Here is a 56,163-nt window from a genome sequence, read left to right as displayed (position 1 = left end):
GGCTGACCGGCGGCGACGCGGCCATGCAGCGGAATCTCCACGAAGGATGCCGTGGTGGCTACAGCCGGGGCCTTCGGCTTGCCGAAGGTGCCACGCACCACGTTGTCGGCGGCAGCGATGGCGGCATCCCGATCGCTGGCCAGCTGCGGCTTGACACCGCGGGAGGGCGCAGCCGCATCAGGCAGGCGCAGCACCTCCAGCGCGCGGGCCCGGTTGGGCAGGCGGCGGATGAAGTTGCGCTCCACCAAAGCGTTGATGAGCCGATGCACGCCGGACTTCGATTTGAGGCCCAGCGCTTCCTTCATTTCCTCGAACGACGGCGAGATGCCGGTCGCCTCGAGGCGCTGATGAATGAAAATCAGCAGATCGTGTTGCTTGCGGGTGAGCATGCCCAAGTCCTTGTGGAACAGACTATGAACGTTCTATGAAAGTTCCACAAAGGCGTCAATCATTGTTGAGGGGCAGAAACGCGATATTCGACCCTTTTTCCGCGGCCGGAGCCTCGGCCGGGCGGATGGCGAGCGCATTGGCCTCCTCAAGGCGGGAGAGCATGGCGCTGTCCTGCACCGGGAAGGGGGTAACCTCCCAGCCGTCCGGCCCGGCGGCGACGTGGGCGCGCTGGTAATTGGCGCGCGGGCCGTTGGCGGGCATGTCCATCGTCAGACGGCCCTGGAGCGGCGCAGGGAATGGATTGGAGGCGCCCATGAGGTGGCGCACCAGCGGCAACAGGAACAGCTGGGCGCACACATAGGCCGAAACCGGATTGCCCGGCAGGCCGATGGCGACCGCATCGCCCAGCGTGCCCAGCATCATCGGCTTGCCGGGGCGCATGGCGATTTTCCAGAAATCGATGGTGGCGCCGGCATCGACGAGCGCCGCCTGCACGTAGTCGTGATCGCCCACCGACGCGCCGCCGACGGTGACGAGAATGTCCACGTCCTTCACGTCCGCGATGGCGTCGCGGATGACATCATGACGATCGGGCAGGATGCCGAGATCGGCGACTTCGGCCCCTGCCGCGCGGGCAAGAGCCGACAGCATGACGCCGTTGGAGTTGATGATCTGGTCCGGGCCGGGCTGCGCGCCGGGCGGCACCAATTCGTCGCCGGTGGCCAGAATGGCGATGCGCGGGCGGGCGTAGACCTCGGCCATGCCATGGCCGCTGGCGGCCATCAGCGCAATGGCGCGGGCGTTCAGCCGGCTACCGGCCTTGAGCAGCAGGGCACCAAGGGCGAAATCCTGCCCCGCCTTGCGGACGTGGCGTCCGGCAAAGCCGGGGCCTTCCTCCATGATGCGGATTGCGCCGTCCTCATAGGCCACGTCTTCCTGAAGGATGACCGTATCCGTGCCTTCCGGCATGGGCGCGCCGGTGAGAATGCGGATGGCGACGCCTTCTTCCCACACGCCATCGAACGCCTTGCCCGCAAGGGCCTCGCCGATGACCGGCATGGTCATGCCAGGGGCGATATCCTCGAAGCGGACGGCGTAGCCATCCATCGCCGAGGCGTTGAACGGCGGCTGGGAGAGCAGGGCAGTGACATCCTCCGCCAGATAGCAGCCGTGAGCCTCGTGAAGAGGCACGGTTTCGCGCCGGCGCGCGCCAGCGGCTGCCAGAACCCGTGCCTGCGCCTCCGCCACGCTCAGCATGTTACGCCTCCGCTTTAAAGGTACCCGATTTGCCGCCCGTCTTTTCCAGCAGGCGGACGCCTTCAATCCGCATCGCCTTATCCACCGCCTTGGCCATGTCGTAGACGGTGAGAAGGGCGATGCTTGCCGCTGTCAGCGCTTCCATCTCAACGCCTGTCTGGCCAGTGGTTTTCACCATGGCCATGACGGAAATGGCGAAGTCCTGCTCTTCCAACGCGAAATCGACCGAAATCTTCTGAATGGGCAGGGGATGACACAGCGGAATGAGGTCTGACGTGCGCTTGGCCGCCATGATGCCGGCGACACGGGCAACCGATAGCACGTCGCCCTTGGCGATGGCGTTGTCCCGAACGGCGGCAAAGGCTTGCGGAGACATGAGAATGCGCCCGGTGGCCAGGGCCCGCCGCTCGGTCGCGGCCTTGGCCGAGACATCGACCATGTGGGCCTCCCCGCCCGCGCCGATATGGCTGAGCCCGCCCGCCATAAGGTTACTCCGCCGCCAGGCCGAGGAGGGAGCGGGTGGCCGCCGTCACGTCCGGCTGGGCCATGAGGGATTCGCCCACGAGAAAGGTGGTGACACTGCGGGCGGCCAGCAGGTCCAGGTCCGCCTTGGTGCGAAGACCGCTTTCGCCGACCACCAGATAGCCCTGGGGCAAAAGGCTCGCCAGCTCGATCGTGGTGTTGATGTCCACGCTCATGGTCTTGAGATTGCGGTTGTTGATGCCGAGCAGGCGGGAGTTGAGACGGGTGGCCCGCTCCAGCTCCTCGGCGCTGTGCACCTCGACGAGCACATCCATGCCGAGGCTTTCGGCGGCGGCCTCCAGCTCGGCGGCCTGGCTGTCCTCAAGCCCGGCGATGATGAGCAGGATGCAATCCGCCCCGATGGCGCGGGCTTCGACCACCTGGTAGGGGTCGATCATGAAGTCCTTCCGCAGAACGGGCAGGGGTACCGTCCGCCGCGCGGCCTTGAGATAGGCGTTGCAGCCCTGGAAATAGGGTTCGTCCGTCAGGATCGAAAGGCAGGTGGCACCGCCCGCGAGATAGGCCTCGGCCAGTGCCGGCGGGTCAAAGTCCTCGCGGATCAACCCCTTGGAGGGGCTGGCCTTCTTGATTTCAGCGATGAGACCGTAACGGCCCTCGCGGCGGGCTCGCTCCAACGCCATCAGGAAACCGCGCGGCCGCTCCTGCGCCCTGGCGTCGGCCTCGACCGCCGACAGAGGCTTGGCCAGCTTGCAGCGGGCGACATGCTCGCGCTTGGTGGAGAGGATCTTCTGCAGCGTATCGGTCATCAGTTCTGCTTCGTCATGTAAATCCAACGGTCGAGAAGCCCGACCGCCTTGCCGCTGTCAATGGCGGCGGTTGCCTGGGCAACGCCTTCCGCCAAGGTAGAAGCCTTGTCGCCAACGACCAGGGCTGCCGCCGCGTTCAGGATCACGGTATCGCGGTAAGCCCCCGGCTCGCCCGTCAGCATCCGGCGCATCGCTGCCGCATTGTGCTCGGCATCGCCGCCGCGAATGGCCTCGATGGGAGCGGTGGTCAGCCCCAGCTCCTCCGGCACGATGGTGAAGCGGGTGACATGGCCGCCCCGGTTCTCCGCCACGACGGACGGGCCGGCGAGGGACAACTCATCCATGCCGCCCGCGCCAAAGATGATCCAGGCGCGCTGGGCGCCCAGTCGGCCAATGGCCTCGGCCATGGGGTCGAGCCACTTTTCAGCATAGACGCCAATGACTTGGCGCGTAACCTTCGCGGGATTGGTGAGCGGGCCAACGAGATTGAAGATGGTTGGCACCTTGAGGGCGCGGCGGATCTCCGCCACTGCCTTCATCGCCGGGTGGTGGGCATTGGCGAGAATGAAGGTGATGCCCAGCTCTGCCAGGCAGCGCTCCACATGGGCGGGTTCGCGACCGATGACGACGCCCAGCGCTTCCAATACCCCGGCCGAGGACGACCGGGACGTGGCCGACCGGTTGCCGTGCTTGGCGACCTTGACCCCGCAAGCGGCGGTAACGATGGCGGCAGCGGTGGAGACGTTGAGAGTGAACAGGCCGTCGCCGCCCGTGCCGCAGGTATCGATGGAGCCGGCCGGCGCAGCCACGGGAATGGCGCGGCGGCGCATGGCCCCGGCGGCGGCCACCAGATCGGCCGCGGTTTCCCCGCGCATCTTGAGCCCCATAAGAAACGCGCCGACCACGGCCGGGGCAACATTGCCCGCCATGATGGCGTCAAAAGCGGCGGCGGACTGGTTGTCCTCCAGCGCCTCTCCAGCAGCCAGGCGGCTCAGGATGGCCTGGAAATCGGCAAGCAGCGCGCTCATGCCGCCACCTGGCGGACAGGCAGGCCGCACAGGGCGAGGAAGTTGCCGAGCAGCTGATGGCCGGCCTCGGTGGCGATGCTTTCAGGGTGGAATTGCACCCCGTGGATGGGCAACTCCCGGTGTTGCAGGCCCATGATGATTCCGTCTTCCGTTTCTGCTGTGATTTCAAGGCATTCCGGCAGGTTTTCACGCTCCACGATAAGCGAATGGTAGCGCGTGGCCTGGAAGGGCTTGGGCAATCCCGCGAATATGCCCTGGCCGGTGTGCCACACGGCCGAGCGCTTGCCGTGCATGACCTGGGGCGCGCGTATGACCCGGCCGCCGAACGCCTGGCCGATGGACTGGTGGCCAAGGCAGACGCCAAGGATAGGAACTGCGCCTGCGGCCTTCTCGATCAGAGCAAGGCAGATGCCCGCCTCGTTCGGGGTGCAGGGGCCGGGCGACAGCAGAATCCCGTGCGGACGAAGCGCCAGGACTTCATCCACGCTGGCCTGATCGTTCCGGATGACGGAGGTTTCAGCGCCAAGCTCGCCCAGGTAATGGACAAGATTGTACGTGAAACTATCATAGTTATCGATAACAACGATCATAGCGCCTCAACCACAAGACTGACGTGGACAAACCCGGGGGCGTCAACAAACCTTGCCTGCCTTATCGGGGATTTCTGCCCGGTTTGCCATAATTTTCATGCTCGGAATCCCAAGGGCCAAGTTACAAAAGATCATGACAGACCACACATCCAGAAGGGCGAGGCTGATAGGGCGGGGCCAAAAGACGCAAGGCCCGGCTGACCAGGGCGCATCCGGTCATGATCCAGCCGGGGGCGACTCTGACAGGAGCAACGCCAGCGCGATCGCCGGCAAGCGGGCCGAGGGGACCTCGACAAGGGCCAATCCCGGCCGTTTGCCCGATGCCGGGGATGTGGCCGATCCGGCCGTCAACGTCGAGGCGGACGGTGGTCTGACGGAAGGCGAGGCGCCGCGCCGCTGGACCCGGCGCGCCATCGCGGGCGGGCTTGCGCTGACGGCGGGAGGCCTGGCGTTTGGTCTCTGGCCGCGCCCCGAGCGGGCCGGCAAGGGCAGCCGGGTGGTGCCGCTGACGCCGCCGCGCCGGCCTGAACCCGCGCCAAGGCCCGCGCCCACGGATTTGCGGCCTGAAGAAATGGCAAGCGTATCGCCGGAAGCAACGGCTCCCCCGCAGACGGAGGCGATTCTGCCGGAAGGGGAAAAAGCGCCGCCACTGAAGCCGCTGAAGACGCCGCCGGGCGGCAGGCCGCAGATTGCGATTGTCATTGATGATCTTGGCCTGCGACATGCGGAGAGCCGCCGGGCTGTCGACCTGCCTGGGCCGCTGACGCTGGCCTTTCTGCCCTATGGCCAGTCGATCGCCGCGCTGAGCGAGCGGGCGCGGGCCAATGGCCACGAGGTAATCGTCCACCTGCCCATGGAGCCGGAAGGGCGATCCGACCCCGGTCCCGAGGCTCTGCGGCTTGGCCTTGGCGCGGGTGAGCTGGAGAAGCGGTTGACCTGGAACCTGGCCCACGTGCCGGGGCATGTGGGCGTCAACAACCACATGGGCAGCGCGATGACCGAGAATGCGGCGGCCATGGAACTGGTGCTGGGGCGGCTGAGGCAGGATGGCGGCTATTTCCTCGATTCTGCGCACCACGGCCAGATCCACCGCCCGCGCCATTGCCGCGCGGATCAGCCTGCCCTACGCGGAGCGGGACGTATTTCTCGATAACGACATCACGGCTGCCGCTATCGAGCGACAGCTGGCGGAGACGGAAAGCCTGGCCCGGCGCTATGGCAGCGCCATCGCCATCGGCCACCCGCACGCCCAGACTCTCAAGGTGCTGGAAGCCTGGTTGCCCAAGGCACGGGAAAAGGGGTTCGATCTGGTGCCGGTCAGCGCCATCATCGCCACGCGCGGCTCACCCCTGTGGCGGCTGGCGCGGGACCGGAAGGGCTCCGCGCGGAGTTAGTGTTTCTTGAAGATTTGGTTTGCAGGAGGGTCGTAACCCTCCTGCACCTCCCGTTTGTTACAGGGTCGTGCGCGGGATGAAGGGCGCGGCCCAATTTCGGCTGGCGGGTAAAACGGGGCGAGACTCTGCGCCCGGATGCCCTGCCAGGCCCCGTAAAGGCACCTTACAGCGCGATTCCGGAGGTGCCCGCTACCACCCTAGCTAAAATAGGGAAAAACCTCTCAAAAAGCGTTTTAACCCCATTAGCGGCGATTTGCCAATATGGATGAAAATTTTAACATATTTTATCCAGATTGGTGTTGGAACCGCGGCCCGATAAACGAGACGGGGGTGCAGGGGGACGTCCAGTGTTTGTGCGCCTCCGCGCACGGGGGCCCCTCTGCAAAAAGAACCGTAAACCCAGCTTACGCCTGATTGCCGCGCGCCTGACGAGCGAGACGCACCGCTTCGCGGGCGGCGGCGAACAGGGCTCCGGCCTTGGCTTCGCATTCGCGCTGCTCATAGGCGGGGGTGCTGTCGGCGACGATGCCCGCGCCGGATTGGACATGCATGGTGCCGTCCTTGACGATGGCGGTGCGAAGGACGATGCAGCTGTCCATCGAACCGTCCGGCGAGAAGTAGCCGACGCCGCCGGCGTAGGGGCCGCGCGCCTCCGGTTCCAGCTCGTTGATGATCTCCATGGCGCGAATCTTGGGCGCGCCGCTGACGGTGCCCGCCGGAAAGCCCGCCATGAGGGCATCAACCGCATCAAACCTGGGGTCCAGCCGCCCACGCACGTTGGAGACGATGTGCATGACATGGCTGTACATCTCAACGAAGAAGCGGTCCGTCACCTTCACGGTGCCGGGCGAGGAGACGCGGCCCACGTCGTTGCGGCCGAGGTCGAGCAGCATCAGGTGCTCGGAGAGTTCCTTGGGGTCGGCCAGCAGGCTGTCCCGGTTGGCCTCATCCTCTTCCGCCGTGCGCCCACGCGGGCGGGTGCCGGCGATGGGCCGGATGGTCACGTCGCCATCGCGCACGCGCACCAGAATCTCGGGGCTGGAGCCGATGACCGAGAAGCCGGGCAGGTTGAGGAAATAGAGGAACGGGGAGGGGTTGATGCGCCGCAGCGCCCGGTAGAGCTCGAACGGCGGCAGCGTGAAGGGTGAGGAGAAGCGCTGGGCCAGCACCACCTGGAAGATGTCGCCCGCCGCAATGTATTCCTTGGCGCGCTGCACCATGTCCTGATAGGCGCCGGGCGCCAGATGAGGCGTGATGGCGATCTCGGGGATCTCGGCGTCCTGCCGGACGCCGCCAGGTAGAGGCTGGGCCAGGCGGCCCGCCACGCTGTTCAGCCGTTCGATGGCCTGCTCATAGGCGGCGCGTGCATCGAGCTTGCCGGGATAAACCGGCGCGATGAGGAACAGGTCGTCCTTCAGCCGGTCGAATACCAGCAGCACGGTAGGGCGCAGAAAGAACAGGTCCGGCAGGCCCAGCGGGCTGTCCTTGGGTTCAGGCAGGCGCTCGACCAGCCGCGTGGTCTCGTAGCTCATGTAGCCGACAACCAGGGCCAGCGCCTTGGGCAGGGCCTCCGGCACATCCATGCGGCAGGAGTCGATGAGTGTGCGAAGTTCCTGCAGGGCATCGCCCGCGCAGGGCTCGAAGCTGTCCGGCGCGTTCAGCGCATCGCGGGCAATTTCCGCGCGACTCCCCGAGCCCGCCAGAGCACATCCGGCTGGAGACCGATGAGCGAGTAGCGGCCGCGAACGGCGCCGCCCTCGACCGATTCCAACAGGAAGGACGCCTGGTCATCCAGCCCGACCTTGAGCATGGCCGAAACCGGCGTTTCGGTATCGGCCACGCGCCGCATCCACACGCATTGAGGTTGACCTGCCTCGTATTTGGACGCGAAGTCGGAAAACTCGGGGGAGATGTCCACTTTAAGCTACTCCGCGCTGCCCGAGAGCAGCTGGCTGCGAACCTGGCCGAACGCGGCCTCGTTGATACGAACACCCACGTCCGAACGGACGGCCTGGGCAAAGGCGGCGGCCAGTTCCGTGCCGGCCGAGCCCTGGATTTCCTGCTGGGTGGCGACCTTCAGCATGACGGCGTCCGCGCCCGGCTTGGTCTCGATGTTGTCCACCTTGACGATGAAGAAGCCCTGGCCGCCCGGAGCCGGGATGGCCTGGATGTCGCCCTTCTGGATGGTGAACATGGCGCGCACCGGCGGCGGCAGCTGCGCGCCCTGCTGCATGGCATCGATCCGACGAACCGTGAGCGGGCGGGGCGCCTGGATCCCCTGTTTCTGCGCGGCGGCGGCCAGCGCCTGGCCACCCTTGACGGCGGCGACGATGGCATCGGCCGCGGCCTTCGCCTTCTTTTCCATCTCGCTGGCGCGCCAGGCGGCGGTCACCTGCGGCTTGATCTCGGCCAGCGGACGCGGGGTCGGCGGGGTGACCGTCTCGACCTTGGACACGTAGTAGGTGTCCTTGTCCAGCTCGTTGACCGTCGGGTCTTCGTCCGGGCGCTGATCGAACACATGGCCCAGCATCTCCTTGGCCTGCGGGGCCATCTGGATTGGCTGGCCATTCTTGTCGAGGCCGACGCGGGTCACGCTCGGCACCGAGACGACGGGCAGGTTGTAGGTCTTGCCGATGGCCTCGAGGTCATCGCCGTTCGCCAGCGCGTCCTCCACCTGGCGGCTTACCTCGTAGATGCGGTCAAGCGCGCGCTCGTGGCGCAGGGTCTGGGCGATTTCATCCTTCACCGTCGTGAACGGACGGCCTTCCACCTTGGTAATCTTGGTGGTGCGGAACAGGTGCCAGCCGAGTTCCGACTGGACCGGGCTGCTCACCGTGCCCTCCGGCAGGCCAAAGGCCGCCGAAGCCGCCGCCTCGGACGTATCCTTGGCCAGCTGCTGGCGGCTCATCTCGCCAAGGTTGAGGTCGCTTTTCGAGAAGCCGCCAACATCGGCCGCCACGGCGACGAAATCCTCGCCCTTGCTGATCCGCTCATAGGCCTTGCGGGCCGTTGCCTCGTCGGCCAGCAGCAATTGCTGGAGCGTGCGCTTCTCGGCTCCAGCGTACTGGTCGGCATGCTCGTCGTAATAGGTCTTCAGGTCGGCATCGGTGAGCTTGATGGTCGGCTCCACAACCTCCGGGCTGAGGAGGATGTACTTGAAGCTCCGCATCTCGGGCACGGTATAGGACTGGATGTTGTCCTGGTAGAAGGCCTCAAGCGCCTTGTCGTCGGGCGCGCCGATGCTGCCGGCGTACTTCTCGGACGGCACCACGGCGATGGAGGCGGTGCGGGCTTCCTGCAACAGCGTGACATAGGCGTTGGTGAGGCGCTCCGGCACGACGGGCGCCAGAGAGACCGTCTTGATGAACTGGTCGCGGGCCAGCTCGGCCGCCAGCATGCGCTGGAAGTCCTTCTTGTGCATGTTGTTCTGGGCAAGCACGCCCTCGTAGGTCGCCTGGTCGAACTGGCCGGCGATCTGGAACGCCTGGTTGGAGCGGATCGCATTGCTCAGGTTGCGCGGGCCGGCGGCAACGCCAGTCTCTTCCGCGAAGTCCTGGAAGGCCGAGGAGGTGATCAGGAGCGACAGCACCTGGCGGTCGGCCCCGGCGCGCACGGCGTCGGCGCGGGTCATCTCGGGGCGATCGCGCTGTTCCATGCGGAAGATCCGCTCGAACTGCTGGACGAATTCATTGGTGGAAATGGTCTGGCCGCCCACCTTCGCAAGCCGCGCGCCCCCGCCGAGGGAGAAGGGATCCTGCACGCTGGTCAGCACGAAGGCCGCCACGAGCAGGGCGAGAAGGCCGACGACGACCCAGGAGGAAAGCGCTTTGCGAATTGTTGCGAGCATGGAGTGCCTGCCACGAATAGAGGATCTAGAACGGGCGCGGATCATAGGTAGGCGGCACCGACACGGCAAGCATCCTTGGGTCGGTCAGGCGGAAGAAATGGTTCCCAAGCCGTTGGCGCGCGATGAGCTTTGCCATTTTGACCCGGCTTCTGCTATCCACCGGCCCAGTTCGAGACCGTGAATTTTTGATACGATACGAGGGAGGGCTGGACGTGGTGATGCGGCGACCGCTGATCGCAGGCAACTGGAAAATGAACGGGCTGGCGGCATCCATCGCCGAGCTGGAGGCGATGATCGCAGGCGTCGCGCAGGCCTCCGAGCGAATCGATACGGCCATCTGTCCGCCCTTTACCCTGGTTGCCGCCTTTGCCGCCAAGGCCACCGGCAGCCGTATCCAGATCGGCGGGCAGGACTGCCACCCCAAGGCCAGCGGCGCGCACACCGGCGACACCTCCGCCGAAATGCTGGCGGATGCGGGCGCAAACCTGGTGATCGTCGGCCACTCCGAGCGGCGCGCCGACCACGGCGAGGCCAACGAAGTCGTCAATGCCAAGGCCCAGGCCGCCTGGCGGGCCGGGCTCACCGCCATCATCTGCGTCGGCGAGACGGAAGCGGAGCGCGACGCAGGCCGCACCCTCGACGTGGTAGGCGGACAGATCGTGGGCTCGGTGCCCGAAGGCGCGACGGCCGCCAGCACCGTGATCGCCTACGAGCCGGTATGGGCCATCGGTACGGGCCGCACCCCGACCGTCGCGGAAGTGGCGGACGTGCATGCCGCCATCCGCCACCAGCTGGTCGAGCGCTTCGGCGCGGAAGGCGAGGGGATGCGGGTGCTCTACGGCGGCTCGGTGAAGCCGTCCAACGCCGCCGAGCTGCTGTCCATCGAAAACGTGGATGGCGCGCTGGTGGGGGGCGCGAGCCTTAAAGCGCAGGATTTCCTTGGCATCGTTGCCGGGGTGAAGGCCTGAGAACAGTGAATACGGTGACGCGCCGGGTTGCAAATCCGGCGCGTACCGGCTAACAGCCGTCCGGCACGATGGAGGCGCCGCTTTCGGGCGCCCGGTGGAGTCTTTTCCCGATGATGACCTTTCTGCTCGTCGTCCACAGTCTGATCGCGGTTGCGCTGGTGACCGTCATTCTGCTTCAGCGTTCCGAGGGCGGCGCCCTTGGTATCGGTGGCGGTGGCGGCGGCTTGATGACCGCGCGTGGCGCGGCCAACCTGCTGACGCGCGCAACGGCGATCCTGGCGGGCCTGTTCATTCTGACCTCGATCGGCCTGGCGTTCCTCGCCAAGATTGAGCGGGGGGCTCCGTCGGAAATCGACCAGTTGTTGCAGCAGGGTACGACGACGACCGCTCCGGCCACCCCCGGCCAGAACGCGCCGACGACCCCGGCAACCCCGGAACAGCAGCCCGCCCAGACGTTGCCCAACCTTCCGTCCGTTCCGGTCGGAGACTAAAACTTACCCACAGAATTCGAGCGCGCCACCTCAAGATTTGGTGGCGCGAATGGTTTTAATTTGTCTATAGTGTAGGCCCATGGCGCGGTTCATATTCATCACCGGCGGCGTGGTATCGTCCCTCGGCAAAGGCCTGATGGCCGCTTCGCTTGCAGCCTTGCTCCAGGCGCGCGGCTACAAGGTCCGTCTGCGTAAGTTCGATCCATACCTCAATGTCGATCCGGGGACGATGAGTCCCTATCAGCACGGCGAGGTCTATGTGACGGACGACGGCGCTGAGACGGACCTCGACCTCGGCCACTATGAGCGGTTCACCGGCGTGCCCTCGCGCCGGTCGGACAACATTACCTCCGGCCGCATCTATTCGGACATTCTGGCCAAGGAACGCCGGGGCGGCTTCCTGGGCGGCACGGTGCAGGTCATCCCGCACGTGACGGACGCGATCAAGGAATTCGCTCTGTCCGATACGGAGGACCTAGACTTCGTGCTGTGCGAGATCGGCGGCACGGTGGGCGACATCGAAAGCCTGCCGTTCATGGAGGCGATCCGCCAGCTCGGCAACGAGCTGGGGCGCGGCCGGGCGATCTTCATTCACCTGACCCTGGTGCCGTTTATCGCGGCGGCGGGTGAGCTGAAGACCAAGCCGACCCAGCACTCCGTGAAGGAGCTGCGCGGCATCGGCATCCAGCCGGACGTGCTGGTGTGCCGCTCCGAACAGCCGCTGCCCGAGAGCGATCGGGCCAAGATCGCGCTGTTCTGCAACGTGCGCCCGTCTGCGGTCATTCCGGCGCTGGATGCCTCCAGCATCTATGAGGTGCCGCTGCAGTATCACGAGGCCGGGCTGGACACGGAAGTGCTGGCGGCATTCGGCATCACGGGCGCGCCCGCACCGGATCTGACCAAGTGGCAGAACATCGTTGAGCGCATCCATCACCCCGAAGGCGAGGTGACGATCGGCATTGTCGGCAAGTACACGGGCTTCAAGGACGCGTACAAGTCGCTGTCCGAAGCGCTGGTGCACGGCGGCATCGCCAACCGGGTGCGCGTGAACATCGAGTGGATCGACGCCGAGCTGTTCGAGAAGGAGGACGCTGTCCTCAGCCTCGAGCCGCTGCACGGCATTCTGGTGCCGGGTGGTTTTGGCCAGCGCGGTTCGGAAGGCAAGATCGCGGCGGCCCGCTTCGCCCGCGAGCGCAAAGTGCCCTATTTCGGCATCTGCTTCGGCATGCAGATGGCGGTGATCGAGGGCGCGCGGAACCTCGCCGGCATCAACGGCGCATCGTCCACCGAGTTTGGCCCGTGCCCCGATCCGATCGTCGGCCTGCTGACCGAGTGGGTGCGCGACGGCAAGGTGGAAACCCGCGAGGAAGGCGGCGACCTGGGCGGCACCATGCGGCTGGGCGCTTACCCGGCCAAGCTGGCCGATGGCTCCAAGATCGCCGAATGCTACGGTTCGACCGAGATCAGCGAGCGACATCGTCACCGCTATGAGGTGAACGTGGCCTACCGCGAGCGGCTTGAGGCCTGCGGCATGAAGTTCGCCGGCATGTCGCCGGATGGCTCCCTGCCGGAGACCATCGAGTACCCGGATCACCCGTGGTTCATCGGCGTGCAGTTCCACCCGGAGCTGAAGTCCAAACCGTTCGATCCGCACCCGCTGTTCTCCAGCTTTATCGCGGCGGCGGTACAGCAGAGCCGCCTGGTCTGAGCGGTTCAGGAACATTGCTGATTATGGAAAAGGGCACCGCTTGGTGCCCTTTTTCGTTGGTGCTTCCGCTTTGGTGCTTTGGGAAATTGTATTTTTCGCAGAGGTCCTTCCTGTTTGTGCGCCTCCGCGCACGGATGCCCCTCTGCACTCCCATTTGTTTTCGGGACGCATCCTGCGTGGGCCATAAAATCCGCTGGATACCCAAGGCTCGCATACCGAGGTGGCCGGGTGCCTCCCGTTTAACCGAACGGGGGATCAAAAGAGGAGGCGAAGCCACTGGCTGAGCGTTCCCCTTTCACCTCCCTTGGCAATGATCCCAGACAGAAAAGAGGGGCGCCCGGTGGGCACCCCTCTTCCTCGCAGCCAGGAGATGGTCTGTGCTGCTTAACGAGCGCGACGGCGACGCCGCAGCCCGAGGCCCGTCGTCAGCAGGCCCGCGCCCAGCAGCGCGATGGAACCCGGTTCCGGGACCTCGCGCGCGGTCACCGTTACGATGGTGCCGATGCGGCTGAGGATGCCCTCGCTGGTCCAGATGGTCGCCAGATCGCCATCGAAGCCGACACCGACGATGCCGTCCAGGGTGGACAGGTCGAACGCGACGGTGAAGTCGTAGACGTAACCGTCGATCGCTTCGGTGGTGAAGCGCAGCGCCGACGTGTCGATGGTGAAGCTGTCGGGGCAGGAAGCAACGTTCACCGCGCTGCCCCAGGTCTCATACCCGGCGCACTCTTCGATCGGAAGAGAATCGCCATTCTGAGAATTGAGGGTTTCGGTGAAGTCGATGTTGAAGGCGCGATTGATCGTGGTCGAGACACCGGTCGGGGTTACGGACGTGATCTCGATTTGCGAGATGAGCCGCGTCTTATCCAGCGTGTTCTCGTAGTTGGCCCCGGTCCGCAGCGAATAGTTGCCATGGTAGAAGTAGGCACCCGCCGCGCCCGCGCCATTGGTGAAGACGCTCGACTGGGTGAGATTGGTGTCCGCCGCGAGGAAGCTGCGGTTGCCGCCGCTATTCTCCGGGCTTCCCCAACGCACGAAGGCGTAGTCGCCCGCCGGATCCGCGCCGTCGGGAAGGGTGCTGCCGCTGCCAAAGGCATCCGCCGGCGTCGAGCCGTTGCCAACCCACGCCGTATTGTTCTGGTCCCACTGGTTGGAGATCGTGAAGGACCATTCCTGAATCGGCTCAGCAAGCGCCATGCTCGGCACGGCTGCTGACGCGAGGACAGCAATGGCGGGGAGAAGGGATTTCATTTTGGTCATGGTACCACCCATACAGTTTTTTCAGCCTGATCTGAGGAAGCCCAGTTCTCTCCGGACCCTGATGTTGTGCAGTCATTGCCATGCATGGGGCGTGCCAATTGTTTAAATCAGAGAGATTTCCAAAGCTTAGAGAAGATGTAATTTTATATGTATTATAATTTGTGTAAAAATATCCGACGTAGTTGCTGATATAAACGAGATATGTTGCGCTTACGTCATATTATTTGTTTCGATTTGTTATCGATACTTCGGGTAATAGTTGAAAATCCGTAACGGACTTTGGGCACTGGTGGTCTGGAACCGGTGGTGAACGGCAAAAAAAGAGCGGCCCGAGAGCCGCTCTTCAGGTGGGCGATGCTCGCCCGGACGATGTACTGGTTACGCGACTTTGCGGCGACGCATGGCCAGCCCCCCGAACAGGAGACCAGCGCCGAGCAGCGCCAGCGGAGCCGGCTCTGGAACGCGCGCCGTGACATAGATGCGGGTGCCGAGGCGGCTCAGCACCTCCTCGTTGGTCCAGAGGGTCACGGTGCCATCCGGATTTTGCGTGACGCCCGCGATGTTCTCAAAGCTCGTTGGGTCGAAGACCACGGTGAAGTCGTAAATGTAGCCATCAATGACCCCGGTGCTGAACGTGAGATCGGAGATGTCGATGGTCAGCTGGTCGGGACAGGTCGGCATGCCGGGCGCCGGACCCATCGGCGGCCACGGATAGCCGGGGCACTGCTCCAGCGGAACCTCGTTGAGCGTCTCCTGGAAGGAAATGGAGTAGGACCGGGTGATCTCGATGTTCTGACCGGCGGGATCGAGCGACTGGAGGGTGATTTCGGTGGTCAGCTTGGTGCTGCTCATCCAGCTCTCGCGGGTATTGGAGGGCGAGTACTGGATGTAATTGCCGTGGTAATAGTAGGAGCCGCTGACGCCAGCGGAATCGTTGGTGAACAGCCCCGATCGGACAACGGGCGAGTCCGCCGCCAGAAAGCTCTTGCTGCCGCCAGGGACCGCCGGTGAACCCCACTGAATATAGGTGTAGGAGCCGGCAGGGTCATTGCCATCCGGCAGGACGTTGCCGCTGCCGAACGGCGCGGCGGGGACAACGCCACCGGGGCTCCACGTGGTGCTGGCCTGGTCCCACTGGTTGGTCAGGCTGAAACCCCATTCGACGATGGGAGCTGCGTTGGCCACGCCTGCGGCCATCGCGACGGACGCCAGAAAAGCAACAGAAGGCACCAGGGTCTTCAATCTCTTCATAACACCACCTATCCAGTAGCATCGAGCGGGCGCCCTTTTAACCGGAGCGGTAAAGAAACAATCCGTCCGTCATAGGCTGTAAATACTAAGCAGAATCCATGCCAACTGGAAAAGAAGCACAAATTGAAAGGGTTGTTTCGGGCCAAGAATATGTTCCAGGACTTTTCGTAAAGCTGGCCGACAGAAGGCGGCTCGGCGGCGGCCCGTTCAAGGCTGCGCGAAGGTTCAATGGGGTTAACAGGGTGGCGTTATGGCGAGGGATGGCAGCCAGACGCCAGACAGCACCGGCCTGCGCGATGGCAGGTCGGCGCTGTCCGGGTGTGTTGGCGCCACAGTCTCCCGGCCTTGACCCTCAGGGGCAGGCGGGGGCGATAATCAGGCGCGTCGTTTCAGGCGGGCAAAGCCGAGGAATGCAAGGCCCGCAGCCGCGATGGCGAGCGAGCCGGGCTCGGGCACAGGCGCAGGGCCCGCGTCCGCAGCGCGGATCAGCAGCCGTGTCGCAAGGCGGCTGCGAACACCCTCGTTGGTCCAGACGGTGGAGGCGCCTTCACCGCTGTCGATCCGCGCCACGTTGAGCGAATTGGCGGGATCGAACACGAACGACAGCACGTAGCTGACGTCGTCAAAGACGAAGGAGAAGTTGGCGGCCTCGTCCAGAACCGTAAGGCTGTCAGGACAGGCTGTGGTGCTGGAACCCCAGGGCGCGCCGGCGCAGTCATCCACGGAGGCGGTGTTCCGCGTCTCCATGAAGTCGATGGGAATGCTGTGGGTGAAGGTCCGGGCGGCGGAGTCCTGCCCCTCCGGGGTCAGGGTGATGGTGAGATCCAATGTCGTATTGTCCAGCCAGCGCTCGGCCGGGTTTTCGGCCGTTGCCGTCGCTTGGCGGTAGTTGCCATGGTAGAAGGACGCACCGGCAACGCCTTGGGTGCTGCCCGTGGTCAGGCCGCCGATGGTGACGGTATCATCAACGGCGAGGAAGCTGCGCCCGGCATCGGTGGTCGGCGTTCCCCAGCTGATGATGTCATAGGTAAGGTTGCGGGGATCAGACCCGTCCGGGAGCGTATCGCCCACGCTGAACGGGTCAGTCGGCTCGACCGCAAACGGGCCGCCGGTGAAGGATGTGTTGGACCAGTCGTTGGAGATCGAAACGACCCAGTTCTGGACTGGCGCGGCTTGGGCCGTTGCGGCGCCGATAAGCACCGTGAGACTGAACGCTGTGCCCAAAAGGGCTGGCCGTAACTGTTTCATGATGGCACCTCCCGAAACACAACCAATATAAAATCTAAGGTCCGTGCCCCTCGGCTGCACAAACTGCCGAGTGATGAAGAGGGTCCAAGAAAAAAGCACTTAGCAACAATTGCTGCCGGCCGAGAACGGCCTGGCGCTCGCTCGGGGCGGGCCATCGCAGTCCGTCAGCGTCGAAGAGGGAGGAAGGCAGTTCGCGGTTTTTCCGGCTTAACCGGCCGCCGGGGCCGGGTCTTCTTCCGCAGGTTTTGCGCCGGTCGGGGGAGCCGCCGCGACGACTCCCCCGCTCTCAGGAGGACGAGCCCTTGCCTTTGAGGCGAGAGTGCCGCGCTTCAGGCGGCGGATGGCTTGCGTGCCCGGCGACGCATCAGGCCGAACGCGGCAAGCGCTGTTCCCAGAAGCGTGAGCGGAGCCGGCTCGGGCACCTGCTGCGCTGTGACGAAAATTCGGGTGGACAGGCGGCTGCGGACATCTTCCGCGGTCCATACGGTTGCGGTGCCATCCCCGTTTGGCGTCAGCCGCGCAATGTTCTCGGAGCCGAGCTGATCCACCAGCAGCAGGCTGAAGGTGTAAAGATAATCCTCAATCTGGATGGTGAAGGAGGCGTTCGACAGATCGACGGTGAAGGAGTCCGGGCAGGGTTCGGTTCCCGCCGGCCAGGGCGCGCCAGGGCAGGTGCCGATGTTGGCGGTGTCCAGCGTCTCCGTGAAGTCGATGAAGAAGGCGCGCTGGAACGGGCCCAGCGGCTCGCCTGACGGGGAGAGGGGGGTCAGGGTGATATTGGCGACGGCGCTGGTGAAGTCGAGCCAGCCTTCGCCCGACGAGAGTTGGCGATAGTTGCCGTGATAGAGCGTCGCGCCGGGGATGCCGTTTGGATCGTTGGTGAACAGACTGTCTGAGCCGTGCGCGTCGTCGATCGCCAGGAAGCTGCGGGACGGGCTGCCCGAGGCCGGGGTGCCCCATTGAATGATATCGTAGGCTCCGCCAAGCCCGTTGGGGTCGCTGCCGTCCGGCAGGACGTTGGAGACGATGAAGTTGTTGGTGGGCGTCTGATTTCCGGGGCTCGTGAAGCCCGTACTCACCCAGTCATTCGTCGCCTGGAACTCCCATTGGGTGATCATGGCGGCGTTTGCGGTTGCGGACAGGCAGATGCCTGCCGCTGCAAGCGCAAGGCCCGACGCGATGGTCCGTAGCTTGATCATCAGAGCACCTCTGCGTTTCTGTGAAGCCCCTGGTTCCGGTTCCGTTGGCTGCCCAGGGGGCGGACAAGAGTGGGACTCAGCGATCAAGCTTACGCAGGTTTCATGCCACGCAATTCTGTGCGGACATATCAACGGGATAGACAAAAGCTCTTTAGATTAACTTGAGTGCCATGTAAGAAAAACCGACGGTAAGCTGCTGATATTAAACTAAAAATATTTGGTTAGTTGGCGAAGGCGGACCTCCTGCCAAGGGCCGGAATTCCAGGCGTTGACGGCGATTGCGTCTCTCTTGGACTTGCCTTGTGGCACGGCCTCGTTTAACGAAACCGTGTCACTGGGGAGTAGCCAGCCGTTCCGAGGAACGGGCTTGCGCGTCAACATACTTGGCCGAGAGGCCATGGCGCGAAAGGAGTGGAGCACCGCTCGGGCGAGACCAATGGCGCCGGACTTCCGTACCAGCCGGGCGGGGGGCTGGTGCTGTTGGCTGAAATTGGCCCGGCTGCGGATGTCTCATGGAAGCTTTACTGACCTCCATGGCGGTCGTGTCCCTCGCGGAAATCGGCGACAAGACCCAGCTTTTGGCGATCGTTCTGGCAACCCGCTTCAAGCGGCCTTGGCTGGTCGTGGCGGGAATCTTCCTTGCCACCATCGCCAATCACTTTCTCGCCGCGCTGGTTGGGACGGAAGCCGCGTTCCTGTTGGACAGCCAGTGGTTTCGCTATCTCATCGCCGCCTCGTTCATCGGCATGGCCATTTGGACCCTGGTGCCGGACAAGCTGGATGATGCCGGGCCGGTGTCCCCGCGCTATGGCGCGTTCCTGACCACGCTGGTGGCCTTCTTCCTGGTGGAGATGGGAGACAAGACCCAGATCGCCACGGTGGCGCTTGGCGCGCGCTTCCATGACTTGCTGCATGTGACCATCGGCACGACGCTGGGCATGATGATCGCCAATGTTCCGGCGGTCTTCCTCGGCAACGGGCTGGTGAAGCGGGTGCCGGTGGACGTGGTTCACAAGATCGCGGCGCTGCTGTTCCTGATTATCGGCGTGTGGCTGATCCTGGAAACGGCGGGGCTGGCGTGATGGCCGGCGGGCTTGCGCCCGCGAGCAAACGATAAGGCCCTGAGGGGAAAAACGATGGTCGGGGAGACAGGATACTTGATCGTTCCCGACTAACTGACGGAAATGTTTGATAAATATTGACTATTTCCCCAGGTGCCCCCAAAAGGTGTCCCAATTTGGTGTCCCAACTTTTGCCGTTGCCATGCCGAATTATATCAAGCTCCGCAAGCGGACCTATTACGCGAATATCCCTATCCCGGCAGAACTAAGGGGCCGATACGGCGGCAGGGTGAAGCTGGAGCATTCGTTAAAGACTTCTGACGTGAAGGTTGCTCGCGCTGCGGCAGCAGCTTTGGCGGAACGCATCAAGCTGGAGAAGCAGGCGGTCAAGGGCAGCCGGGATGCAAAGGACGCTTTGGCAAGGCTCCGTTACATAGACGCACAGCGGGAGGTGTTGAGCGGGGCGCTGAGGCTGGATGGTGTGAGCATTCCACTTCCGGACGGGCGAGAGGCTGAGGTGGACCCCGTAGAGGCGGCGGTTGAGGCTATCGTTGACGAGACATTGGACGCGGCGTGGGGCCGCGCCGACCCCCACGACCCCTACGCCGAGCCTGAACTGACCGCCGAGGAGCGCGCTCGCCTCGATGGGCTGATCGACGGGGTGCGGCTCAGGCAGGGAGCGGAGCCGCTCAGCAGGGGGCTGTACGACCCTCCTTTTAGCGAGACGGCAGGTGAATGGCTGAGGGAGTGGCAACGCCAGCCCGGTCGCCGCCCAGCGAACACAGCGAGGCAGTACGCCGCTACTATCGCCATGTTCTCCGAATGGTGGGGCGACAAGCCGCTGCGGCTCCTGACGTCTGCGGATGCTGCCGCCTACGTCTCTCACCTTTCCAAGTTGACGGCTGGGCAAGCTCGCAGCCGGAAAGCTCGGGTGGTCAGCGGTGGAAACGAGGATGGTCCGGGACTGGCACCGGCGACCATCCGCCGCCACGTTGGCAGGCTCAAGGCCATCTGGAAATGGGCGAAGCCGCGCCTGAGCCTCTCCGGGAATAATCCATGGGAGGATGTCGCGCCGCCGAAACGGAAGCGGGACACAAAGAGCTACCTGCCGTGGACCATCGACGAGTTGCGTAAACTTCTAGTGGAACGCCCGCCAAAGCGGCGAGACCTGTATGAGCTTGCGTGTCTTGCCCTCTACACCGGCCTACGCATATCCGAAGCTGCCAACCTGACATGGGGGCAGGTCCGCAAAGCGGACGGCGTTTGGGTTCTTGCAATCGAGGACACCAAGACAGAGGCAGGCATCCGGGATGTTCCCCTGCATAGTGCCTTGGGATGGTTCCTCCGCAAGCCGCGAGGGGCCGACAATGAGCCGGTATTCCCCGGCTTCAACCCAGAAGGGCCGGGAAAGAGCAGGGGCGATGATGCTTCCCGCCTGTTTGGCGCACACAAACGGGCGCTGGGTTTTAACGAGCGGCGCAAATGCTTCCACTCGTTTCGCAAGAACATCACTGAGCGGATGGAGCATGAGCAGGTGCCAGCCGACACATGGGCGCGGATTATCGGACACGAGCCAGGGTTTACCTATGGGGTCTATTCGCCCCACGGACTAACCGCGAGGAAGAAGCTCCAGATCATCAACAAGGTGAAGTATCCGGGGCTCGGTTTGCCAGACCCGGATGAGCTTTACAGCTCAGAGGCGGTCGCTGGTCGTCAGGCGGCGTAAGAGAGAGATGATAAAGAACGCTAGGGCCTTCATCAGAGGAGGTGCCGGGAGGAGCTACTTCACCTTCCGCCGTAGCTGATACCTTGGGTGACACCGTGGAGAATATCCCTGCGGTGTTACCTTAGGAGGTGTATACCCTTACTTATCTACCCTTACTTACAGAACCTAGGAGGGAATACACTTCAGGGAATGATCTAGGGTACATCCCTAGGTATATTCTTTTCTATTGGGAATTGATCGGTCGATTTTCAAGACCCTTTTCTCCCCATTTCTAGGCGTCTGTGCGCGGTCGATAAGCGGAGCATTCAGCTCCGCGTTGGCTGGTCGCTCAGGACTCTGCCCTCTTTAATGCCAGCAGTGTTCCCAAAGGTATCCCTCTTGCGGGCGCAGGGCGAACATACCCCGGCATCATAAAAGTACCCTTCTTGCGGAGGCCGCGTGCCAGAGGCTCCATAGCTGCGCTGTTTTCAATCATACAGTGCCGCTGAGCGCCCGCAGCTATGCAACCCCCTCGGCAGACCCTTGCTGCCCCTCCAGCACCGAAATTGACGACCCCTGTGCGTCGCGTTGGACCGTCCGGCGCGACTGCCTCGGCGCGTCTCGTCCATCAAGCCAGACGTAGGAGAACCCGAGAATGGCTCACCCCAAATCCAAATACCGAGATGCTGTCGCTGCTAATTGCAAGAGCTGCAACTACGACCCGCTTGCGCCCGGCAACTGGCGCGAGCAGGTGGCCGACTGTGCGAATGCGAACTGCGTGTTCTTCGACCTTCGCCCTGTACCCCGCAAGTGCCTTAAGGGCGGCGTCCATGACCGCGAAGCCATCGCCGCGCTGCGTGCTGATCTGGCGGAGCGTCAAGGTCGCCAGTTGGCGCGTCAGAGGGCAGAGTAATGCTTCTCTCCCTCGTGCCGCCGCTGCTGGACGCCTTGTGGCTGACGACCGTGAGCTTTGCCCTGTGTCGAGCGCTGCGGCTGACTTGAGAAGCGCCATACCGAGGCTGGCGTGGGGCAGTAGGTAGCCATCGCGCTATCCATCTAGCTGGCAACTTTGTGACGACTCTGGGCATGGTCCGTAGCGCCCAGAGCCCTGCTTCTGGGGGAAGCCGGATTATTGGACGCGAAAATCCGAAGGGGTCTCGATGGATCGAGCGTTGCCGATTTCCCCCATAGGGGGCATCCCAGCCTTCCCCTCTTATCCTTCGCTAAGTTGTGTTGTAGCGGTGGTCTTTGGCGGGGGGGTGCTTGAGGCCGTTTAGTCACGTGCTTGCTAACATAGTTTCCGTGAGGTTGCAGCGTGGGGCTCTCGCGCAGGTGTACCAAAAAACCCCATGCAAACTGATGGGCTGAAAAGCCCTGAAAACTGCCACGTACCGAGTGCAGTTGGGTCGTATCAAAAACCATTTGATAAATGGTACATTTGCGCGCTAGTTATTTGGCCCGTAGTTAGGAGCAGGGGCTATGAGCAAGCGAGTCGCCTTTTACCTTCGTGTCTCGACCGGAGAGCAGACGACCGAGAACCAGCGTCGTGAACTGGAGGCCGTGGCGGCCCGTTCTGGGTGGGGCGTGGTTGAAGTGTATGAAGATGCAGGGGTCAGCGGGGCCAAGGGGCGCGATAAGCGTCCTGCCTTTGACCGGCTGCTGAAGGACGCCACGCGCCGCCGTTTCGATATGGTGGCGGCGTGGAGCGTTGACCGGCTGGGGCGCTCCATGCCGGACCTTGTGGCCTTCCTCCATGAACTGCATTCGCTGGGCGTGGACCTGTATCTGCACCAGCAGGCGCTGGACACCTCCACGCCGTCGGGCCGCGCCTTCTTCCAGATGCTGGGCATCTTCGCCGAATTTGAGCGGGCGATGATACAGGAGCGGGTGAAGGCTGGTCTCGCCCGCGCCAAGGCGGAGCCGCCCGAGGTCCGTGCAGCCAAGGGGAAAAAGGCCATCGGTCGCCCGAGGCTCTCCGAGGAGAAACGGCAGGAAATCCTCGCGGCGCGTGCTTCAGGGTTGTCCTTCAGGGCCACCGCGAAGGCGTGCGGTGTTGCTTTGGCAACGGTGCAGTCAGTGGTGAATGGCTAGCTGGGGCTGCCTTGTTGGGCCTTGAAGGCTTTTAGCCACTGCCACGCTTCATCGCTATCTCCGGCTGCAACATCCGCGAGAATTTGCATCATGAGCACCGGGCCGGGGGTTACATCATCCTCATTGATGTTCTGAGTGGCCCAGGCGGGGTCTGTTGGCACTTCGACATTGATAATCCACCATCGCTCCACTTTCTCGATGAGCAGGACAAGCGTGGGATACAGGGATAGGTAGTCCTGAGGCTTCCTCCCAGTTAGCTGCGACAATAGCTCATGCGCGGCGTTATTGCGGGCGTTGGTAATCTGCTCGAATGCGTTGAGGTCGTCACTAGACAAGACTCCCTCCTTCCGTAGCCATGCGAGCGAGCCTCTCAGTGGATCATTCTTACCCTTGGGGTCGAGCGCCCGCACCTCACGGTTGTACTTTTCGCTGGGTTTTGGGCCTTTGGCGGTCCAAGTGGTGGCAAAGAACTCCAGGGGATGGTCAATAATCGAGGACCGCAGCACCTCATAGGCGACGAGGAAAAGCCCAGCGCTGATAAGCGTACCCCGCACAGCTTCAGGGTTGAGGAAGGCTTCCCATTGCCGCTGTGCTGATGTGCCGTTGCTCATTGACCAGATACCAATCGCCGATATTGTAGCGGTCCCGTCATGGTCTGATTTTTTTGTTGCCGGTAGTCAAGACTATGTCCTCAAGGCTGAGTGGGTCTCTGCGCGAAGTGGCAGGCTGCTAGTCCAATAATAATTAAAAATTGTCGAGCCACTATGGGATTGGAAGAAGTATGTTGAAGCGAGCTTGTCTGGTGGTAGGCCTGATGTTCTCTACGGACGCAGTAGCGCAAAACTACATATGTGAGCCGCGTCATTCTGCGGGTATGGCGCAAGACGATGTGACCGGTGAATGGAGTGCAACGGAATTCAAACCCGGAAAATCAATGGTATTGTCTAAAATTGGGGAAGATGATGCTGATAGATACAAAAAATTATTTTGAAGCGGCCAGTCTACGTTGTTAGAGAAGTAGGGGATAGCTTTCCTGTAGCTTTCTGTCCAAGTGAATTTAGTGAAGCCGGGTTTATTAGGTGTGATAGCCCTGGGGGAACAATATTTCGGATGAATAAAGAAACCTTGCGTTTCTCTAGCTTTTATTTGGCAGGGTATACAGTATCAGATCTATCAATGGATAAGGGTGATACTCCCTCGGTCACAATTGGTGTCTGTTCACCATTTTGACGGGAGAAAACGGCTCGTTACCCGGACCTAGTCTCCTCATCAACCCACCTCATACCTCGGCAACTTCTCGATCTCCCGCTGAAGCGCCTTGGGTTCCCATGAGCCGTAGGCTTCGCCCTCCGAGCGGTGGGCATGGCCGGTGATGCGGTCGTGAGCCTCAGGGGCCAGCCCTGCTGTTCGGGCAACCGTCTTGAAGCGGTGACGCCAGCCGTGGTTCGGCTTCACGTTCGGGTCATCTACCCCAAGGCTGCGGACCCACGTGGCAAGGCGTTCCCCAACCTTCTTGTGCTGCGGGTTGCCGTCCGACCCTCTCCGATGCTTGCGAGGGTCGTAGAAGAGGGGGCCGTGTTGCCCTTCCTACAGGGACGGGATGCCGTGTGTCCTTTTGGACATTATCCAGTGTGGGTAGGCTCGTGCCCGAGCAGGGTTCTGAAGCGAACCGGCAGCATTCGATGCGCTAATCGTGGAATGGGAGGATTGCGTGAGCCGCAGAGGCATCTTGAAATTGGTTGCCAAGAGGACCTCGCCAGTGACACCTTGAGGTGTCCCATATAAGTGTCCCAACTTGGGTGTTCAGCTTGGGCTAAGTTATTGAAAAATAATACAAACATGGAAATGGTCGGGGAGACAGGATTCGAACCTGCGACCCTCTGCTCCCAAAGCAGATGCGCTACCAGGCTGCGCTACTCCCCGACGCCGGTCGTGTTGTGCTGGGAAGTTGCGGGCCAGTCAAGCAGAGATGATGGCCCGCCGCACCGCTGCCCACTCACGCGGCCGGGTGGCGGGGCGCGCGCTTGCGGCCCGCGGTCGAGGAGGGGCGGAAGTCATCCAGCGTGTTGCAGCGGCCCAGCTCATTGAGCAGCTGGATGATGCCGCCAACGCTCGGCCCGCCGCGCGCGCCCATGGCGACCCTCAGGAAGCTGGGCGAGTCGGGGACTTCGGGCACAATGGCCTCGAATCGGTGGCCTCGAAAGCCGAAGCTGCCGCCGGGATCGAAAGCCAGGTTGCGGGAGGTTGCCTCCTCCTCGATCAGCCGGGCGAGGCGATGGTAGTTCTCGGGCGCTGGATCATTGAGGGTGAGGGTGCAGAAGGGCGCTTCGGCCCATGGATCACCGTCGCTCCCAAGCGCCGGGTGAGACAGGGCCTTGAACAACCCGCCCGTCGGCGCGAACTGGAGCGCCAGGCGCCTGTTGTTGGCGAACACCGCATCGCAATACCGTGTCGCATAGACAGGGTCGAGGAACCACGGGGCTTCCAGCGCGGCCATGTCCTGCAGGCCGAGGCTGGAGCCGGTCAGTTTGCGGATGCGCCGCAGCGTCTCGGGGAACTCGGCAAGCGCCAGCGCCGCGCCCCTTGGCACGTAGACCGAGCAGATGCCCGCATTGGCCAGCTCCAGCCCGGCTTGGTCCAGCTTTAGGGCGGAGCGCAGGCAGACCACCACCGGCGCGGACGGACCGCTCATCAGGCTGAGCAGCATGTCCAGCGGGAAACGGGTCGCCGACAGGGTGGTGTCGAAGATAACCAGGGAGGGCGTGCGCCGGGCATGGCGCCATGCCCTGGCAAAGGCCGGTAGATCAAGCACCTGCAGGGAGCCGTTGCAGTAGGCAAGTTCGGCCAGCAGAACCTCGCTCTCCTCCAGCTGGGCGAGGGCGGCCCCAAGGCCTTCCTCGTTAAGCCCGGCATGGACGACATGGCTCGCCTCAAACAGCTCGAGGAGAGCCTGGGTTTCGAAGTAACTGCCCAGGTGCAGCAGCCGCAGCGGCTGGCCGGCTTCGGCCAAACTCATCTGGAGGCTGCCCTGCAGTACGGCAGAAAGGGTTGCCTGTCCGCTCGAGAAGATAAGGTGGCTGGCAATCCATCCTGGGGGATGCTCGGTGAATGTAGCGCAGCGCGCCTCGAGCGTGGTGGGCTCCAGCTCCCGCTCGTAGCCGAAGGACAGCGGCGTGCCGGCGCCGGTCACGGTTGATTGCTGGGCGGCCGTGGGGCTCCGCATAAGCACGTCCATCGTGCCTTGGGCATAGCGCAGCCAGAGGGTTCGCAGGTCGCGCGCCAGCCGGTCCAGCGCGCGTTCGCTGCCAAGGGAGCCGAAGGTCACCTTGGTCAGCAGGGAGGCGGCCTGCGCCTTCCACTCCTCCAGGCCCGGCACGGGCCGGATGGCACAGGATTCGATCTGTCCCGCCAGAAACAGCAGGTCGTTCGCCTCGGACAACAGGGCCTGGGTCGCCCGGTTGACAGGCTTGGGCCCTTGCCGGGAGGCCGGGCGGCGCGTCTCGATTGTGGCATCCAACGGGGTCATACCTTCCCTGCTTGCGGCCTTACTTTGACGCCATGATGGCAATGCCTATCAGAGCAGACGCTGCGGCGGGCAGGGCGGTTCCGCCGGGCTTTGCGGATCACCGGCGGGACGGCCGCCACGAAAGATGGAAACAGGCCCAGGCCCCCACCTGGATGCATGAAAGAATGTGGAGGAGATGCTTGACAGAGATGGGCGGAACCCCTAGGAAGCCGCTCACACCACGCGGGTGTAGCTCAGTCGGTTAGAGCGCCGGCCTGTCACGCCGGAGGTCGCGGGTTCGAGCCCCGTCACTCGCGCCACCCTCTTTCTGAGGGACATGAAAAGAAGCCGCCTTCGGGCGGCTTTTTTCGTATGTACCTGAGGCGATTACGGCATTCGCCCGAGCCGGAAAATTTGTTTGGGCAAATCTCAACAAACCGTATCAAGATTGCTTGACAGGGGGAGGCGGAACCCCTAGTTAGCCGCGACACGATGCGCGGGTGTAGCTCAGTCGGTTAGAGTGCCGGCCTGTCACGCCGGAGGTCGCGGGTTCGAGCCCCGTCACTCGCGCCACTCTCCTCAATGGAGAGGATGAAAAAGAAGCCGCCCTTCGGGGCGGCTTTTTCGTTTCTGCACAAGGCCTTATTTGCAACTCTTTAGACGCAAGATCAGTCCTGTGCGGGCGCGCGCAGTTCATCGAAGCGGACGAACTCATGCGCGATGCTGTATTCGATCAGTAGTTCGTAAATCTGTTCGGCAAGATCAGTCGGCAACCCAAGGCGCTGGCTCTCAGCCTTCACCTTGGCGATGACATCCGCCTTGCGGGCCTCGTCGCGCACCGTGTCGCGGCTTTGCTTGATGCGGGCAGCAGCCTCGATGAAGCCCATGCGCTTGCGGAGCAGGCCGACAATGGCCCGATCGAGCGCGTCGATATTGGCGCGCACCTCCGTCATGGTTGTCACAGTTTTGGGATCAGCAATAAGAGAGATCAGCGGTCACGACGCACCCACCAGGAACCAGTTTCCATCCAAACGAGAACGGGCCGCGCCAGAAAGATCCATGCGATGCCGGCAGCGGCGTAGAGTATGCTTTCAAGCGCGATGTTGAGCCGGGGCAGGCGGGAGAGAAGGTCCGCCATGACCAGGCCATAGACGGCAATGCCTCCCACAAGGAGAAACATGCCGAGCAGTTTGCGTTGTCTCTGGGTCATGCGCCTCTCGTACCAGCCGCGCGCGAGAATGCCAGTGCGATGATTTCGCGCGTCTTCTCCCACATGGGCAGAAGGTCCACCTCTGCGCGGGTAAACCAGCGGGCGTCCATGGCATCGTCGCCGGCGCGGGGGTCTCCCTCAGGGGCGATGCCCCAGAAGTCTATGAGCGTATAGTGACGGCAGGTTTTGCCTTCGGGGTCGGTTTCGATCAAATCAATGACATCCAGCAAGTCCTTGATTTCAACGGCAAGACCGGTTTCCTCCAGTGCCTCGCGCGCGGCGGTCTCCCGCACCGTCTCGCCCAGATGCTGCATGCCGCCCGGCAGGCTCCATTGCCCCTGGCGGGGCGGCTTGCCACGCTGGATGAGCAGGACCCGGTCGCCTCGCAGCGCGACAACGCCGACGCCGACGAGCGGGGAGGCGGTATACATGCGGGGGTCGGGAGATACGGTCATGGAAAAGGCTCGCCTTATGAAACGCGTGAGGGCCGGCGTGGTGATGACGCTCAGCCGGACCGGCCGCCCATGAACTCCAGCCATTGGGTGGGCGTGGCCAGGGCATCGAGGCGCTGGTCGTGCGGCTCGGCCGGCAGGTGATCCACCAACTGCACGTCAAAGGCAAGGCCGATGGCGCGAACGGGTTTTTGCGCGCGCAGGGCCTCCAGCGTGCGGTCGTAGTGTCCGCCGCCCTGGCCCATGCGGATGCCGCGCCGGTCCACCGCCACCAGCGGCACCAGAATCACGTCCGGCACCACCACGGGGGCGGACGATGGCGGCTCGTGGATGCCATGGAGGCCGGGGGTAATAACCGTGTCCCGATCGATGGCGTGGAAGATGAGCGGGGCATTGGGCGTGGTGCGGGGCAGGGCGACGGTGACGCCCGCGCCCAGAAGTTGCGCCTCGATCGCGCCGGGGTCGATCTCCCACGGCGTCGGCCGGTAGCCGGCAACGATATGCGCGCCGGCCAGATGGGGCAGCACCTGCGCCGCAAGACGTTCCGCAATATGGCGCTCCGCCTCCGCTCCTGTGGCGCGCAGAGCGCGCACGTAGTCGCGCCGTACCTGCCGTAAGGCGGCGCGCAACTCGGCTTTCGATGGGGGAGAGTGGTTCATGAGCGAGATGTGGCGGGACCGCTCGGGCCGTTGGCTGGAGTATCCTCTGACGCCAGTAACGTCAGGTGGGGACCGTGTAAGTCAGGCCAGGACCTGTTCAGGGACAGCCCCCTAGGATGTTGATATCGCCTCAGGGATAGTCGCTGCGCTCGCACCCAGCAGTGCCCGCCGACACCCAATTTAGGAGGTGTGTGCCGGCTGCTCAAGACTGAAAGCCAAAGATTCCAGCCGTTCGGCGAGGCGGGCGATCTTCTGCTCGGCCTCATGGGTGTGGGCCGCACCGTTGAGGCTGCCGCCGCCCTGTTCGGCAAGCTGGCTTTTCAGCTCCATCAGCTCGTCGGTGATGAGGAGGGAGGCCATCAGCAGCAGCCTTGCCTCGCTCAGGCGGCCAAGGGAGCCGGAGAGCGTCTCGGCCTTCTGGTCCACATACTCGGCGAGCCGCAGAAGCTGCTGTTCTTCCCCATCGCCGCAGACAAGGGAGTAATGGCGGCCGCCAACGGCAATCGTGACCTGACCCACAAACGGCTCCTTATGACTCGGGGGATTCGGTATCCAGCGCGACGATCAGGCGATCGACCCGCGCCAGCGCCTCGTTCGCCGCCTGCTCGAGGACGGCGTGCTGCTGCTGGAGTTCGTTATAGCGTTGCAGAAGGGCATCGTGCGCCGTCGCCATGGCCTCGATCTCGGCCTGGAGAAGAGCGTTCGCCGCCTCCAGGTCGGGCCCGGCCGCAGCCTGCAGCTCCTGAAACTGCGCCAGGAGCGTATCCCGCTCCAGGCGGAGCGCGGCATTCTCGCTTTGCAGCGCGCGCACGCGGTTTTCGACTCTGCTCTCAAGCAACTGGACGGCGGCGTCGAGCCGCTCCGTGGCACTCTGCAACGTCATTCTCGCCCTGATCCGTTGGAAAATTCACCAAAAAGCATAGGGCCGTGCCCCTGAATGCGTCAACTCGCCGTGCGTCGGATGCTTTGGCGCAGTTGACCTTCGCGCGCCCGAGCCTATTGTGCGCCCAATTTTCAGCGTCCAATCGCAGCGAGTGCCATGACTGTTTCGCATAAAGATATGGCTAATGCCATCCGTGCTCTGAGCATGGATGCGGTCGAAAAAGCTAAGTCGGGTCATCCGGGCATGCCCATGGGCATGGCCGATGTCGCCACCGTCCTGTTCACCAAGGTGATGAAGTACGACCCGAGCGACTCCCACTGGGCGGACCGCGACCGGTTCATCCTGTCGGCCGGGCACGGCTCGATGCTGATTTACTCGCTGCTGTATCTGACCGGCTACGAGCGCCCGACGATCGACGATCTCAAGAACTTCCGCCAGCTGCACAGCCCGTGCGCCGGTCACCCGGAATATGGCGAGCTGCCGGGCGTCGAGATGACCACCGGCCCGCTGGGGCAGGGCCTGGCCACCTCCGTCGGCTTCGCGCTGGCTGAGCGCCACCTGAACGCGCAGTATGGCGATGATCTGGTCGATCACTATACCTACGTGATCGCCGGTGACGGCTGCCTCATGGAAGGCGTCTCTCAGGAAGCAATCTCGCTGGCGGGGCACCTTGGCCTTGGTCGCCTGATCGTGCTGTGGGACGACAACAATATCTCCATCGACGGCCCGATCTCGCTGTCGTCGTCCGAGGACATGAACAAGCGCTTCGACGCGGCGGGCTGGCATGTCCAGTCCATCGACGGCCACGATCCGGAAGCCATCGAGAAGGCGATTCGCGCCGCGCAGAACGATCCGCGCCCGTCGCTGATCGGCTGCAAGACCGTGATCGGCTACGGCGCGCCCAACAAGCAGGGCACCTCTGCCACCCACGGCTCGCCGCTGGGCGCGAGCGAAGTGGCCGCCGCCCGCGAGACGCTGGGCTGGGCCCACGCGCCGTTCGAGGTTCCGGCCGACGTGCTGGACGCCTGGCGCACGGCGGGCAAGCGCGGCGCTGCCGACCGCGCCGCCTGGATCGAGCGTCTGAACAAGGCTGATGCCAGCGTTCGGGCCGAGTTCGAGCGCCGGATGCGCGGCGAACTGCCGGGTAACTTCCGCGAGGCGATCAAGGCCTATATCGACGGCCTCATCGCCAACCCGCAGAAGGTGGCGACCCGCAAGGCCTCTGAAATGGCGCTGGAGGCGATCAACGCCGCCCTGCCGGAAACCGTTGGCGGCTCGGCGGACCTCACCGGCTCCAACAACACCAAGACCAAGGGCCTGACGATCCTCAACAAGGATACCTACGGCGGCCGTTACATCCACTACGGCATCCGCGAGTTCGGCATGGCTGCGGCCATGAACGGCCTTGCGCTGCACGGCGGCGTCATTCCCTATGGCGGCACCTTCCTGGTGTTCACCGACTACTGCCGCCCGGCCATCCGTCTGTCGGCCATCCAGCACCAGCGGGTAGTCTACGTGATGACCCACGACTCCATTGGTCTGGGTGAGGACGGCCCGACCCACCAGCCGATCGAGCATCTGGCCTCGTTCCGCGCCATGCCGAACGTGAAGGTGTTCCGCCCGGCCGACGTGGTGGAGACCGCCGAGTGCTGGCAGCTGGCGCTGGAGAACGCCCACGGCCCGTCCATTCTGGCGCTGACCCGCCAGAACGTGCCGCAGGTTCGCGTTGAGGCGGGCGAGAACCGCTCGGCGCGCGGCGCCTACCGCGTGCGTGAGGCGGAGAACGCCCGCGTGACGCTCATCGCCACCGGCTCGGAAGTGCATATCGCCCTTCAGGCGGCCGACCTGCTGGCGGAGAAGGGCGTGGCGGCGGAGGTGGTCTCCATGCCGTCGTGGGAGCTGTTCGATGCCCAGCCGGCGGACTATCGTCGTGATGTCCTGAAGCCGGGCACGCTCAAGGTTGCGGTGGAAGCCGCTTCCCCATTCGGTTGGGAGAAATATGTGGGTGCTGACGGGCTTGTGCTTGGCATTGATCGCTTCGGCGCCAGCGCCCCGGCTGAAGATCTATATGATTTCTTCGGCTTGACGGCCAACAAGATTGCGGAAGCGGTAACGGCTGCGTTATAGGCGCGCACATCCCTGGTTCGCGCAAAAAGTGAGGAGAATGCGGAAATGACCGTGCGGGTTGCAATTAATGGCTTTGGACGTATCGGCCGCAACGTGCTGCGGGCGATCTTCGAGTCGGGTCGCACCGACGTGCAGGTGGTCGCGATCAATGACCTGGCTTCGGCCGACGACAACGCGCACCTGCTGAAGTATGACTCCGTGCACGGCATTTTCCCTGGCACGGTCGAGGTGAAGGGCAATAACCTGGTCGTCAACGGCCAGGAGATCGTCGTCACCGCCGAGCGCGACCCGGCCAAGCTGCCGCACAAGGATCTGGGCGTGGACATCGCCTTCGAATGCACCGGTATCTTCACCGATGCCGACAAGGCGAAGGCCCACCTGGAAGCGGGCGCGAAGAAGGTGCTGATCTCCGCCCCGGCCAAGGGCGAGGACATCACCGTCGTTTACGGCGTGAACCACCAGAACCTGAAGCCGGAGCACAAGATCGTCTCCAATGCGTCCTGCACCACCAACTGTCTGGCGCCGGTCGCCAAGGTTCTGCATGAGGCCGTGGGCATCGAGCGCGGCTTCATGACCACGATCCACTCCTACACCAACGATCAGCGCATTCTGGACCAGATCCACAAGGATCGCCGCCGCGCCCGCGCGGCCGCCGTGTCCATGATCCCGACCTCCACCGGCGCGGCCAAGGCGCTTGGCCTGGTGCTGCCGGAGCTGAAGGGCAAGCTGGACGGTACCTCGATCCGCGTGCCGACCCCGAACGTGTCGGTGGTCGACCTGACCTTCGACGCGGGCCGCGACACCACCGCCGAGGAAATCAACGAGGCGGTCCGCGCCGCGTCGCAGAACGGTCCGCTCAAGGGCGTGCTGGGCTATGTGACCGAGGAGCTGGTCTCCATCGACTTCAACCACAGCCCGTTCTCGTCCAACTTCGATGCCACCCAGACCCAGGTGATCGACAAGCGGTTCGTCCGCATCCTGACCTGGTATGACAACGAGTGGGGCTTCTCCAACCGGATGAGCGACACGGCCGTGGCCATGGCCAAGATCGGCTAAGCGAACCATATACTGATTAAAGCGTACTGGACCCCCGCTTCGGCGGGGGTCCTTGCTGTTCGCAAGGGGGATTTCCATGGCAAGCTTTCGCACCATCGACGCGCTGGATGACCTGACGGGCAAGAAGGTCCTGGTGCGCTCTGACCTCAACGTGCCGGTGCAGGACGGCCGGGTCACCGATACGACGCGCCTGTCAGCGACCGCGCCGACCATCAAAGACCTGCTGGCCAAGGGCGCGACCGTTCTCGTTCTCAGCCACTTCGACCGCCCCAAGGGCAAGCGCGTGCCTGAAATGTCGCTCGCGCCCATCGCTCCGGCGCTGGGCGCTGTGCTGGGCCGGGACGTGGCCTTCATCGACGACTGCGCGGGCGCTGAGGCCGAAGCCGCCGTTGCCGCGCTGCCCGCCGGTTCGGTCGCGGTGCTGGAGAACACCCGCTTCCACGCGGGCGAAGAAAAGAACGACGAGGGATTGGCCAAGGCGATGGCGCGCCTCGGCGATATCTACGTCAACGATGCCTTTTCCGCCGCGCACCGCGCCCACGCCTCGACGGCGGCGCTGGCGCACCTTCTCCCGGCCTATGCGGGCCGTTCCATGGAGAAGGAGCTGACCGCGCTGGAGAATGGCCTTGGCAACCCGGAGCGGCCGGTGGCGGCCGTGGTGGGCGGCGCGAAGGTCTCCTCCAAGCTGGATGTGCTGACCAACCTCGTCGGCAAGGTCGACCACCTCATCATCGGCGGCGGCATGGCCAACACGTTCCTCGCCGCGCGCGGCGTGAAGGTGGGCAAGTCCTTGTGCGAGCATGACCTGGCCGAGACGGCGCTTTCCATCCTCGCCAAGGCGGACGAAGCCGGCTGCACCGTGCATCTGCCGTATGACGTGGTGGTGGCCAAGGAGTTCAAGGCCAATGCCGAGAACCGCGTGGTCAATGTTCACGAGGTAGCGGACGACGAGATGATCCTCGACGTGGGCCCGGCGGCTGTGGAGGCCCTCGGCGATGTGCTGAAGGTGTGCAAGACGCTGGTGTGGAACGGGCCGCTCGGCGCGTTCGAGACCACGCCGTTCGACAAGGCAACCGTGGCGCTGGCCAGAACCGCTGCGGCCCTGACGCAGGGCGGCTCGCTGCTGTCGGTTGCCGGCGGCGGCGATACGGTGGCCGCGCTCAACCACGCGGGCGTTGCCAAGGACTTCAGCTTCGTCTCGACCGCAGGCGGCGCTTTCCTCGAGTGGATGGAAGGCAAGGCCTTGCCGGGCGTCGAGGCGCTGAAGGGCTGATCCATTGATTGCGGCCCCTGCCGGTTCGGAAAACCTGAACGGGCAGGGGCTTGCGGATCTTCTTTGAAGTTTTCGTGACGCGACCGGTCCTGTAAACAGGCCGCACTCAAATACCCATAAAAAACATTTCGACGAGGGAAAATACTCATGAAGGTGACGAAGCGCGTTAAGGAAATCCTGTCGTGGTATGAGAGCGACAACGCCGGCACCAAGGCGAACCTGGCTCGCCTCCTTGGCACGGGCAAGCTGGGCGGCACGGGCAAGATGGTCATCCTGCCGGTCGACCAGGGCTTCGAGCATGGCCCGGCCCGCTCCTTTGCGCCCAACCCGCCGGCCTATGACCCGATGTACCACCCGCAGCTCGCCATCGACGCCGGGTTGAACGCCTACGCGACCCCGCTGGGCATGATGGAAGCGGTGGCGGACCGCGTCGCCGGCCAGATCCCGCTCATCCTCAAGATGAACTCGGCCAACTCGCTGTCGCGCATGAAGGACCAGGCGGTCACCGCCACGGTCAACGACGCGCTGAAGCTGGGCTGCTCGGCTATCGGCTTCACCATCTATCCGGGCTCGGACGACTGCTACAACATGATGGAAGAGTTCCGCGATCTGGCCGAAGAGGCCAAGTCGGTGGGCCTCGCCGTGGTGCTGTGGTCGTACCCGCGTGGCGGCGACCTCTCCAAGGAGGGCGAGACCGCCATGGACGTGTGCGCCTACGCCGCCCACATGGCCGCGCTGATGGGCGCGCACGTTATCAAGGTGAAGCTGCCGAGCAACTATCTGGAGCAGCCGGAAGCCAAGAAGGTCTACGAGAAGCACGGCATTGACCTGTCCTCGCAGGCCAAGCGCGTCGAGCATGTCATGCAGTCGGCATTCAACGGTCGCCGGATCGTGGTGTTCTCGGGCGGCGCGACCAAGGGCGCTGACTCGGTGTTCGACGATGCCCGCGCCATCCGCGACGGCGGCGGCAACGGCTCGATCATCGGCCGTAATGTCTTCCAGCGTCCGCGCGAGGAAGCGATCGCCATGCTGAACAAGATCGTCAACATCTACCTGGGCAAGGAATAGTCTGGGGCGGGCCGGTCTTGACGCCGGCCCGATGTTGCTGAAAAGGGCAGGGCCGTGCCGGGGGAACAGGGTTCACTCGCGCGGCCTTTCCCGTTTAAGGGCACTGGCCCGTTTAAGGGCACTGGGGTTTCGGAGGCAGGCATGATGGAAGAAGAGAACGAAGGTCACGACATTACCGAGTTCGGGCGGGAAGACCCGCGCCCACCGTGCCAGCTGTATCTCATCACCCCGCCGAAGATCGTGGTGCAGGACTTCGTGAAAACCTTCCGCCAGGCGCTGGAAGGCGGGGCGGTCGCTGCGCTTCAGCTGCGTCTCAAGGACGTGGCGGACGATGAGATCCTAAAGGCCGCCGAGGCGCTGCTGCCGGTGTGCGAGGAGGCGGAAGTCGCCCTCATCATCAATGACCGGGCGGACCTGGCGAAGAAATCCGGCGCGGAGGGCGTGCATCTGGGCCAGACCGACGGCTCCGTGGCTGCTGCCCGCACGCTGCTGGGGGCGGACAAAACCATTGGCGTCACCTGCCACGACAGCCGCCATCTGGCGATGGAAGCGGGCGAGGCAGGGGCGGATTATGTGGCGTTCGGGGCCTTCTACCCGACCGCCACCAAGCAAGCCCCGACGCAGGCGGATCCGGAAATCCTCACCTGGTGGGTCGCCCTTTCCGAACTGCCGTGCGTTGCCATTGGCGGCATCACGCCGGAGAATGCCGCGCCCCTGATCGAGGCGGGGGCGGACTTCCTTGCCGTCTCGGCGGGCGTGTGGGCGCACCCTGAAGGACCGGCTGCGGCGGTTGCGGCGTTCAACCGATTGTTCGGTACGGCATAATCAGGGCAGGGCAGCGCTTCCCTAAGTCAAGGGGCGTTTCATGCGGGGTCGATTGCGCTGGCGCTGCCGACCTGCTAGAAGCCCCGCCAACTTTCGGCAGCTTTAAGCTAGGGTTAATTCCATGAAGATCAGCGGCGTTGACATCCGCCCCGGCAACATCATCGAATTCGAGGGCTCGCACTGGCGCGCCGTCAAGATTCAGCACACCCAGCCCGGCAAGGGCGGCGCCTACATGCAGGTGGAGCTGAAGAACGTCTATGACGGCCGCAAGAGCAACAACCGCTTCCGCTCGTCGGAGACGGTGGAGCGCGTGCGCCTCGACCCGAAGGACTACCAGTTCCTGTTCCGTGACGGCGATCAGCTGACCTTCATGGACACCGAGACCTTCGAGCAGGTGGTCATTCCCGCCAGCCTGATGGACGAGGAAATCGACTTCCTGGCCGATGGTATGCAGGTGGTGATCGAGTCCATCGAGGAGCGCCCGGTCTCCATCAAGCTGCCGGAGCAGGTGACGCTGACGGTGGCGGAAGCCGATCCGGTGGTGAAGGGCCAGACCGCTGCCTCTTCCTACAAGCCTGCCAAGCTGGAGAATGGCGCGCGCGTGATGGTGCCGCCGTTCATCGAGACGGGCGAGAAGATCGTCGTCAACGTCTACGAGCGCGAGTACGTCCGCCGCGCGGACTAATTCCCGCGCGACAGGGCCAGAACCCAAGGGCCGGACGTGATCCGGCCCGATGAGTGGAAATGGTGTACGGCCCTCTCCCTTGAGCCGCGCCGCGCCGGATGTATCTGGTGCGGGGGACACGGGGAGGGGGCTTTTGGTTTTGAGGATTTGGAATGCCGATACGATCTGCCCTGATTACCGTCATCGAGCGCGCCGTCCGCAAGGCGGGCAGCAGCCTGCGGCGCGACTTCGGCGAGGTGGAGCAGCTTCAGGTCAGCCGCAAGGGCCCGGCCGATTTCGTGAGCGCGGCCGATCAGAAGGCTGAGCGCATTCTGAAGGAAGAGCTGAAGCGCGCCCGGCCGGACTTCGGCTTTCTGATGGAAGAATCCGGCGAAGAGGCGGGCAGCACGCCCGATATGCCGCGCTGGATCGTCGATCCGCTTGATGGCACCACCAATTTCCTCCACGGCATTCCGCACTACGGCATCTCGGTGGCGCTGGAAGAACATGGCGAGATCATTGCGGGCGTGGTTTACAACCCGCTGACCGATGAGACCTTCTGGGCCGAGAAGGGCAAGGGCGCGTGGCTGGGCGAGCGCCGCCTGCGCGTTTCGGGCCGCCAGGACATGCGTCAGGCCGTTGTGGCGACGGGCATCCCGTACCATGGCCATGGCGACCATGAGCGCTTCAGCGCCATTCTCAGTGCCGTGATGCAGGAAGTGGCGGGCGTGCGCCGGTTCGGCGCGGCGAGCCTCGATCTTGCCTATGTGGCGGCCGGCCGGTTCGATGCCTTCTGGGAGGACAGCCTCCAGCCGTGGGATATTGCGGCGGGCATCCTGCTGATCCGCGAGGCGGGTGGTTTCGTCTCCGACTTCCGTGGTGGCGAGCAGATGCTGAAAACCGGTGAGGTTGTGGCGGGCAACGCCCATCTGCAATCGCGCCTGCACAAGCTGGTGGCGCAGGGCATCAAGGCACAGCGCGGCTGATCCGGCTTGGCCGACGAGCGTTAAAGGGGCCGGTTTCCGGCCCCTTTTGCGTTTCAGGGGCGTTTATGCCTGCGGCGAGCGACAAGCGCCTGTAACGCTGTTCTGCGGGCATTTGGGGCGGTACGTTTCGCAGCCGATGCGGTGGTTCAGCCCCGATGGTGCGAGCCGTGTTTTAATGGCGTCGGTTGGCGGGTTCTATCACGGGGCAGCGTATTGCAATGGATTGCGCGACTCCCGATCTAGGCTGTGCCTGGGAACCCTCCCGATCAACCGCCAAATGTACCAAAGTTCAGCAGTTAAGAATTACTTGCAACCGTTTTGGCCTCTGAAATAGGGCCGAGCTGAACCTTTTTGGCCGCGCCCCCTTGCGCGAACGGCGATGGGTGCTAAAGGGTGCCGCCAAGAGCGGAGGTAACGAGTCTCATGCCTGAGGTCGCGCAGTCATATTTGCCGATCCTGATCTTTCTCGGGATCGCCATTGTTTTTTCCGGCATTTTCGTCGCATTGCCCGTCGTCGTCAGTTCGCTCGGCGGCATGCAGAAGCCGGACCCGGAAAAGCTGGCCGCCTACGAGTGCGGTTTCGAGGCGTTCGATGACGCCCGTCGTAAGTTCGACGTGCGGTTCTATCTGGTCTCGATCCTGTTCATCATCTTCGATCTGGAGGTGGCCTTCCTGTTTCCGTGGGCGGTGAGCCTCGGCAAGATCGGGGTGTTCGGTTTCTGGTCGATGGTCTGCTTCCTGGGCGTTCTGACCATCGGCTTCATCTACGAGTGGAAGAAGGGGGCGTTGGAATGGGAGTAATTCAGCCCATGGCAGGCGCTACCGCTATGCAGTCCTCGGCAACGGCCCTGACGCCGACGACGAACGATCAGTTCTTTAACGACCTGAACAAGGAACTGACCGACAAGGGTTTCCTCGTGACCAAGGCAGAGGATCTCATCGCCTGGGCACGCACCGGTTCGCTGTGGTGGATGACGTTCGGCCTTGCCTGCTGCGCGGTCGAGATGATGCACACCAACATGCCGCGTTACGATCTGGAGCGCTTCGGCGTCGCCCCGCGCGCGTCGCCGCGTCAGTCCGACGTGATGATCGTCGCCGGCACGCTGACCAACAAGATGGCCCCGGCGCTGCGTCGCGTTTACGACCAGATGTCCGAGCCGCGCTACGTGATCTCGATGGGGTCGTGCGCGAACGGCGGCGGTTACTACCACTACAGCTATTCGGTGGTGCGCGGCTGCGACCGCATCGTGCCCGTGGACATCTACGTTCCCGGCTGCCCGCCGACGGCGGAAGCGCTGCTTTACGGCGTTCTGCTGCTTCAGAAGAAAATCCGGCGGGAAGGGACGATTGAACGATGATCGCTTTGACTTCCTGGGTTCCGAGCGAGGACAAGCTGGCAGCGCTGGCATCGGCCTGCGCGGAAAAGCTGGGCGGCAGCCTGCTCGAGACGGTAACGGCCGCAGGCGAAGTCACGCTCGTCGTGAAGCGCGAGGCTATCCTCGATGTGCTCCAGACGCTGCGCGACGATCCGGCGCTGATGTTCAAGTCGCTGATGGATGTGTGCGGGGCCGATTACCCCGACCGGCCGGAGCGGTTCGACGTGGTCTATCACCTGCTGTCCTACAAGCATAACCTGCGCGTGCGGGTGAAGGTGACGGCGGACGAGGCGACCCCGGTTGCTTCCGCCACCAGCCTGTTTCCCTCGGCCAACTGGTTCGAGCGCGAGGTGTGGGACATGTACGGCGTTCTCTTCGAGGGACACCCGGACCTGCGCCGCATCCTCACCGACTACGGCTTCCAGGGCTTCCCGCTGCGGAAGGACTTCCCGCTCACCGGTTATGTGGAAGTGCGCTACTCGGAAGAGCACAAGCGCGTGGTCTACGAACCGGTCGACCTGCGTCAGGACTTCCGCAACTTCGACTTCCTGAGCCCTTGGGAAGGCGCACAGTACATTCTGCCCGGCGACGAAAAGGCCGCCGAAAAGAAGCAGGGCTGAGCCGATGTCCGAAATTGATATTCAGAACTACACCATCAACTTCGGCCCCCAGCATCCGGCGGCCCACGGCGTGCTGCGCCTGGTCATGGAGCTGGACGGCGAGGTGATCGAGCGCGTGGACCCGCACGTCGGCCTCCTGCATCGCGGCACCGAAAAGCTTTCCGAGTACAAGACCTACCTGCAGGCGCTGCCCTACATGGACCGGCTCGACTACGTGTCGCCCATGTGCCAGGAGCACGCCTATGTGCTCGGCATCGAGAAGCTGCTTGGCCTCGACGTGCCGCTGCGCGCCCAGTACCTGCGCGTGATGTGGTCGGAAATTACCCGCATCAAGAACCACCTGATGAACGTCTGCACCCACGCCATGGACGTGGGCGCGCTGACGCCGATCCTGTGGGGCTTCGAGGAGCGCGAGAAGCTCATGGTGTTCTATGAGCGCGTCTCGGGCGCCCGCATGCACGCGGCCTATTTCCGCCCCGGCGGCGTCCACCAGGACATGACGCCGGAGCTGGCCAAGGACATCTGGGACTGGACGGAAACCTTCCCGAAGGTTCTCGCCGACCTTGAGACCCTGCTGCTCGACAACCGCATCTTCAAGCAGCGCAACGTCGACATCGGCGTGATCTCGGCGGAAGACGCCATGGCATGGGGCTTCTCGGGCCCGATGCTGCGCGGCTCGGGCGTCGCCTGGGACCTCCGCAAGGCTCAGCCGTACGACGTTTACGACCGCATGGACTTCGACGTCGTGGTCGGCAAGAACGGCGACTGCTATGATCGTTACGTGCTCCGCTTCGAAGAGATGAAGCAGAGCCTCAAGATCATCCGTCAGTGCCTCAACGAGATGCCGGCAGGTCCGGTGCTCTCGATGGACCGCAAGGTCACGCCGCCGCGCCGTGGCGAGATGAAGCGCTCGATGGAAGCGCTCATCCACCACTTCAAGCTCTACACCGAAGGCTTCCACGTTCCGGCGGGCGAAGTCTATGCGGCGGTCGAAGCGCCCAAGGGCGAGTTCGGCATCTATCTGGTGTCCGACGGCACCAACAAGCCGTACCGCTGCCATATCCGCGCTTCGGGCTTCGCGCACCTGTCCGCCATGGACTTCCTGTGCAAGGGCCACATGCTGGCGGACGCCCCGGCGGTGCTGGGCTCTCTCGATATCGTGTTTGGTGAGGTGGACCGCTGATGGCCGACGCAGCACCCGTGAAGGTCGATCCCAACTTCGGCCGTGATTTCAAGTGGACTTCCGAGAACGAGGCGTTCGCCAAGACGGTGATCGCCCGCTATCCGGCCGGGCGTCAGCAGTCGGCAGTGATGCGTCTGCTCGACCTGGCCCAGCGCCAGGTGGCCCAGCAATACGGCGGCGGCGCCTGGCTGCCGGTGCCGGTGATCGAGTACGTCGCCAACTACCTCGATATGCCGTACATCCGGGTCTACGAGGTGGCGTCGTTCTACACGATGTACAACCTGAACCCGGTCGGCAAGCACCACGTCCAGGTGTGCGGCACCACGCCGTGCTGGCTGCGCGGTTCGGACGACGTGTTCCGCGCCTGCAAGGACATGGGGTTGGAGAAGGGCAAGGTCACGAACGACGGCCTGTTCACCCTGACCGAGGTCGAGTGCCTGGGCGCGTGCGTGAATGCGCCGATGATGCAGATCAACGATCACTTCTACGAAGATCTGACCTACGACAGCACCAAGGCCATTCTGGAGGCTCTGGCGCGTGGCGAGGAGCCGAAGCCGGGGCCGCAGGTGGACCGGCAGTTCTCGGCTCCCGTCGGTGGCCCGACGACGCTGAAGGACAAGGTGGCGTGAGCGGCCGCGCGCCCCATTCTTATGGGGTGCGCGGGCGGACTGCCTCGGATGCAGGCTTGCCGGTGGCTGGCCCTGCGGCCCCTGAGGGGACGCAAGACGGGCGCCGGTTGAGGAACCAAAGGTAAGTGGCGGAACATGCTGCAGGATAAAGACCGCATCTTCACCAACCTCTACGGCTATGAGGGCTGGGATATCGACTCCGCGATGAAGCGCGGCGACTGGGATAACACCAAAGCTCTGCTTGAGCGTGGCCCGGACGCGATCATCCAGGAGATCAAGGATTCCGGCCTGCGCGGCCGTGGCGGCGCGGGCTTCCCGACCGGCCTCAAGTGGTCGTTCATGCCGAAGGAGAGCAAGGACGGCCGCCCGAGCTACCTCGTCATCAACGCGGACGAGTCCGAGCCCGGCACCTGCAAGGACCGTGAGATCATCCGCCACGATCCGCAGAAGCTGATCGAGGGCGCGCTGGTCGCCGGCTTCGCCATGCGGGCCCGCGCGGCTTACATCTACATCCGCGGCGAGTTCATCCAGGAAGCCAACCGGCTGGATGCTGCCATCCAGCAGGCTTACGACAAGGGCTTCATCGGCAAGAACGCCTGCGGTTCGGGCTATGACTTCGACGTCTACCTGCACCGGGGCGCGGGCGCCTACATCTGCGGCGAAGAGACGGCGCTCATCGAGTCCATCGAGGGCAAGAAGGGCCAGCCGCGCCTGAAGCCGCCGTTCCCGGCGAATGTGGGCCTCTATGGCTGCCCGACCACGGTGAACAATGTGGAATCGATCGCAGTCACCCCGACGATCCTGCGGCGCGGGGCCAGCTGGTTCACCTCGTTCGGCCGCCCGAACAACCACGGCACCAAGCTGTTCTGCATCTCCGGCCACGTGAACAAGCCGTGCACCGTGGAAGAAAGCATGTCGATCACCTTCCGCGAGCTGATCGAGAAGCACTGCGGCGGTATTCGCGGCGGCTGGGACAATCTGCTGGCGGTCATTCCGGGCGGCTCCTCGGTTCCGGCGCTGCCGGCCGAGCAGATCATCGACACACCGATGGATTTCGACGCCCTGCGTGAGCTGCGCTCGGGTCTCGGCACGGCTGCCGTCATTGTGATGGACAAGTCGACCGACCTCATCAAGGCGATCAGCCGCATCAGCTACTTCTACAAGCACGAGAGCTGCGGCCAGTGCACGCCGTGCCGCGAGGGCACCGGCTGGATGTGGCGGGTGATGGAGCGCCTGGTGAAGGGCGATGCCGACCCGGCCGAGATCGACATGCTGTATGAAGTTTCGACCCAGGTCGAAGGCCACACCATCTGCGCCCTTGGCGACGCGGCGGCCTGGCCGGTCCAGGGTCTCATTCGCAACTTCCGGCCCATTATCGAAGAGCGCATCGCCAGCCGGCGCAAGGCCGCTCTGCAGGCGGCGGAGTAACGGAGTAAGCCATGCCCAAACTGACTGTTGACGGCATCGAAGTCGAGGTTCCGGCCGGCGCGACCGTGCTGCAGGCCTGCGAAGTCGCAGGCAAGGAAATCCCGCGCTTCTGCTACCACGAGCGCCTCTCGATCGCCGGTAACTGCCGCATGTGCCTGGTGGAGCAGGAAAAGGCTCCCAAGCCGATCGCGTCCTGCGCGATGCCGGCCGCCGACGGCATGGTGATCCACACCAACACGCCGAAGGTGAAGAAGGCGCGGGAAGGGGTGATGGAGTTCCTCCTCATCAACCACCCGCTGGATTGCCCAATCTGCGACCAGGGCGGCGAGTGCGATCTGCAGGATGAAGCCATGGCCTACGGCCGGGGCTTCAGCCGGTATGACGAGAACAAGCGCGCCGTGACCGAGAAGTACATGGGTCCGCTCATCAAGACGCAGATGACCCGGTGCATCCACTGCACCCGCTGCGTGCGCTTCGCCGAGGAAGTGGCAGGCGTGGAAGAAATTGGCGCGATCTATCGCGGCGAGAACATGCAGATCACCACCTATCTTGAAAAGGCGGTGACTTCCGAGCTTTCGGCCAACGTGATCGACCTCTGCCCGGTCGGCGCACTGACCTCCAAGCCCTATGCCTTCTCGGCCCGTCCGTGGGAGCTTTCGAAGAACGAGAGCATCGACGTGATGGATGCCGTCGGCTCTAACATCCGCGTCGACGCGCGCGCCAACGAAGTGATGCGCGTGCTGCCGCGCCTCAACGAAGAGGTCAATGAGGAGTGGATCTCCGACAAGACCCGCTACGCCGTTGACGGTCTGATCCGCCGCCGCCTCGATCGCCCGTGGGTGCGGGTGGACGGCAAGCTGCGCGAGGCCAGCTGGCAGGATGCCTTCCAGGCGATCAAGTCCGGCCTGTCGGGCCTTGAGGGCAACCAGATCGCGGGCCTGGCCGGTGATCTGGCCGAGGTGGAAGCCCTCGTTGCGCTGAAGGACCTGCTGAACAAGCTGGGCTCGACCACGCTCGAATGCCGCCTCGACGGCGCGATGATCGACCCGAGCGTGCGGTCCTCCTACCTGTTCAACAGCACCATTTCCGGTGCCGAGGTTGCCGACTTCATCCTGATGATCGGCACCAATCCGCGCATCGAGGCGCCGCTCATCAACACCCGTATCCGCAAGGCGGTTCGTAAGCAGGGGGCCAAGGCCTTCAACCTGGGTCCGGCGGCGGAACTGGGCTATCCGGTCGAGCAGCTGGGTGATGACCTGTCGATCCTGAAGGGCATCGCATCGGGCGCTCACCCGCTGGCGGAAAGCCTGAAGAACGCGCAGCGGCCGATGATCGTCGTTGGCATGGGCGCCCTGGCCCGCGCGGACGGCGCGGCGGTGCTGAGCGCTGCCCGCTCGATCGCCGACAAGTTCGGCCTGGTGAAGGACGGCTGGAACGGCTTCAACGTGCTGCATACGGCCGCCGGCCGCGTCGGCGCGCTCGACATCGGCTTCGTGACTGACGGTGGTCTGGAGGGTATCCGCTCGAAGGTCGCCGAAGGCGCGATCAAGGCAGTGTTCCTGGCCGGCGTCGATGAAATCGACACCAGCTTCCTGAAGGACACCTTCACCATCTACATCGGCACCCACGGCGACGAGGGCGTCCGCCATGCGGACGTGATCCTGCCGGGCGCGGCCTACACCGAGAAGTCCGGCACCTGGGTCAACACCGAGGGCCGGGTGCAGCGGGGCATTCGCGCCGTCTTCCCGCCGGGAGACGCCCGCGAGGACTGGACCATCCTGCGCGCCCTGTCGGACGTGCTGGGCCAGCGCCTGCCGTACGACAGCATCGTGCAGCTGCGCGAGCGCATGGCGGAAGTCGCGCCGCATCTGGGGCAGCTCGGCATCACGCCTGCGGCCTGGGGCGATTTCGGCGTGGCGGGCGGTATTTCCTCCGCGCCGGTTGCGCTGCCGATCACCAACTTCTATCAAACCAACCCGATCGCGCGGGCAAGCGACACCATGGCCGCCTGCGTGCGCGAAATTCTGGGCGAACAAACGCAGGCGACAGGCACCCATGGTTGAGTGGTTTCAGCAAACGTGGCTAGGCCCGGTAGGCGGTTATCTGGTCGCCTACGTTCTCTTGATTTTGGCGATTGTTCTGCCGCTGCTGCTGGCGGTGGCCATGTCGGTCTATGTTGACCGCAAGGTGTGGGCGGCAATGCAGCTGCGCCGCGGCCCGAACGTGGTGGGCCCGTTCGGCCTGCTGCAATCGTTTGCGGACGGCCTCAAGCTGTTCCTCAAGGAAACGATCGTCCCGTCGGGCGCCAACAAGGGCATCTTCATCATCGCGCCGATGCTCACCTTCACCTTGGCGCTGGTCGCCTGGGCGGTGATCCCGTTCTCGGCGGAGATGGTGCTGGCGGACATCAACGTCGGCGTGCTCTACCTGTTCGCCATTTCGTCCATGGGCGTTTACGGCATCATCATGTCGGGCTGGGCGTCCAACTCCAAGTATCCGTTCCTAGGCGGCCTGCGCTCGGCCGCGCAGATGGTGTCCTACGAAGTCTCCATCGGCTTTGTCATCGTCTGCGTGCTGCTGATGGTCGGCTCGCTCAACCTGAACGATATCGTGAAGTCCCAGCAGGGCGCGGTGCTCGGCATCTTCAACATGTATGTGCTGCACCCGCTGCTGTTCCCGATGGCGGTCATCTTCTTCATCTCGGCGCTGGCCGAGACGAACCGTCCGCCGTTCGACCTTCCGGAAGCCGAGGCCGAGCTGGTCGCGGGCTATCAGGTGGAATACTCGTCCATGGCCTTCGCCCTGTTCTTCCTGGGTGAATACGCCAACATCCTCCTGATGTGCGCCATGACCTCCGTGCTGTTCTTCGGTGGCTGGCTGCCGCCGGTGGATTGGGCGCCGCTCTATGCCGTGCCGGGCTTCATCTGGCTGTTCGCCAAGATTTGCTTCTTCTTCTTCGTGTATGCGTGGGTGAAGGCAACCGTGCCGAGGTACCGCTACGACCAGCTGATGCGTCTGGGCTGGAAGGTCTTCCTGCCGCTCAGCCTGTTCTGGGTCGTTGTGGTCAGCGGAACGCTGGTCCTCACCGACAGCCTGCCGAAGTGACGGGAGACTGACTGATGTCACTCGCATTTGCCGCCAAACAGCTCCTCCTCACGGAATTCGTGAAGGGCATGGCCTTGACCTTCAAGTACATGTTCAAGGAGAAGGCGACGATCAACTACCCCTTCGAGAAGGGGCCGCTCAGCCCTCGCTTCCGTGGTGAGCACGCCCTGCGCCGTTATCCCAACGGCGAAGAGCGCTGCATCGCCTGCAAGCTGTGCGAGGCGGTCTGCCCGGCGCAGGCCATCACCATCGAGGCCGAACCGCGTGCCGACGGCTCCCGCCGCACCACGCGCTACGACATCGACATGACCAAGTGCATCTACTGCGGCTTCTGCCAGGAAGCCTGCCCGGTGGACGCCATCGTCGAGGGTCCGAACTTCGAGTTCTCGACCGAAACCCGTGAAGAGCTGCTCTACAACAAGGACCGGCTGCTCGCGAACGGTGAACGGTGGGAGCGGGAGATCGCCCAAAACCTTGCTCTGGACGCACCCTACCGTTAACAGAGCGCTACGAATTTTCGCTGGTCCGCCCCCAGAGCCTGTCCCGGGGCGGACAGAACCGGAAACAGAGTCCGTGGTTCGGCAGGCTCATCACGGACCGAAGTAAAGGGGGCCTCAGGCTCGTGGCTCACGCGCTGGCCTTTTATCTGTTCTCAGCCATCGTGGTCGTATCCGGCCTGATGGTGATCACGGCCAAGAATCCGGTGCACTCCGTGCTCTGGCTCATCTTGGCATTCTTCAACGCGGCGGGGCTGTTCGTGCTCCTTGGCGCCGAGTTCCTGGCGATGATCCTGGTCATCGTCTACGTGGGCGCGGTGGCGGTGCTGTTCCTCTTCGTGGTCATGATGCTCGACATCAACTTCGAGGAACTGCGAAAGGGCTTCGCGGCCTATCTGCCCATCGGCTTGCTGGTGGCAGCCATTCTGCTGACCGAGCTGGTCCTTCTGGGCGGCGCCTGGTCGATGGCGCCGACCGCAACGGAAGCGCTGCGGGCTCCGTCCCCCGAAGGGGTGGCCAATACCCAGGCCCTGGGCGCGCTGATCTACACCGACTTCATCTACGTGTTCCAGGCTGCGGGTCTCATCCTGCTGGTCGCGATGATCGGTGCGATCCTGCTGACCCACCGGCAGCGGTCGGGCGTTCGCAAGCAGGACATCACCCGGCAGAACGCGCGCCGTCCCCAGGATGCCATCGCGTTGGTCAAGCGTCAGCCGGGCCAGGGCATCGAGTAGGCGAGGAACCCATAATGATCGGATTAGGCCACTACCTGATCGTCGCGGCGATACTCTTCGTCGTAGGCGTGCTGGGCATCTTCGTGAACCGCAAGAACGTCATCATCATTCTGATGTCGATCGAGCTCATCCTGCTCTCGGTCAACATCAACCTCGTCGCCTTCTCGAGCTTCCTCGGCGACATGGTGGGGCAGGTCTTCACCATGTTCGTTCTGACGGTGGCAGCGGGCGAGGCGGCCATCGGTCTTGCCATTCTCGTTGTCTATTTCCGCAACCGCGGCTCCATCGCGGTTGAAGATATCAACATGATGAAGGGCTGAGCCGGGGGTCCTCGATGTATCAGGCAATTGTATTTCTGCCGCTCCTGGCGGCCATTGTTGCCGGACTGTTCGGCCGCGTGATCGGTCTGCGCCCGTCGCAGATCGTCACCACCGGCGCAGTCGCGGTTTCCTGTGCCCTGTCCTGGGTTGCGTTCTTCGAGGTGGCGCTGGGCGGCAATGCGACCACCGTTACCGTGCTGCCGTGGGTTCACTCCGGCGCGCTCCAGTTCGACTGGGCGCTGCGGATCGACACCCTGACGGCGGTCATGCTCGTGGTCGTCACCAGCGTTTCGGCCCTCGTGCACCTCTATTCCTGGGGCTACATGTCCGAGGACCCACACCAGCCACGGTTCTTCGCGTACCTGTCGCTGTTCACCTTCGCGATGCTCATGCTCGTGACGGCGGACAACCTGGTGCAGATGTTCTTCGGTTGGGAAGGCGTGGGCCTGGCCTCGTACCTCCTCATCGGTTTCTGGTATCAGAAGCCGTCGGCCAATGCGGCGGCGATGAAGGCGTTCGTGGTCAACCGCGTCGGTGACTTCGGCTTCATGCTCGGCATGTTCGCCACCTTCATGGTGTTCGACGCGGTCGGCTTCGATGCCATCTTCGGCGCAGCGCCCTCGATGGCGGGCAAGACCTTCTCCTTCCTCGGCTATAACGTCGATGTGATGACCACCATCTGCCTGCTGCTCTTCGTGGGTGCGATGGGCAAGTCGGCGCAGCTGGGCCTGCACACCTGGCTGCCGGACGCGATGGAAGGCCCGACCCCGGTGTCGGCGCTCATCCACGCCGCGACCATGGTGACCGCGGGCGTGTTCATGGTGGCGCGCTGCTCGCCGCTGTTCGAACAGGCGCCGGTCGCCCTGGAGGTGGTCACGGTCGTCGGTGCGGCAACCGCGCTGTTCGCCGCCACCATCGGCACCACCCAGAACGACATCAAGCGCGTAATCGCCTACTCGACCTGCTCGCAGCTGGGCTACATGTTCTTCGCACTGGGCGTCGGCGCCTATGGCGCGGCCATGTTCCACCTGTTCACGCACGCCTTCTTCAAGGCGCTGCTGTTCCTGGGCGCGGGCTCGGTCATCCACTCGATGCACCACGAGCAGGATATGCGGTATTACGGTGGCCTCTACAAAGCCATTCCGTTCACCTACGCCATGATGGTCATCGGCACGCTGGCGCTGACGGGCTTCCCGTACACGGCGGGCTACTTCTCGAAGGACGCCATCATCGAGGCGGCCTATGCCTCCGGCTCCACGGTCGGCATGTTCGCCTTCGTCTGCGGCGTGTTCGCGGCGTTCCTCACCAGCTTCTACTCCTGGCGGCTGGCGTTCCTCACCTTCCATGGCAAGCCGCGCTGGGCGGGTTCGGAGCACATCCAGCACGCCATGCACGGTGACCATGGCCATGGCGAGGAAACCGACCACCCGGTCGAGGGTGAGGAAGGCGCAGGCCACGGCGAGGATGCGCGGCATGTCGAGGGTACGGCGGGCTACCACCCGCACGAGAGCCCGCTCGTCATGCTCGTTCCGCTGGCGGTGCTGGCGGTGGGCGCGGTGGCCGCAGGCTTCGTGTTCCGCGACTTCTTCATCGGTCACGGCTACGAGCACTTCTGGAACGGCGCGCTGACGGTCGTCGGCGAGAACGTCCTCCATCAGATGCACGAGCCGGGCGTGCTGCCCGCGTGGGTGCCCTGGTCGCCATCCGTGGCCATGCTGCTGGGCTTCCTGCTGGCGCTCAACAGCTACGTCATCAACACCCACATTCCGGCGGCGTTCGCCCGCACGTTCAAGGGGCTGTACATCTTCCTGTACCGGAAGTGGTTCTTCGATGAGCTGTACAACCTGGTGTTCGTGCGTCCGGCGCAGTGGCTGGGCCGGGTGCTCTGGAAGAAGGGCGACGGGGCGATCATCGACGGCCTTGGTCCGGACGGCATCTCCGCCGCCGTGGCGACGGTCGCCGTCAAGTCCCGGCGTATCCAGACCGGTTATGTGTTCACCTATGCATTCGCCATGTTGATCGGCGTGGCAGCGGCAGTCTCTTGGTTCCTGCCCAAACTGTTTTCGGAGTGAGGGGGCATGGTCGGCTTTCCAATCCTATCGGCTATGATGCTGGTGCCGCTGGTCGGCGCTGCATGGATCCTGCTCGCTCCGGGCGGGGATGAGGCAGCGCGGGCGCGCAACGCCCGCCTGACGGCCCTCATCAGCACGCTGGTGGCTTTCGCGCTGGCGGTGGTGCTGTGGGTGAACTTCGACAGCACGTCGGCGGACTTCCAGTTCGTCGAGAACCACGCGATGTTCGGCAGCTACTTCGCCTACCATCTCGGCGTCGATGGCATCTCGATGCTGCTGGTCGTGCTCTCGGCCTTCCTGATGCCGCTGTGCATCCTGGCGAGCTGGGACGCGATCCAGAAGCGGGTGGTCGAGTACATGGCCGCCTTCCTGCTCATGGAAACGCTGATGTTCGGCGTGTTCATGAGCCTGGACATGTTCCTGTTCTACATCTTCTTCGAAGGCGGCCTCATCCCGATGTACCTCATCATCGGCGTGTGGGGCGGCAAGCGGCGTATCTACGCCAGCTTCAAGTTCTTCCTCTACACGCTGCTGGGCTCGCTCTTCATGCTGCTGGCCATGCTGTACATGGCAGGGCAGGCGGGGACGACCTCGATCCCGGCGCTGATGGACTACGGCTTCGATCCGAACATCCAGACCTGGCTGTGGCTGGCCTTCTTCGCTTCCTTCGCGGTGAAGATGCCGATGTGGCCGGTGCACACCTGGCTGCCGGACGCGCACGTGGAAGCGCCGACGGCGGGTTCGGTCATCCTGGCGGGCGTGCTTCTGAAGATGGGCGGCTACGGCTTCCTGCGCTTCTCCCTGCCCATGTTCCCGGAGGCGAGCCATGAGCTGGCCTGGCTGGTGTTCGCGCTCAGCGTCATTGCGGTTATCTACACCTCGCTCGTCGCGCTGGTGCAGGAGGACATGAAGAAGCTGATCGCCTACTCGTCGGTCGCCCACATGGGCTTCGTGACGGTCGGCCTGTTCGCCTTCAACCAGCAGGGCCTCGAGGGTTCGATCTTCCAGATGCTCTCGCACGGCATCGTCTCGGGCGCGCTGTTCCTCTGCGTCGGCGTCGTCTACGACCGGATGCACACCCGCGAGATCTCGGCCTACGGCGGCCTCGTAAACCGCATGCCCCTCTATGCCCTGGTGTTCCTGGTATTCACCATGGGCTCCATCGGCCTGCCGGGCACCAGCGGCTTCGTCGGCGAGTTCCTCATCATGACGGGCGCCTATCAGGCGAGCACGCTGGTGGCGTTCCTCACGGCGACGGGCGTCATCCTGGGCGCTGCTTACATGCTGCTGCTGTACCGCCGCGTCGTGTATGGCGAGCTGACCAAGGAAAGCCTGAAAAACATTCTGGACCTGAACGCCCGCGAGATTGTGACCTTCGCGCCGCTTCTGGCCGTGGTGTTCTGGATGGGCGTCTACCCCAACAGCTTCCTTGCGCCGCTTCATGCGCCGGTTGAGAAGCTGATGGCCCAAACGGCCCTTAAGACTGAAACTGCGGCCCCGGCGCTGCCGGCTGCCCCGAGCGCGGCTGCGGTCGCGCCGGAGGCCGCCCCGGCCGAGGTCGCACCGGAAGCAGCGCCTGCCGCTGCCGAGCCGACGGAGTAATAGACCCATGAGTCTTTCTGCCAGTCTGTCCCTTGCTCTGCCGGAGCTGCTGCTCGCGCTTGGCGCGATGGCCATGCTCATGGTGGGCGTGTTCACCGGGGATCGCAGCCTGAAGCTGCTCACGTGGAGCAGCGTGGGTCTGTTCATCGTTGCCATTGCCCTGGTGGTGAGCGGCCCGGCCGCGCGCACGGTGGGCTTCAACGGCCTGTTCGTGGTTGATGCCTACGGCTCGTTCCTGAAGGTTCTGGTGCTTATCGGCGCGGCGGCCTCCGTCGTGCTGGCGGTGCCGTACCTCGAGCGCAATGGCATCGCCAAGTTCGAGTATCCGGTGCTTATCGCCCTGGCCACGGTTGGCATGCTGATGATGCTGTCGGCCAACGACCTCCTGTCGCTGTACCTGGGCCTCGAGCTTCAGTCGCTCAGCCTCTACGTGATGGCGGCTTACCAGCGGAACAACGCGCGGTCGTCGGAATCGGGCCTCAAGTACTTCGTGCTCGGCTCGCTTGCCTCCGGCCTGCTGCTCTACGGCGTGTCGCTGGTCTATGGCTTTGCCGGCACCACCAACTTCGAGGCCCTGGCCATCACGCTGGAGGGCACCGCGGCAGGCTCCCTGCACATCGGCCTGCTGATCGGCCTGGTCTTCGTGATTGCGGGCCTGGCCTTCAAGGTTTCGGCCGTGCCGTTCCACATGTGGACGCCGGATGTGTACGAGGGCGCTCCGACCCCGGTGACGGCCTTCTTCGCCGCCGCGCCGAAGATCGCTGCCCTTGGCCTGTTCGTCCGCGTGATGCTGGAAGCCTTCCCGGCGCTGACCGACCAGTGGCAGCAGATCATTGTCGTCATTTCGATCGGTTCGATGATCCTTGGCGCGATTGCGGCCATCGTGCAGACCAACGTGAAGCGCCTGATGGCCTATTCGTCCATCGGTCATGTCGGCTACGCGCTCATCGGCCTCGCCGCCGGTACGCAGGAAGGCGTGCAGGGCGTTCTGGTGTATATGGCCATCTACCTGCTGATGACGGTTGGCGCGTTCCTGTGCGTGCTGTCGATGCAGCGCGGCGATGAGCAGGTCGAGGACATCTACGAACTGGCTGGCCTGTCCCAGACGCAGCCGCGCCTGGCGGCGTGCTTTGCCATCCTGATGTTCTCGCTCGCGGGCATTCCGCTGCTGGCGGGCTTCTTCGGCAAGCTCTACATTTTCCAGGCGGCCATCGATGCCGAGCTGTACACGCTTGCCATCTTCGGCATCCTCACCAGCGTGGTTGCGGCCTACTACTACCTGCGCGTGGTGAAGATCATCTACTTCGATGAGCCGAAGGCTCCGTTCACCCGCTACGGCAACGTGGCAACGGCTTCCATTCTGGGCGCCAGTGCCATCCTGTGCTCGCCGGTGAGCTTCCTCTACATCGCCCCGCTGCTGCAGGCCGCGGGCAACGCCGCCAAGTCGCTCATTGGCTGAGCTGCTTCATTACCCGGCGGTTGATTCCACCAATGACGAGGTGATCCGTCTGGCGCAGAAAGGTGCGCCAGACGGCACCTGGGTGGTGGCAGACGAACAGACGGCCGGGCGCGGACGCCGCCACCGGCCCTGGCAAAGCCCCAAGGGCAACCTGTTCTGCACTGGCCTCCTGCGCCTGACGACGGAGGAGGAGCCGGTCTCCCAGCTTTCCTTCCTGATCGCTCTGGCGCTCTACGATACGCTCGCTCAGTGGGTTGAGCCTGCCCGGCTAAAGCTCAAGTGGCCGAACGACGTGCTGCTGGACGGCAAGAAGATCTCCGGCATCCTCCTGGAGTCCGCCGGCAGCGGCCAGCCCGGCGACCGCTGGGTTGCGGCTGGTATCGGCGTCAATCTCGCGGTACATCCCGATAATACCGAGCGTCCGGCCATTTCGCTGGCGGCAGCCGGAATTGCGCCGCCGCTGCCGATGGCTGTGGCCGAACGGCTGGCAACGGCGATCGACCACTGGCGGGGAGAATGGCGACAAGGAGGCTTTGCCGCGCTGCGGAGCGCCTGGCTGGCCCGCGCCACCGGCCTTGGGAGCCGGATCGAGGTGCGTCTGCCCGAGACCACCCTGTTCGGAGTGTTCAGTGACCTAGCGGCGGACGGCGCTCTGTTGCTGCAACTTGACAGCGGAGCGGTTAAAACCATTCATTCCGGCGACGTGTTCGGGATCTAAAGGCCATGCTGCTCGCCATCGACGTTGGCAATACCAATACGGTTTTCGCGGTCATCGACCAGAACAAGGCCATTCTTCACCGCTGGCGCATCTCAACGCAGATGAACCGCACGGCGGATGAATACATGGTCTGGTTGAACCAGCTGTTCGCCATAGAGGGCTATGACCGCCAGGCCATCGAGGGGGCGATCATCTCGACCGTGGTGCCGCCAACCCTGTTCAACCTCCAGCTGCTGTGCCGCCGTTATTTCGGCCTGGAAGCAGTGGTGGTGAGCAAGGATCTGGATCTCGGCATCGCCATTGAATACCCCAACCCGCAGGAGGTGGGGGCGGACCGGCTGGTCAACGCCGTGGCTGCTCATGCGGAATTGGGCAACCACGACCTCATTGTGATTGACTTTGGCACCGCCACGACGTTCGATGTGGTGAGCGATACCGGCGCTTACCGGGGCGGTATCATTGCTCCGGGTATTAATCTTTCGGTCGAGGCGCTGGTGATGGCTTCGGCCAAGCTGCCAAAGATCGCAGTTCAACCCCGGAATCGGGGCGGGTGATCGGCCAGTCCACCGTGGAGGCCATGCAGTCCGGCATTTTCTGGGGCTACGTGGGCTTGATCGAGGGTTTGGTCGAGCGAATTAAAAAGGAAACCGGGCGGCCGATGCGCGTAATCGCAACGGGCGGCCTCGGCGTTTTATTCGAGCGGCATACAAGCGTGATCGAAGCGGTTGATATCGACCTGACGGTCAAGGGCCTGTCGCTCATTTATCAACGTAATTGCAGGACTTAGGCGTGAAACCAGGTGATGAACTGCTGTTCCTGCCCTTGGGCGGGTCCGGCGAGATTGGCATGAACGTCAATCTCTATGGCTGCCGGGGCAAATGGGTGATGGTCGATCTCGGCATGACCTTCGCGGACCAGAGCACCCCAGGGGTGGAACTGGTCCTGCCGGATCTGTCCTTCATCGAGGAGCGGCGGGAGGATCTGCTGGGCGTCGTGCTGACCCACGGCCATGAGGACCACATCGGCGCGGTGCCGTATCTGGCGGCCGAGTTGGGCGTACCGCTCTACGCCACGCCGTTCACCGCGGGGCTGCTGCGCCACAAGCTGGCCGAAGAGGGGCTGCTGGGCGAGGTGAAGGTGAAGACCATCCCCATGCAGGGCAGCTTCGAGCTGGGGCCGTTCAAGTTCCGCTACCTGCACCTGTGCCACTCCATCCCGGAGGGGAACGCCGTTCTCATCGACACGCCTTATGGCCGCGTGTTCCACACCGGCGACTGGAAGCTGGACGAGGAGCCGATCATCGGCGAGCCCTCCAGCCCGGAGCTGCTGACCTCCATCGGCGATGAGGGCGTGCTGGCGCTGGTGGGCGATTCCACCAACGTCTTCAACACCGAGGCGTCCGGGTCGGAAGGCGGCGTGCGGGATTCGCTCCTGCGCCTCTGCCAGGGGCGGCGGGGCCGGATCCTGGTGTCTACCTTTGCCTCGAACGTCGCCCGGCTCGATACGCTCGGCAAGGTCGCCAACGCGACCGGGCGCAACGTGGTGCTGGTGGGGCGCTCGCTCGACCGTATGGTGAAGAACGCCAAGGAAACCGGATACCTGAAGGACTTCCCCCAGCCGATCAGCCTGGAGATGGCCGAGCAGGCCAATCCCTCGACGCTGCTTATCATCGCCACCGGCTGCCAGGGCGAGCATCAGGCGGCGCTCTCCCGCATCGCCCGGCGCGAGCACAGCCATATCAAGCTGGCGGAAGGGGATCTGGTCATCTTCTCGTCCAAGAGCATCCCTGGCAATGAACTGTCCATCGGCATGGTGATGAACCAACTGGCGGAGCAGAACATCTCCATCATCACCGAGAAGACGGCGCATGTGCACGTCTCCGGCCACCCCGGCCAGCCGGAGCTGAAGAGCATGTATGGCTGGATTCGCCCCAAGGTCGCCGTGCCGGTGCATGGCGAGTTGCGCCACATGAAGGCCCATGCGGAACTTGCCGCCCGCTGCGGGGTGGAGCAGGCCGTGGTGCCGACCAACGGCGCGGTCATTCGCCTGGCGCCGGGCGACGCGAAGATCATCGGCCACGAGAAGGTGGGCCGCTGGGTGCTGGATGGCGACGTAATCGTACCAAACGACGGCATGACCATGGTTCAGCGCCGCCGCCTCTCGTACAACGGCTACCTGTCGGCCACGGTGGTGCTGGGCAAGGGCGGACGATTGGCCGCGGATCCGCATATTGTGGTGCAGGGTGTTCCTGTGGAAAATGAACTGGATGAGTTCATCGAGGACTGCTCGGACGCCGTGCGGGCGACCATCGACCAGGTGGGCACCAGCAATGAAGCGCGCCTGTCAGAGCAGATCCGCATTGCCATCCGTCGTCTGGCGCGGGACTACACCGCCAAGCGCCCGGTGGCGGAGGTTCATATCCTGCACGTCGGCTAAGGCGGTTGCCGAGGCCGGCGGCGGGGAGAAAGAGACTACTGCGCCATGAGTATCGTTTACGGGGTCGCCGTCTACTTCGTGATGTGGTGGATCGTGCTGTTCGCCATCCTGCCGTGGGGCGTAAGAACTGCCCAGGAGACCGGAGAACAGCCCATCCCCGGCCAGGCCACCAGCGCGCCGCAAAGCCCCATGCTGCGGCAGAAGGTGATGTGGACGACCATCGTGACGACGGTGCTGTTCCTGCTGTTCGCCGCCAACCACCATTTCGGCTGGCTGACGATCGACGACCTGGCCGCGCCGCTTCACGACTTCTCCGCCGAGATCCCGGTGGGAGACCCGATCAGCTAAGGCAGGCAGGCCGCGAATCTCCTGAAAGCCGGTGGGGGCGCCCGCCGGCTTTCGCGTATTCAAGTTATTGAAAAGACGGCGAATCGAGCCGGATATGCAAAAGGGTCCGGACCGGCGGTCCGAACCCTTTCGCGTCGTGACGAGACTTTAA

The 56,163-nt window shown here is 63.8% G+C and carries 53 protein-coding genes, 3 tRNA genes, 3 pseudogenes and 1 riboswitch (1 of these 60 only partly in view); of the genes and pseudogenes, 37 read left to right on the top strand and 22 right to left on the bottom strand.

Features of this window, described 5'->3' with window-relative positions; all coding sequences use genetic code 11:
- The 6 genes in view from lexA to L0C21_RS08955 are tightly spaced (at most 55 nt apart) and all read right to left on the bottom strand, a layout consistent with a single transcriptional unit that may run on beyond the window.
- Window positions 1-389, bottom strand: the 5' portion of a protein-coding gene (lexA, locus tag L0C21_RS08980) for a transcriptional repressor LexA (protein WP_259278029.1). Its footprint begins 334 nt before the window's first position; 389 of the gene's 723 nt are visible here — the first part of the coding sequence; its start codon is at window positions 387-389; the stop codon falls past the left edge of the window.
- A 55-nt stretch (window positions 390-444) separates the two neighbouring features.
- Window positions 445-1,647, bottom strand: a complete 1,203-nt coding sequence (locus L0C21_RS08975) for a molybdopterin molybdotransferase MoeA (RefSeq protein ID WP_259278028.1) — start codon at window positions 1,645-1,647, stop codon at window positions 445-447.
- Between the two features lies 1 nt (window position 1,648).
- The gene (gene moaC, locus L0C21_RS08970) at window positions 1,649-2,131 is read right to left on the bottom strand and encodes a cyclic pyranopterin monophosphate synthase MoaC (protein WP_259278027.1); all 483 of its coding nucleotides are present in this window, start codon (window positions 2,129-2,131) and stop codon (window positions 1,649-1,651) included.
- Between the two features lie 4 nt (window positions 2,132-2,135).
- The gene (gene trpC / locus L0C21_RS08965) at window positions 2,136-2,936 is read right to left on the bottom strand and encodes an indole-3-glycerol phosphate synthase TrpC (protein ID WP_259278026.1); all 801 of its coding nucleotides are present in this window, start codon (window positions 2,934-2,936) and stop codon (window positions 2,136-2,138) included.
- Window positions 2,936-3,964 carry an anthranilate phosphoribosyltransferase gene (trpD, locus tag L0C21_RS08960; protein ID WP_259278025.1) on the bottom strand — a complete coding sequence of 343 codons (1,029 nt, stop codon included), beginning with the start codon at window positions 3,962-3,964 and terminating at the stop codon, window positions 2,936-2,938. Before trpD ends, trpC begins: the two co-directional genes overlap by 1 nt.
- Window positions 3,961-4,554, bottom strand: coding sequence for an anthranilate synthase component II (locus L0C21_RS08955; protein WP_259278024.1), 594 nt, complete (start codon window positions 4,552-4,554; stop codon window positions 3,961-3,963). Before L0C21_RS08955 ends, trpD begins: the two co-directional genes overlap by 4 nt.
- A 313-nt stretch (window positions 4,555-4,867) precedes the next feature.
- Between L0C21_RS08955 and L0C21_RS08950 the strand changes: the two genes are divergently transcribed.
- Both L0C21_RS08950 and L0C21_RS08945 read left to right on the top strand, forming a co-directional pair.
- The gene (locus L0C21_RS08950) at window positions 4,868-5,707 is read left to right on the top strand and encodes a divergent polysaccharide deacetylase family protein (protein WP_259278023.1); all 840 of its coding nucleotides are present in this window, start codon (window positions 4,868-4,870) and stop codon (window positions 5,705-5,707) included.
- Window positions 5,601-5,948 (top strand): divergent polysaccharide deacetylase family protein, encoded by a 348-nt coding sequence (locus L0C21_RS08945; RefSeq protein WP_259278022.1) that lies wholly within the window; start codon window positions 5,601-5,603, stop codon window positions 5,946-5,948. The genes L0C21_RS08950 and L0C21_RS08945 overlap by 107 nt, the downstream gene beginning before the upstream one ends.
- A 404-nt stretch (window positions 5,949-6,352) precedes the next feature.
- On the opposite strand, the pseudogene trpE reads toward L0C21_RS08945, so the two are convergent.
- Window positions 6,353-7,797, bottom strand: a pseudogene (trpE, locus tag L0C21_RS08940) (anthranilate synthase component I).
- Window positions 7,798-7,872: 75 nt separating this feature from the next.
- Complete coding sequence (locus L0C21_RS08935) at window positions 7,873-9,795, bottom strand: peptidyl-prolyl cis-trans isomerase (protein WP_259278021.1); 1,923 nt, start codon at window positions 9,793-9,795, stop codon at window positions 7,873-7,875.
- 218 nt (window positions 9,796-10,013) lie between these two features.
- Here L0C21_RS08935 and tpiA point away from each other — a divergent pair, with 218 nt between their 5' ends.
- From tpiA to pyrG, 3 genes are all read left to right on the top strand, one after another.
- Complete coding sequence (tpiA, locus tag L0C21_RS08930) at window positions 10,014-10,763, top strand: triose-phosphate isomerase (RefSeq protein ID WP_374940254.1); 750 nt, start codon at window positions 10,014-10,016, stop codon at window positions 10,761-10,763.
- Between the two features lie 110 nt (window positions 10,764-10,873).
- On the top strand, window positions 10,874-11,254 hold the full coding sequence (gene secG / locus L0C21_RS08925) for a preprotein translocase subunit SecG (protein WP_259278019.1): 381 nt from the start codon (window positions 10,874-10,876) through the stop codon (window positions 11,252-11,254).
- Window positions 11,255-11,333: 79 nt separating this feature from the next.
- On the top strand, window positions 11,334-12,962 hold the full coding sequence (gene pyrG, locus L0C21_RS08920; protein ID WP_259278018.1) for a CTP synthase: 1,629 nt from the start codon (window positions 11,334-11,336) through the stop codon (window positions 12,960-12,962).
- 384 nt (window positions 12,963-13,346) lie between these two features.
- Here the strand turns inward: pyrG and L0C21_RS08915 are convergent, their stop codons facing one another.
- The 4 genes from L0C21_RS08915 to L0C21_RS08900 all read right to left on the bottom strand — a co-directional run bounded on the left by L0C21_RS08915 (window position 13,347) and on the right by L0C21_RS08900 (window position 17,920).
- The gene (locus tag L0C21_RS08915) at window positions 13,347-14,222 is read right to left on the bottom strand and encodes a THxN family PEP-CTERM protein (protein WP_259278017.1); all 876 of its coding nucleotides are present in this window, start codon (window positions 14,220-14,222) and stop codon (window positions 13,347-13,349) included.
- A 378-nt stretch (window positions 14,223-14,600) separates the two neighbouring features.
- Window positions 14,601-15,473, bottom strand: coding sequence for a THxN family PEP-CTERM protein (locus tag L0C21_RS08910; protein ID WP_259278016.1), 873 nt, complete (start codon window positions 15,471-15,473; stop codon window positions 14,601-14,603).
- 375 nt (window positions 15,474-15,848) lie between these two features.
- Entirely contained in the window at window positions 15,849-16,721 is an 873-nt protein-coding gene (locus L0C21_RS08905) for a THxN family PEP-CTERM protein (RefSeq protein ID WP_259278015.1), read from the bottom strand.
- Window positions 16,722-17,050: 329 nt separating this feature from the next.
- The gene (locus tag L0C21_RS08900) at window positions 17,051-17,920 is read right to left on the bottom strand and encodes a THxN family PEP-CTERM protein (RefSeq protein WP_259278014.1); all 870 of its coding nucleotides are present in this window, start codon (window positions 17,918-17,920) and stop codon (window positions 17,051-17,053) included.
- 324 nt (window positions 17,921-18,244) lie between these two features.
- Window positions 18,245-18,418: riboswitch (yybP-ykoY riboswitch) on the top strand.
- Window positions 18,419-18,432: 14 nt separating this feature from the next.
- Between L0C21_RS08900 and L0C21_RS08895 the strand changes: the two genes are divergently transcribed.
- The 4 genes from L0C21_RS08895 (at window position 18,433) to L0C21_RS08880 (ending at window position 22,777) form a co-directional block, all read left to right on the top strand.
- Window positions 18,433-19,002, top strand: coding sequence for a TMEM165/GDT1 family protein (locus tag L0C21_RS08895; protein WP_259278013.1), 570 nt, complete (start codon window positions 18,433-18,435; stop codon window positions 19,000-19,002).
- 181 nt (window positions 19,003-19,183) lie between these two features.
- A complete protein-coding gene (locus L0C21_RS08890) occupies window positions 19,184-20,707 on the top strand; it encodes a DUF6538 domain-containing protein (RefSeq protein WP_310593361.1) in 1,524 nt (507 codons plus the stop codon).
- Window positions 20,708-21,341: 634 nt separating this feature from the next.
- Window positions 21,342-21,599, top strand: coding sequence for a hypothetical protein (locus L0C21_RS08885; RefSeq protein WP_259278011.1), 258 nt, complete (start codon window positions 21,342-21,344; stop codon window positions 21,597-21,599).
- Window positions 21,600-22,165: 566 nt separating this feature from the next.
- The gene (locus tag L0C21_RS08880) at window positions 22,166-22,777 is read left to right on the top strand and encodes a recombinase family protein (RefSeq protein ID WP_259278010.1); all 612 of its coding nucleotides are present in this window, start codon (window positions 22,166-22,168) and stop codon (window positions 22,775-22,777) included.
- Here L0C21_RS08880 and L0C21_RS08875 read toward each other — a convergent pair.
- Window positions 22,774-23,388 carry a hypothetical protein gene (locus L0C21_RS08875; protein WP_259278009.1) on the bottom strand — a complete coding sequence of 205 codons (615 nt, stop codon included), beginning with the start codon at window positions 23,386-23,388 and terminating at the stop codon, window positions 22,774-22,776. The genes L0C21_RS08880 and L0C21_RS08875 overlap by 4 nt on opposite strands.
- 170 nt (window positions 23,389-23,558) lie before the next feature.
- Between L0C21_RS08875 and L0C21_RS08870 the strand changes: the two genes are divergently transcribed.
- Window positions 23,559-23,768 carry a hypothetical protein gene (locus tag L0C21_RS08870; RefSeq protein WP_259278008.1) on the top strand — a complete coding sequence of 70 codons (210 nt, stop codon included), beginning with the start codon at window positions 23,559-23,561 and terminating at the stop codon, window positions 23,766-23,768.
- 278 nt (window positions 23,769-24,046) lie between these two features.
- Here the strand turns inward: L0C21_RS08870 and L0C21_RS08865 are convergent, their stop codons facing one another.
- The 3 genes from L0C21_RS08865 to L0C21_RS08855 form a co-directional block, all read right to left on the bottom strand.
- Complete coding sequence (locus L0C21_RS08865) at window positions 24,047-24,232, bottom strand: site-specific integrase (protein WP_259278007.1); 186 nt, start codon at window positions 24,230-24,232, stop codon at window positions 24,047-24,049.
- Window positions 24,233-24,623: 391 nt separating this feature from the next.
- A tRNA-Pro gene (locus L0C21_RS08860) sits at window positions 24,624-24,700 on the bottom strand.
- Between the two features lie 73 nt (window positions 24,701-24,773).
- On the bottom strand, window positions 24,774-26,303 hold the full coding sequence (locus L0C21_RS08855; protein WP_259278006.1) for a hypothetical protein: 1,530 nt from the start codon (window positions 26,301-26,303) through the stop codon (window positions 24,774-24,776).
- A 222-nt stretch (window positions 26,304-26,525) separates the two neighbouring features.
- On the opposite strand from L0C21_RS08855, the gene L0C21_RS08850 reads away from it, so the two are divergent.
- Window positions 26,526-26,602 (top strand) — tRNA-Asp (locus L0C21_RS08850).
- Between the two features lie 176 nt (window positions 26,603-26,778).
- A tRNA-Asp gene (locus L0C21_RS08845) sits at window positions 26,779-26,855 on the top strand.
- A gap of 95 nt (window positions 26,856-26,950) precedes the next feature.
- Here the strand turns inward: L0C21_RS08845 and L0C21_RS08840 are convergent.
- The 6 genes from L0C21_RS08840 to L0C21_RS08815 form a co-directional block, all read right to left on the bottom strand.
- Entirely contained in the window at window positions 26,951-27,235 is a 285-nt protein-coding gene (locus tag L0C21_RS08840; RefSeq protein WP_259278005.1) for a chorismate mutase, read from the bottom strand.
- Window positions 27,236-27,270: 35 nt separating this feature from the next.
- Window positions 27,271-27,492, bottom strand: coding sequence for a DUF2842 domain-containing protein (locus L0C21_RS08835; RefSeq protein ID WP_259278004.1), 222 nt, complete (start codon window positions 27,490-27,492; stop codon window positions 27,271-27,273).
- Window positions 27,489-27,947, bottom strand: coding sequence for an NUDIX hydrolase (locus L0C21_RS08830; RefSeq protein WP_259278003.1), 459 nt, complete (start codon window positions 27,945-27,947; stop codon window positions 27,489-27,491). Before L0C21_RS08830 ends, L0C21_RS08835 begins: the two co-directional genes overlap by 4 nt.
- 50 nt (window positions 27,948-27,997) lie before the next feature.
- A complete protein-coding gene (locus L0C21_RS08825) occupies window positions 27,998-28,603 on the bottom strand; it encodes a 5-formyltetrahydrofolate cyclo-ligase (RefSeq protein ID WP_259278002.1) in 606 nt (201 codons plus the stop codon).
- A 180-nt stretch (window positions 28,604-28,783) separates the two neighbouring features.
- On the bottom strand, window positions 28,784-29,122 hold the full coding sequence (locus L0C21_RS08820; RefSeq protein WP_259278001.1) for a cell division protein ZapA: 339 nt from the start codon (window positions 29,120-29,122) through the stop codon (window positions 28,784-28,786).
- Window positions 29,123-29,132: 10 nt separating this feature from the next.
- Window positions 29,133-29,486: a V-type ATPase subunit a family protein gene (locus L0C21_RS08815; RefSeq protein WP_259278000.1), complete on the bottom strand. Its 354-nt coding sequence runs from the start codon at window positions 29,484-29,486 to the stop codon at window positions 29,133-29,135.
- Between the two features lie 156 nt (window positions 29,487-29,642).
- Between L0C21_RS08815 and tkt the strand changes: the two genes are divergently transcribed.
- From tkt to L0C21_RS08690, 25 genes and pseudogenes are all read left to right on the top strand, one after another.
- Window positions 29,643-31,613: a transketolase gene (tkt, locus tag L0C21_RS08810; RefSeq protein WP_259277999.1), complete on the top strand. Its 1,971-nt coding sequence runs from the start codon at window positions 29,643-29,645 to the stop codon at window positions 31,611-31,613.
- Window positions 31,614-31,658: 45 nt separating this feature from the next.
- A complete protein-coding gene (gene gap, locus L0C21_RS08805) occupies window positions 31,659-32,669 on the top strand; it encodes a type I glyceraldehyde-3-phosphate dehydrogenase (RefSeq protein WP_259277998.1) in 1,011 nt (336 codons plus the stop codon).
- 76 nt (window positions 32,670-32,745) lie between these two features.
- Window positions 32,746-33,942, top strand: a complete 1,197-nt coding sequence (locus tag L0C21_RS08800; RefSeq protein ID WP_259277997.1) for a phosphoglycerate kinase — start codon at window positions 32,746-32,748, stop codon at window positions 33,940-33,942.
- 147 nt (window positions 33,943-34,089) lie between these two features.
- Complete coding sequence (locus L0C21_RS08795; RefSeq protein WP_259277996.1) at window positions 34,090-35,010, top strand: class I fructose-bisphosphate aldolase; 921 nt, start codon at window positions 34,090-34,092, stop codon at window positions 35,008-35,010.
- A gap of 141 nt (window positions 35,011-35,151) precedes the next feature.
- Window positions 35,152-35,835 carry a thiamine phosphate synthase gene (gene thiE, locus L0C21_RS08790; protein WP_259277995.1) on the top strand — a complete coding sequence of 228 codons (684 nt, stop codon included), beginning with the start codon at window positions 35,152-35,154 and terminating at the stop codon, window positions 35,833-35,835.
- Between the two features lie 121 nt (window positions 35,836-35,956).
- Window positions 35,957-36,520 (top strand): elongation factor P, encoded by a 564-nt coding sequence (gene efp / locus L0C21_RS08785; RefSeq protein WP_259277994.1) that lies wholly within the window; start codon window positions 35,957-35,959, stop codon window positions 36,518-36,520.
- Between the two features lie 152 nt (window positions 36,521-36,672).
- Window positions 36,673-37,485 (top strand): inositol monophosphatase family protein, encoded by an 813-nt coding sequence (locus L0C21_RS08780; protein WP_259277993.1) that lies wholly within the window; start codon window positions 36,673-36,675, stop codon window positions 37,483-37,485.
- Window positions 37,486-37,908: 423 nt separating this feature from the next.
- Window positions 37,909-38,286 (top strand): NADH-quinone oxidoreductase subunit A, encoded by a 378-nt coding sequence (locus L0C21_RS08775; RefSeq protein WP_259277992.1) that lies wholly within the window; start codon window positions 37,909-37,911, stop codon window positions 38,284-38,286.
- Between the two features lie 26 nt (window positions 38,287-38,312).
- Window positions 38,313-38,843: a NuoB/complex I 20 kDa subunit family protein gene (locus L0C21_RS08770; RefSeq protein ID WP_259278851.1), complete on the top strand. Its 531-nt coding sequence runs from the start codon at window positions 38,313-38,315 to the stop codon at window positions 38,841-38,843.
- Window positions 38,840-39,463 (top strand): annotated as a pseudogene (locus tag L0C21_RS08765) (NADH-quinone oxidoreductase subunit C); the annotation flags it as partial. The gene L0C21_RS08770 and the pseudogene L0C21_RS08765, both read left to right, overlap by 4 nt.
- Window positions 39,464-39,485: 22 nt before the next feature.
- Window positions 39,486-40,664 (top strand): NADH-quinone oxidoreductase subunit D, encoded by a 1,179-nt coding sequence (locus L0C21_RS08760; protein WP_259277991.1) that lies wholly within the window; start codon window positions 39,486-39,488, stop codon window positions 40,662-40,664.
- Entirely contained in the window at window positions 40,664-41,293 is a 630-nt protein-coding gene (gene nuoE / locus L0C21_RS08755; RefSeq protein ID WP_259277990.1) for an NADH-quinone oxidoreductase subunit NuoE, read from the top strand. The genes L0C21_RS08760 and nuoE overlap by 1 nt, the downstream gene beginning before the upstream one ends.
- A 135-nt stretch (window positions 41,294-41,428) precedes the next feature.
- Window positions 41,429-42,721 carry an NADH-quinone oxidoreductase subunit NuoF gene (gene nuoF / locus L0C21_RS08750; RefSeq protein WP_259277989.1) on the top strand — a complete coding sequence of 431 codons (1,293 nt, stop codon included), beginning with the start codon at window positions 41,429-41,431 and terminating at the stop codon, window positions 42,719-42,721.
- Window positions 42,722-42,732: 11 nt separating this feature from the next.
- Window positions 42,733-44,784 carry an NADH-quinone oxidoreductase subunit NuoG gene (gene nuoG, locus L0C21_RS08745; RefSeq protein ID WP_259277988.1) on the top strand — a complete coding sequence of 684 codons (2,052 nt, stop codon included), beginning with the start codon at window positions 42,733-42,735 and terminating at the stop codon, window positions 44,782-44,784.
- The gene (nuoH, locus tag L0C21_RS08740; RefSeq protein ID WP_259277987.1) at window positions 44,777-45,826 is read left to right on the top strand and encodes an NADH-quinone oxidoreductase subunit NuoH; all 1,050 of its coding nucleotides are present in this window, start codon (window positions 44,777-44,779) and stop codon (window positions 45,824-45,826) included. Before nuoG ends, nuoH begins: the two co-directional genes overlap by 8 nt.
- 14 nt (window positions 45,827-45,840) lie before the next feature.
- A complete protein-coding gene (gene nuoI, locus L0C21_RS08735) occupies window positions 45,841-46,326 on the top strand; it encodes an NADH-quinone oxidoreductase subunit NuoI (RefSeq protein WP_259277986.1) in 486 nt (161 codons plus the stop codon).
- A 122-nt stretch (window positions 46,327-46,448) separates the two neighbouring features.
- Entirely contained in the window at window positions 46,449-47,057 is a 609-nt protein-coding gene (locus L0C21_RS08730; RefSeq protein WP_259277985.1) for an NADH-quinone oxidoreductase subunit J, read from the top strand.
- Between the two features lie 14 nt (window positions 47,058-47,071).
- Window positions 47,072-47,377: an NADH-quinone oxidoreductase subunit NuoK gene (gene nuoK, locus L0C21_RS08725; protein ID WP_259277984.1), complete on the top strand. Its 306-nt coding sequence runs from the start codon at window positions 47,072-47,074 to the stop codon at window positions 47,375-47,377.
- Window positions 47,378-47,391: 14 nt separating this feature from the next.
- Complete coding sequence (nuoL, locus tag L0C21_RS08720; protein ID WP_259277983.1) at window positions 47,392-49,449, top strand: NADH-quinone oxidoreductase subunit L; 2,058 nt, start codon at window positions 47,392-47,394, stop codon at window positions 49,447-49,449.
- A 6-nt stretch (window positions 49,450-49,455) separates the two neighbouring features.
- Window positions 49,456-51,051 (top strand): NADH-quinone oxidoreductase subunit M, encoded by a 1,596-nt coding sequence (locus tag L0C21_RS08715; protein WP_259277982.1) that lies wholly within the window; start codon window positions 49,456-49,458, stop codon window positions 51,049-51,051.
- 7 nt (window positions 51,052-51,058) lie between these two features.
- The gene (gene nuoN / locus L0C21_RS08710) at window positions 51,059-52,510 is read left to right on the top strand and encodes an NADH-quinone oxidoreductase subunit NuoN (RefSeq protein ID WP_259277981.1); all 1,452 of its coding nucleotides are present in this window, start codon (window positions 51,059-51,061) and stop codon (window positions 52,508-52,510) included.
- Window positions 52,503-53,228, top strand: coding sequence for a biotin--[acetyl-CoA-carboxylase] ligase (locus L0C21_RS08705; RefSeq protein ID WP_259277980.1), 726 nt, complete (start codon window positions 52,503-52,505; stop codon window positions 53,226-53,228). Before nuoN ends, L0C21_RS08705 begins: the two co-directional genes overlap by 8 nt.
- Before the next feature lie 5 nt (window positions 53,229-53,233).
- Window positions 53,234-54,015, top strand: a pseudogene (locus tag L0C21_RS08700) (type III pantothenate kinase).
- Window positions 54,016-54,017: 2 nt separating this feature from the next.
- Entirely contained in the window at window positions 54,018-55,664 is a 1,647-nt protein-coding gene (locus tag L0C21_RS08695; RefSeq protein ID WP_259277979.1) for a ribonuclease J, read from the top strand.
- A 45-nt stretch (window positions 55,665-55,709) separates the two neighbouring features.
- Entirely contained in the window at window positions 55,710-56,012 is a 303-nt protein-coding gene (locus tag L0C21_RS08690) for a DUF1467 family protein (RefSeq protein ID WP_259277978.1), read from the top strand.
- Window positions 56,013-56,163: the final 151 nt, after the last annotated feature.

It is taken from the genome of Pedomonas mirosovicensis (assembly GCF_022569295.1).
GTDB lineage: Bacteria > Pseudomonadota > Alphaproteobacteria > Sphingomonadales > Sphingomonadaceae > Pedomonas > Pedomonas mirosovicensis.
The sequence above is the reverse complement of the archived record's forward strand: the minus strand, read 5'-3'. Positions and strand labels throughout refer to the sequence as shown.

Coding starts and splice junctions, on each gene's coding strand:
- L0C21_RS08870 (WP_259278008.1), top strand. CDS start 23,559: ATGTTGAAGCGAGCTTGTCTGGTGGTAGGCCTGATGTTCTCTACGGAC.
- L0C21_RS08875 (WP_259278009.1), bottom strand. CDS start 23,388: ATGAGCAACGGCACATCAGCACAGCGGCAATGGGAAGCCTTCCTCAAC.
- L0C21_RS08775 (WP_259277992.1), top strand. CDS start 37,909: ATGCCTGAGGTCGCGCAGTCATATTTGCCGATCCTGATCTTTCTCGGG.
- L0C21_RS08760 (WP_259277991.1), top strand. CDS start 39,486: ATGTCCGAAATTGATATTCAGAACTACACCATCAACTTCGGCCCCCAG.
- L0C21_RS08780 (WP_259277993.1), top strand. CDS start 36,673: ATGCCGATACGATCTGCCCTGATTACCGTCATCGAGCGCGCCGTCCGC.
- L0C21_RS08840 (WP_259278005.1), bottom strand. CDS start 27,235: ATGACGGAGGTGCGCGCCAATATCGACGCGCTCGATCGGGCCATTGTC.
- L0C21_RS08900 (WP_259278014.1), bottom strand. CDS start 17,920: ATGATCAAGCTACGGACCATCGCGTCGGGCCTTGCGCTTGCAGCGGCA.
- trpC (WP_259278026.1), bottom strand. CDS start 2,936: ATGACCGATACGCTGCAGAAGATCCTCTCCACCAAGCGCGAGCATGTC.
- L0C21_RS08800 (WP_259277997.1), top strand. CDS start 32,746: ATGGCAAGCTTTCGCACCATCGACGCGCTGGATGACCTGACGGGCAAG.
- pyrG (WP_259278018.1), top strand. CDS start 11,334: ATGGCGCGGTTCATATTCATCACCGGCGGCGTGGTATCGTCCCTCGGC.
- L0C21_RS08715 (WP_259277982.1), top strand. CDS start 49,456: ATGGTCGGCTTTCCAATCCTATCGGCTATGATGCTGGTGCCGCTGGTC.
- tkt (WP_259277999.1), top strand. CDS start 29,643: ATGACTGTTTCGCATAAAGATATGGCTAATGCCATCCGTGCTCTGAGC.
- L0C21_RS08855 (WP_259278006.1), bottom strand. CDS start 26,303: ATGACCCCGTTGGATGCCACAATCGAGACGCGCCGCCCGGCCTCCCGG.
- nuoH (WP_259277987.1), top strand. CDS start 44,777: ATGGTTGAGTGGTTTCAGCAAACGTGGCTAGGCCCGGTAGGCGGTTAT.
- L0C21_RS08915 (WP_259278017.1), bottom strand. CDS start 14,222: ATGACCAAAATGAAATCCCTTCTCCCCGCCATTGCTGTCCTCGCGTCA.
- L0C21_RS08905 (WP_259278015.1), bottom strand. CDS start 16,721: ATGAAACAGTTACGGCCAGCCCTTTTGGGCACAGCGTTCAGTCTCACG.
- L0C21_RS08910 (WP_259278016.1), bottom strand. CDS start 15,473: ATGAAGAGATTGAAGACCCTGGTGCCTTCTGTTGCTTTTCTGGCGTCC.
- nuoE (WP_259277990.1), top strand. CDS start 40,664: ATGGCCGACGCAGCACCCGTGAAGGTCGATCCCAACTTCGGCCGTGAT.
- L0C21_RS08770 (WP_259278851.1), top strand. CDS start 38,313: ATGCAGTCCTCGGCAACGGCCCTGACGCCGACGACGAACGATCAGTTC.
- L0C21_RS08885 (WP_259278011.1), top strand. CDS start 21,342: ATGGCTCACCCCAAATCCAAATACCGAGATGCTGTCGCTGCTAATTGC.
- L0C21_RS08945 (WP_259278022.1), top strand. CDS start 5,601: ATGGCGGCTATTTCCTCGATTCTGCGCACCACGGCCAGATCCACCGCC.
- L0C21_RS08895 (WP_259278013.1), top strand. CDS start 18,433: ATGGAAGCTTTACTGACCTCCATGGCGGTCGTGTCCCTCGCGGAAATC.
- moaC (WP_259278027.1), bottom strand. CDS start 2,131: ATGGCGGGCGGGCTCAGCCATATCGGCGCGGGCGGGGAGGCCCACATG.
- nuoK (WP_259277984.1), top strand. CDS start 47,072: ATGATCGGATTAGGCCACTACCTGATCGTCGCGGCGATACTCTTCGTC.
- L0C21_RS08890 (WP_310593361.1), top strand. CDS start 19,184: ATGCCGAATTATATCAAGCTCCGCAAGCGGACCTATTACGCGAATATC.
- nuoL (WP_259277983.1), top strand. CDS start 47,392: ATGTATCAGGCAATTGTATTTCTGCCGCTCCTGGCGGCCATTGTTGCC.
- L0C21_RS08935 (WP_259278021.1), bottom strand. CDS start 9,795: ATGCTCGCAACAATTCGCAAAGCGCTTTCCTCCTGGGTCGTCGTCGGC.
- L0C21_RS08880 (WP_259278010.1), top strand. CDS start 22,166: ATGAGCAAGCGAGTCGCCTTTTACCTTCGTGTCTCGACCGGAGAGCAG.
- nuoN (WP_259277981.1), top strand. CDS start 51,059: ATGAGTCTTTCTGCCAGTCTGTCCCTTGCTCTGCCGGAGCTGCTGCTC.
- L0C21_RS08825 (WP_259278002.1), bottom strand. CDS start 28,603: ATGAACCACTCTCCCCCATCGAAAGCCGAGTTGCGCGCCGCCTTACGG.
- gap (WP_259277998.1), top strand. CDS start 31,659: ATGACCGTGCGGGTTGCAATTAATGGCTTTGGACGTATCGGCCGCAAC.
- trpD (WP_259278025.1), bottom strand. CDS start 3,964: ATGAGCGCGCTGCTTGCCGATTTCCAGGCCATCCTGAGCCGCCTGGCT.
- L0C21_RS08690 (WP_259277978.1), top strand. CDS start 55,710: ATGAGTATCGTTTACGGGGTCGCCGTCTACTTCGTGATGTGGTGGATC.
- L0C21_RS08830 (WP_259278003.1), bottom strand. CDS start 27,947: ATGACCGTATCTCCCGACCCCCGCATGTATACCGCCTCCCCGCTCGTC.
- nuoG (WP_259277988.1), top strand. CDS start 42,733: ATGCCCAAACTGACTGTTGACGGCATCGAAGTCGAGGTTCCGGCCGGC.
- nuoF (WP_259277989.1), top strand. CDS start 41,429: ATGCTGCAGGATAAAGACCGCATCTTCACCAACCTCTACGGCTATGAG.
- L0C21_RS08835 (WP_259278004.1), bottom strand. CDS start 27,492: ATGACCCAGAGACAACGCAAACTGCTCGGCATGTTTCTCCTTGTGGGA.
- L0C21_RS08975 (WP_259278028.1), bottom strand. CDS start 1,647: ATGCTGAGCGTGGCGGAGGCGCAGGCACGGGTTCTGGCAGCCGCTGGC.
- secG (WP_259278019.1), top strand. CDS start 10,874: ATGATGACCTTTCTGCTCGTCGTCCACAGTCTGATCGCGGTTGCGCTG.
- efp (WP_259277994.1), top strand. CDS start 35,957: ATGAAGATCAGCGGCGTTGACATCCGCCCCGGCAACATCATCGAATTC.
- L0C21_RS08795 (WP_259277996.1), top strand. CDS start 34,090: ATGAAGGTGACGAAGCGCGTTAAGGAAATCCTGTCGTGGTATGAGAGC.
- L0C21_RS08955 (WP_259278024.1), bottom strand. CDS start 4,554: ATGATCGTTGTTATCGATAACTATGATAGTTTCACGTACAATCTTGTC.
- L0C21_RS08815 (WP_259278000.1), bottom strand. CDS start 29,486: ATGACGTTGCAGAGTGCCACGGAGCGGCTCGACGCCGCCGTCCAGTTG.
- thiE (WP_259277995.1), top strand. CDS start 35,152: ATGATGGAAGAAGAGAACGAAGGTCACGACATTACCGAGTTCGGGCGG.
- tpiA (WP_374940254.1), top strand. CDS start 10,014: ATGCGGCGACCGCTGATCGCAGGCAACTGGAAAATGAACGGGCTGGCG.
- nuoI (WP_259277986.1), top strand. CDS start 45,841: ATGTCACTCGCATTTGCCGCCAAACAGCTCCTCCTCACGGAATTCGTG.